We start from the raw sequence: 56475 nt of genomic DNA, 5'->3' as shown, positions 1-56475 counted from the left end.
GTCGGTGATGCTCGACGAGAGCACCACGGGCCTGGCCGTCGCCGCGCTGCTGCCCGCCAGGGGGCCGGTCACGGTGATCACGAACTTCCTGTCGGTGATCAACCAGCTTGCCGGGGAGCCCAACGTCGACCTCATCGCGCTCGGCGGCGCCTACTACCCGGCCTACGACGCCTTCCTCGGCATGCGCACCACCGACGCCATCCGCTCCCTGCGCGCCGACGTCCTGTTCGCCTCCACCACGGCGGTCACCAACGGCTCGTGCTACCACCAGTCGCAGGAGACCGTGGCGGTCAAGCGGGCGATGATGGACTCGGCCGACCGGCGCGTGCTGCTGGTGGACCACAGCAAGTTCGCCAAGCGCGGCGTCCACCAGCTCGCCCCGCTGACCGCCTTCGACCTGGTGATCGTCGACGGGGGCGCGGGGGAGGGCGAGCTGGCCCCGCTGCGGGCCCAGGGCGTCACGCTGCGCGTCGCGCACTCCTGACGGCGGGCCGGCGCGGGATGGAATGATCGGGCCCATGGTGACCGAGTTCGACCTCGACGCGGGCGACGGCCGAGTCCTGCACGCCTACGACACCGCCGGGGGCGGTGGCGGCGGCCTGGCCGTCTTCTGGCACCACGGCACCCCGAACATCGGCGCGCCGCCCGAGCCGCTCTTCGCGGAGGCCGGACGGCTCGGCATCCGCTGGGTGTCCTACGACCGGCCGGGATACGGCGGCTCCACCCCGCGTCCCGGCCGCGACGTCGCCTCGGCGGCCGGGGACACCCGTGCCGTCGCCGACGCGCTGGGCATCGAGCGGTTCGCGGTCATGGGCCATTCCGGTGGAGCCCCGCATGCGCTGGCGTGCGGCGCGCTGGCGCCCGACCGGGTGATCGCGGTGGCCGGCGTCGCCGGGCTGGCGCCCCACGACGCCGAGGGGCTCGACTGGTACGCGGGCATGGCGGCCTCCGGGGTGGCGTCCCTGCGCGCCGCCGCTCAGGGGCGGGCGGCCAAGGAGGCCCACGAGGCGTCGGGCGCCGAGTACGATCCGGAGTTCACGCAGGCCGACCACGCGGCACTGAAGGGGGCGTGGTCGTGGTTCGGCAAGGTCGTGGGACCCGCCTTGCAGGCCGGTCCCGGCGGGCTGATCGACGACGACCTCGCCTATGCCGCTCCCTGGGGATTCGACCCGGCCCGGGTGGCCGCCCCGGTCCTGCTCATGCACGGCCGGGAGGACCGGGTGGCGCCGATCTCGCACAGCAGGTGGCTGGCCCGCCGCTGCCCCTCGGCCGAGCTGCGGGAGTACCCGGACCGGGGGCACATCTCCGTTCTCACCGCCGCGGCGGAGGCCCTGGCGTGGCTGCGCGGGCACGCCGCGTGATCGGACGGCCGCCCGCCGCAGTATCGTCGTCGAGTGTCCGATCCGCTGCGCGGTGGAGGTGACCGGCGTGAACGAGATGGATCTGCGCCACCTGAGGCGATGCGTGGAGCTGGCCGCGGAGGCGCTGGCGAAGGGCGACGAGCCGTTCGGCTCCGTGCTCGTGTCGGGCGAGGGGAAGGCGCTGGCCGAGGGGCACAACGAGGTGGCCTCGGGCGACCGCACCAGGCATCCGGAGTTCGAGCTGGCCCGGTGGGCGGCGGCGCACCTGACGCCGCAGGAGCGGGCCGCCGCCACGGTCTACACCTCCGGCGAGCACTGCCCCATGTGCGCCGCCGCGCACGCCTGGGTGGGCCTGGGGCGCATCGTCTACGCCACCTCCTCCGAGCAGCTGTCGGCCTGGCTGGCCGAGCTGGAGGTGCCGCCGCCCCCGGTGCGCCCGCTGCCGATCCGTGAGGTCGCCCCGGGCATCCCGGTCGAGGGGCCGGTGGCGGAGCTGGCCGAGGAGGTGCGGGAGCTGCACCGCCGCTTCCACCGGGGCTGAGGGGCGCGGGGCGCGGATGATCACGACGCTCGCGGTGGAGAACTACCGCTCGCTGCGCCGGGTGGTCCTGGAGCTGTCCCAGCTCACGGTCGTCACCGGCGCCAACGGCAGCGGCAAGTCCAACCTGTACCGGGCGCTGCGCCTGCTCGCCGACGCCGCGCGCAACGGAGCGGTGGCCGCGCTGGCGCGCGAGGGCGGGCTGCAGTCCACGCTGTGGGCGGGACCGGAACGGCCGGGCGGCGCCGTACGGCGGGGCGAGCACCCGGTGCAGGGCACGGTCCGGTCCGGGCCCGTCAGCCTCAAGCTCGGCTTCGCGGGCGACGAGGCCGGTTACGCCGTCGACTTCGGGCTCCCGATCCCGGGTGAGGAGCTCTCGGCGTTCAACCACGACCCGGAGATCAAGAGCGAGGCGGTCTGGGGCGGGCCGATCCTGCGCCCGGCGACGCTGATGGCCGAGCGGCACGGGCCGGCCGTACGGCTGCGCCGCCCCGGCGGCTGGGACCGCCTGCCGTACCGGATCGGGCCCTTCGACAGCATGTTCACCGAGGTCGCCGACCTGGACCTGATCATGGTGAGGGAGCGGATCAGGTCGTGGCGCTTCTACGACCACCTGCGCGCCGACGCCCAGGCGCCGGCGCGCGTGGCGCAGATCGGCACCCGGACCCCCGTGCTGAGCCCCGACGGTGCCGACGTGGCCGCCGCGCTCCAGACGATCATCGAGGTCGGCGAGCCGGAGGCGCTGCACAAGGCCGTCGGGGACGCCTTCCCCGGCAGCACGGTGGAGATCGTCCAGCTGGGCGGCGGGCGGCTGGAGCTGACGCTGCGCCAGCACGGCCTGCTGCGCCCGCTGACCGCCGCCGAGCTGTCCGACGGCACGCTGCGCTACCTGCTGTGGGTGGCCGCGCTGCTGTCCCCACGCCCGCCGGCGCTGCTGGTGCTGAACGAGCCGGAGACCAGCCTCCACCCCGACCTGCTGGAGCCGCTCGCCGACCTGGTGGCCGCGGCCGCCGCCACCACGCAGATCGTGCTGGTCAGCCACGCGCGGCCGCTCGTCTCGGCGCTGCGCGAGCGCGGGGCGCGGACGATCGAGCTGGTCAAGGAGTACGGCGAGACGGTCGTGGCCGGGTACGGCCCGTTCGACGGCCCACCCTGGAGCTGGCCGAAGCGCTAGATCGCCTGCCCAGTATGATCCGCCAGGGCGAAGACTCATCCCTGGAGGAATCATGTCCACCATCACGTTCAAGGGCAATCCTGTCACCGTGGGCGGCTCGTTCCCGCGGCCGGGCGACTCGGCTCCCGCGTTCCGCCTGGTCGGCAAGGACCTGGCGGACGTCACGCTCGCCGACTTCGCCGGGAAGAAGAAGGTGCTCAACATCTTCCCCAGCGTCGACACCGGCGTGTGCGCGGCCTCGGTCCGCCGCTTCAACGCGGTCGCCGCCGAGCACCCCGACGCGGTCGTGCTGTGCGTCTCGGCCGACCTGCCCTTCGCGCAGAACCGGTTCTGCGGCGCCGAGGGGCTGGAGAACGTGGTCATGCTCTCGCTGATGCGCGGACGCGAGTTCCTCACCGACTACGGCGTGGCGCAGGAGTCGGGTCCGCTGGCGGGGCTGGCCGCGCGCGCCGTGGTCGTGCTGGACGCCGACGACAAGGTCGTCTACTCGGAGCTGGTGCCGGAGATCACCCAGGAGCCGGACTACGACGGCGCGCTGAAGGCGCTGGAGGCCTGAGCGATCGACACGTGCGGGCCCGCGGGCGACCTCACCCGCGGGCCCGCTTCGGGGGAACTTCGGGGACGGGTCTAGGCTCGGGATAGTCGGCTTCCGCGAGGGAGGGCTCGGCGCATGAAGGACGATCTCGGGACCGAGGTGAGGGTTCCGGACACGGTGGAGCGGATCGTGTCGATCGTGCCCTCGCTCACCGAGTCGGTCGCCCACACCGGCAAGCTCGTGGGGGCCACGAAGTGGTGCACCCATCCGCCCGGCCTCGACGTCGTCAGGGTGAAGGGCACGAAAAATCCGGATATCGAGGCGATCAAGCGCCTCCGTCCCGACGTCGTGCTCGCCAACTTCGAGGAGAACCGCGACCCCGACATCCGGGCCCTGCGCGAGGCGGGCATCGCGGTCTGGGTGACGAGGATCCGCACCGTCGAGGAGGCGTTCTCCTCGCTGGCCCGGATGTTCGAGCACGCCTGCCGTACCGGCAGGCCCGCCTGGCTGGAGGAGGCCGAGCGGGTGTGGGCGGCGGTCCGGCCCGGCCCCAGGCGGACCGCGGTCGTGCCCATCTGGCGGCGGCCGTGGATGGTGGTGGGCAGCGGCACGTTCACCGGCGATGTGCTGCGCAGGCTCGGCGTGGACAACCTCTACGAGGATCACCCGGAGCGCTACCCCAAGGTCCCGCTGGAGGAGCTGGTCGCCCGGCGGCCGGACCTGGTGGTCCTGCCGGACGAGCCGTACGCCTTCAGCGCCGACGACGGCCCGGAGTGCTTCCCCGGCCTGCGCACCGCCCTGGTCAGCGGGCGGCACCTGACCTGGTACGGCCCGTCCCTCGTGGAGGCGCCCGAGGTGCTGGGGCGCATGATCGGCCGTTAGCCGGGTAGCCGGGGCCTCGTGCGGCTCGAGGACTGGTTTCTGACCGAAGAGGAGCGCGGCAACCCGGCCACCAGGCTGGAGCCGTGGACCACCGGCAACCTCGTGCGCCCGCTCATCCACGGGGCCACCTACTTCCGCGAGCTCAAGCGCTGCGTGGACGCCCTGGAGAAGGACGATTTACTGCTGTTCACCGACTGGCGCGGCGACCCCGACGAGCGGCTGACCGACGGGGGGCCGGGCGTGGCCAGGGTCATGGCCCAGGCCGCCGAGCGCGGCGCGCTGGTGCGCGGCCTGATCTGGCGCTCCCACCTGGACCTGATGCGCTTCAGCTCGGCCGAGAACCGCCACCTGGGCGAGGACATCGAGGCGGCGGGCGGGCAGGCGCTGCTCGACACGCGGGTGCGGGCGGGCGGATCGCACCACCAGAAGTTCGTGATCATCCGGCACGACCGCCGCCCGCAGGACGACGTGGCCTTCGTGGGCGGCATCGACCTGTGCCACAGCCGCCGCGACACCGCCGAGCACCTGGGAGACCCGCAGGCCGCCCCCATGCCTAAGGTGTACGGCCCGCGCCCGCCCTGGCACGACGCGCAGGTGGCCATCCAGGGCCCGGCGGTCGCCGAGGTGGAGAAGGTCTTCTGCGAGCGCTGGGAGGACCCGACGCCCGAGACCCGTCAGCCGCTGCGCCGGCTGCGCGACCACATCGAGCACCTGGACGACGAGCCGCCGCTGCCCAAGCCGGGCCCGCCTCCGGCGGAGTGCGGCCCGCACCCCGTGCAGCTGCTGCGCACCTACCCCTACAAGCGCCCGGCCTACCCGTTCGCGCCGATGGGGGAGCGCAGCGTCGCCCGCGCCTACCGCAAGGTGCTGCGGCAGGCCCGGTCGCTGGTGTACCTGGAGGACCAGTACCTGTGGTCCAGGGAGGTGATCGAGCCGTTCGCGCGGGCCCTGGAGCGCCACGGCGACCTCCGGATGATCATCGTGGTGCCGCGCCACCCCGACCAGGACGGCTGGCTGGCCGGCGCGGCGAGCCTGATCGGCCGGGTGGACGCGCTGGCCAGGCTCAAGCAGGCCGGGGGAGACCGGGTCGCCGTCTACGACCTGGAGAACGAGGAGGGCACCCCCATCTACGTCCACGCCAAGGTGTGCGTGGTCGACGACACCTGGGCCACCGTCGGCTCCGACAACGTCAACCTGCGCTCGTGGACCTACGACTCCGAGCTGAGCTGTGCCGTGCTGGACCACGACTTCGCCCGCTCGCTGCGGCTGACCCTGGCGGCCGAGCACCTGGGCGTCGACGAGGCGCCCGGGGAGGACGTCTTCGAGGCGTTCGCCGAGTGCGCCGCGCGGCTGGAGTCCTGGCACCGCGGCGGGCGCAGGGGCCCCAGGCCGCCGGGACGGCTGCGCCCGCACTCGGCACCCGAGTTGACCAGGACGCGCCGCATGCTCGCCTTCCCGCTGTACAAGCTGGCCGTCGACCCCGACGGGCGGCCCCCGGGATGGAGGGAGTTCTGATGCCCGACCGGTCCGGCCTCGCCTTCGGCTTCAACCTCGGCGTCGCCTCGGCCGTCGCCATGGCCGTGCTCGTGCCGTTCACGCTGCTGGCCCTGCTGGTGAAGGTGGCCTTCGAGCCGCTGCACTGGCTGGACAAGTCGGTGGCGGGCCAGATGCACGACTACGCCGTGACCAACCAGGACCTCACGCGGTTCGTCGCGGTCTGGACCGATGTCCTCGGGCCGTGGCCGTGGCGGGTCGCGGTGCTCGGCATGGCCGCGTGGGCGGCCCTGCGCGGCGCGCGGCGGCTGGCGATCTGGGCGATCGCCACGATCACGGTGGGCGGGCTCACCGGCGGGCTCCTGAAGATCATCACCGATCGGGCCAGGCCCGCCTTCCCCGACCCGGTGGCCCTGGCGCCGGGCGAGTCGTTCCCGTCCGGCCACGCGCTCACCGCCACGCTGGGCGCCGGGGTCATCGTGCTGATGCTGCTGCCCGTGCTGCCGCGCCGGCTGAGGATCCCCGTCTGGGCGGTGGCGGCGTTCCTGGCCCTGTCGGTGGCCTGGACGCGCGTCGCCCTCGGCGTCCACTGGGTCAGCGACGCCCTGGGCGGCGTGCTGCTGGGCGTCGGGGTGATCGCGGCGACGACGATCGGCTTCGAGCGGTGGCGGCGCGAGAGCGGCCGGCGGCCGGCCGAGCCGTACATCGAAGGTGTGGAACCCGAGGCAGCCGAGGAGATGTCCCATCGCTGAGTACCTGCGCACCCTGTTAGCGCCTCTCGTCACACTGGCCGTGGTCACCTTCGGGGTGGGCAAGGCCGTCACCGGGCTGGGAACCCCCGAGGCCGCGCCCATGCGCGAGCTGGCACGGGCCCGTACGCCCCTGCTCGACACGCTGAGCGACATCGGCTCCAGCCTGTCGGACACGCCGTACGTCGTGGCCATGACCGCGATCGCGGCGATCGCCTTCCGGCTGGCGTTCAAGCGCTGGCGGGAGTCGGTGTTCCTGGTCGTGGCGGTCTGGTCGCAGTCGCTGGTGTTCCTGGCCACCACCGAGCTGGTCGGCAGGAGCCGGCCCGAGGTGCCGCACCTGGACCCGGCGCCGCCCACCTCCAGCTGGCCCTCGGGCCACGTCAGCGCCGCGGTCTGCTTCTACGCCGGGGTCGCGATCGTGCTGACCCTGCACACCCGGCGCCCGTGGCACCCGCTGTGGTGGGCCGTCGGGACCTTGGCGCCGCTCGCGGTGGCCCTGTCGAGGCTCTACCGCGGCATGCACTACTTCTCCGACGTGCTGTGGGGGGTGCTGCTGGGCGCCGTGTGCCTGGCGGTGGCGGTCCGCGCGGTGCTGCTCAGGCGGAGCGAGCCAGCTCGGCGTCGACCGTCTCCGGCGCCAGCACGTGCTCCATCACCATGACCGCCGTGCCCACGATCCCCGACCGCTCGCCCAGCGCGCTGGTGGCGATCTCCAGGTTCCGCGTGGTGTACGGCAGGCTGCGCCGGTAGACGCTCTCGCGGATGCCCGTCAGGTAGTGCTCGCGCGTCTCGGCCATGTCGCCGGCCAGCACCAGCACGCCGGGGTTGAGCAGGCTGACGGCGGTCGCCAGCACCACGCCGAGCGTGCGGCCCGCCTCCTGGACGCGGGCGATCGCCGTCGGGTCGCCGGCCTGCACCAGCCGCACCACGTCGCGGCTGGACTCCTGGCCCAGGTCGGTGGCGATGGCGTTGCCGCTGGCCAGCGAGGCCACGCAGCCGCGCGAGCCGCAGGTGCACACCCGGTCGTCGGTCTCGCGCAGCCGTACGTGGCCGATGTTGCCCGCCGCCTCGTCCACGCCCCGGTAGATGCGGCCGTCCAGGACGATGCCGGCCCCGATCCCGGTGGAGACCTTGACCAGCAGCAGCGAGCGGGTCTCGCGCCAGCGCGCCCACCACTCGCCCAGCGCCATGGCCTTGGCGTCGTTCTCCACCAGGATCGGCACCGCCTCCAGGGCGGGCGCGTCGAACATCTCCCTGACCGCGTCCTTGATCGGATGGTCGTCCCAGCCGGGCATGAGGAAGGACCTGATCACCCGGCCCGAGGTGTGGTCGACCGAGCCGGGCAGGTCCAGGCCGATGCCGCGGACCTGGGTCTTGTCCCTGCCCGTGCGGTCCAACAGGCGCTGGAAGGCCTGCCGTACCCAGCTCATCACCCGATCGGGGCCCAGCTCGATGCGCATCTCCGTGTACTCCTCCGCCAGGGGGCGCGCGGCCAGGTCGGTCAGCGCCGCCCTGGCGTGGCTGGCGCCGAGGTCGGCGACCAGCACCAGGTGCCTGGTGGAGTCCACGTCGAGCACGCTCGGCGGCCTCCCGCCACCGGAGGACGCGACACCGGACTCGTGGATGTATCCCGCCTCGATGAGCCGGTCCACCCGCTCGGTGATGGTCGACCGGGACAGCCCCGTGAACTCGATCAGTTCTTTGCGGGTACGGCAGGAGCCCTCCCTGATGAGCTGGAGGACCTGCCCTGCCGTCAACATCTCCTACCCCTTCTCTGCTCCCGCCGTGAGCCCCTCGGTGAGAAGCCGCTCGCCGGCGAAGAACACCACCACGATGGGCAGTGTCAGGACAACTGATCCTGCCATGAGCACGGTCGTCGGGATCTCGATACTGCCGGCCAGCTGCGACAGCCCCAGCGAGACGGTCCACCTGTCCCTGCGCTCCACGAGGAAGAGCAGGGCGAACAGGAACTCGTTCCACGCGATCATGAAGGCGTACAGCCCCGTGGCCATGAGCGCGGGCTTGGACAGCGGCAGCACCACCCGCCAGATCGTGGAGATACGGCTGCAGCCGTCGATGGCCGCCGCCTCCTCCACGCTGGCCGGGACGGTCTCGAAGTAGTTGCGCAGCATGTACACGGTGACGGGGACCGTCTGGGCGATGTAGACCAGGATCAACCCGGGCAGCGAGCCCCGCAGCCCCAGCATCGTGAACAGCACGAACAGCGGGATGGCCAGCACGATCGCCGGGAACAGGTACACGGCCAGGAACAGGAAGTGCACCTGGCGGCGGCCGAAGAAGCTCAGCCTGGCCACCGCGTACGCGCCCGGGATCGAGATGAGCAACGTGATCACGACCGAGGAGACCGCCACGATCGCGCTGTTGCCCATGAACGTCAGGAAGCCCTGCCGCGTCAGGACGTCCTTGTAGGTGTCGAGGGTGAGGCGGTCGGGCAGCAGCGAGCCCGGATCGAGGATGAGCTCCTGGATGTCGCGGACCGACAGCGTCACCATGTAGAAGAACGGGAACGCGGTGGCCAGGAACAGCACGGCGATCGTCACCGGCCTGAGCACCCGCAGCAGGCTTCTTTCGAAGGCGTCTCTGCTCACGCCGTCCTCTCCTCCGCCTTGCCGAAGAACCGCAGGTACACCACCAGGAAGACGACCAGGACCACCGCCAGCACGATGGCCTGCGCCGCCGAGGCGCCGATGTCGTCGCGAGCGGTCAGGAAGTTGTAGACCCGCACGCTGACCACCTCGGTGCCCGCGCCGCCGCCCGTCAGCAGGTAGACGTCGTCGAACTTGGTGAAGGTGAAGACGAACCGCAGCACGCTGAGCAGGGCGATGATCCGCCACAGCTGCGGCATGATCACGTAGCGGAAGCGCTGCGTGGGCGTCGCCCCGTCCACCGTCGCCGCCTCCTCCAGCTCGTGGGGCATCGCCTGCAGGCGCGCCAGGATGAACAGGAAGGCGAAGGGGAAGTACCGCCACGCCTCGAAGGCGATCACGGTGAGCAGGGCGACGGGCACCTGGACGCCCAGGAAGGTGCCCCTGGCCTGGCTGAGGAACGCGATCGGCTCGCTGAGCCAGGTGTTGACGATGCCGTACTGGGGGTTGAGCATCACCTCCCACAGGAAGGCGACCGCCACGACGGGGGCGACGTAGGGGATGAGGATCGAGGCGCGCACGATCGTGCGGCCCTTGAACTTCTCTCGCAGGGCCAGGGCCGCGACCAGGCCGATCGCGATGGACAGCGCCGTCCCGGCGATCGTGTAGATCAGCGTGTTGGCCAGCGCCGACCAGAAGCCCGGCTCCTCCAGCACGTAGGTGAAGTTCTCCAGCGTGTAGTTGCCGAACAGGCCCGCCCGCCTGATGTTGATCAGGCGCACGTCCTGGAAGGCCAGCATGATCGCCCACAGCAGGGGGAGGACGACCACCACCAGCGTGATGAGCAGAGTGGGGGAGATGAGCAGGAGGCCGGCCCGGCCCTCCTGCTCTCTCAGGGTCCTGCTCTTGGTCATCCGCGGATCCCGCGCTTGATGGTCTCGACCTCGCTCTTGGCCTGCTGGGCGGCCTGCTGCGGGGTCAGCGAGCCGTCGACGACGCCGCTGAGCGCCTTGGGCACGGGCAGCTCGCCCATCGTGGCGCCCACGAGCTTGCCCTGGCCCTGGGGGATGCCCCAGCGTGCGAAGGTGTCGGGGCTCTTGCGCAGGGCCTCCAGCACGTCGGCGGGGTAGATCTCGGCCAGCGGCTTCTTGGTGTTCACGCCTGCGGGCAGCTTGTTCCACGCTTCGGCGAAGGTGGTCCTGGTGGGGAACTTGCCCTCGGGGGCCATGCCGATCCAGCGCTCGTAGCCCTCGTTCATCATGTAGGCGACGAACTTCTGGGCGGAGTCCTTGGCCGCGTCCCGGGTGATCACCCAGGAGACGATCTCGCCGTACTGGGCGGGCGCGGTCCCGTCGGGGCCCTTCAGCGCGGTCACGACGCCGGTGTTCTTGGCCAGCCACTCCTTGTCCTCGCGGCACTCGGGGCAGGAGGGCAGCGCGTCGTTGCGGAGCGAGGCCATCTCGTCGAGGATGAACGACGACCAGATGGTCATCGCGGCCTTGCCGGAGAAGTAGGTCGCCCGCGTGGTGTCGACGTCCTGCTTGCCCTTGACCGAGTAGTTCTTGGCCAGGTTCGAGTAGAACTCGAAGGCCCTGACGCACTGCGGGGAGTCGAGGGTGACGGTTCCGGCCTTGTCCACCAGCTCGCAGCCGTTGGCCAGGGCCACGTGCTCGAAGCTCTGCGCGGTGAAGGAGTCCTTCGGCGCGATGGCCAGCGTGATCCCCGCGACCCCGCCGGCGTTGAGCTCCTTGGCCGCCGCCTCCAGCCGCTCGTAGGTGTCCGGCGGCTGCAGCCCGGCCTTGTCGAACAGGTCCTTGCGGTAGAGGATCAGCTGCGCCCACCCGTCGCTCGGCACCGCCAGCAGCTTGCCGCCGGAGGTGTTGAGCTCCAGGGCGCGGGCCGAGAAGGTGCTGCGGCCGAGCTGGTCGACGACCTTGGCGGGGGTCTCGGTGTCGAGCAGGTCGTTGGCCTCCATCTCGCGGACGGCCGTCAGCGGCAGCGCGCCGATGACGTCGGGCAGCTCGCCCGCCGCGGCGGCGGCGGTGAGGGTCTGGCTGAACTGGTCCTCCGCCACCCCGACGAGCTTGACCCTGATCCCGGTCTTCTGCGTGAACTGGTCGGCGATCTGCTGCTGCACGGTCATGCGGTCGGCGAGGTTCTCCTCCGTCCACACCGTGATCTCGTTGGCGGCCTGCCGGTCCTCTTCGCCGCCGCCGCACGCGGCCAGGCCGGCGGCCAGCAGCGCGGCGGAGAGGACGGCGGTTACCTTGTGGGGCATGGCACGCTCCTCCGTACTCGAGGGCCGCCCCGCCGCACCCCGGCGAGGCTCCCTCTCCCAGGTGATGTGCCGCACTTACCCCATGACAAGCGGGCGCAACGTGCGGTAGGCGATACCGAGACCGCTTTGCACCCGACTCGTGCTCCCGCTCCAGACGGGGTCCTCGTGCTCGACCGACACGACGCCGTCGTAGCCGCCCTCCTGGAGGGCGTCGATCACCCGGACCCAGTCCACCTGGCCCCGTCCGGGCACCCGGTAGCGGTACCAGCCCTTCTCGCCGCTGACGGGCCCGTAGAAGCCGTAGCGGTCCAGCTTGCCCGGCAGGATCTCGGTGTCCTTGGCCTGCACGTGCGCGATCTGGGAGACGTACGGCACGGCCGCCGCGACGGGGTCGATGCCGAGCGCGACCAGGTGTGAGGGGTCGTAGTTGAGCTTGAGGCCGAGCGTGAACATCCACTCCCACAGCTCGGGGGAGTAGGCCAGGTTGCCCGGGTAGCCGTCGGGGTGCCACGACTTCATCGGGCAGTTCTCGATCATCAGCGTGACGCCGTGGCGCCTGCCGTACTCCACCAGCGGGCCGAAGACGTCGGCGGCGAGCTTGAGGTTGTCGGCGACCGTGCGGGCGGGGTCGCGCCCGATGAAGGTGCCCACCAGAGGGCAGCCCAGCGCGGCGGCTGCGTCGACGCACCGCATGAGGTGCTCGTTGACCTCGCGGTGGAGCAGGTTGTTCTCGTAGTAGGCCAGCGCCGAGAGCGTCAGGCCGGTCTCCTCGAAGATCTTCGCGACACGGGAGTACTCTGCTTCGTCGAAGGCGTCGGGTCTGATGTGATTTCGGTCATCCGTTGTGGGCCAGGCGGCGACTTCGAGCGCTTCGAAGCCCTGGCCGGCTGCCCAGTACGCGATGTCGCAAAGGTTGCTTTCCGGAAGACACGCTGTCAGGAATCCCAATTTCATCATGCTACCCTCCGACGAAAGCCGTAGACTTGTGAGTATCACCGGCGCAACTATCGCTTGACGAGACGCGCTAAATCCTTAACTTTTGTTTGATCAAAAAGCGTAAGTGTGGGCTATGCACGTCATAACTATTGAACAGCCCGGCGTCGTCAGCGTGCGCCTGGAACGCTCCCAGCCTCTCCAACCGGGCACCGTGCGAGTCCGCACGATCTACTCCGGCGTGTCCGCGGGCACCGAGCTGACCGCCTACCGGGGCACCAACCCCTACCTCAGCCGCAGGTGGGACGCCGAACGGCGGCTCTTCCTCGAGGGGCAGACCCACAGCTACCCGCTCGCCGGCTGGGGCTACCAGGAGGTCGGCGAGGTCGTCGAGGCCGCCCCCGACGTCGTCGACCCGCCCGTCGGCAGCCTCGTGTGGGGCATCTGGGGCCACCGAGAGGAGGCCGTGCTCCCCGCCGAGAAGCTGGCCGGGCACATGCTGCCCCCCGGCGTCGACCCGCTCGTGGGCGTCTTCGCCCGCGTGGGCGCCATCGCGCTCAACGCCGTCCACGCCGCCGACGTGCACCTGGGCGACCAGATGGCCATCTTCGGCCAGGGCGTCATCGGCCTGCTGGCCACCCGCCTGGCCCAGCTCAGCGGCGCCAGGGTGGTCGCCGCCGAGGGCATCCCCGCCCGGCTGGAGCTGGCCAGGCAGTTCGGCGCCGCCGAGGTCTTCGACGTGCTGACCGGCTCGTGCGCCGAGTTCGTGCGCAAGCGGATCGTCGGCGCCGACAGCGCCATCGAGCTGAGCGGCACCCACGCCGGCCTGCACGAGGCCATCAGGACCGTACGGCAGGGCGGCCGCGTCGTGGCGGCCGGCTTCTACCAGGGCGAGGGCGTCGGCCTGCGGCTGGGCGAGGAGTTCCACCACAACCAGGTCCAGCTGGTCTCCAGCCAGATCGGCGGCGTGGCCTCCTGGCTGGCGCACCGCTGGGACGTCGAGCGCCTCCAGCGCACGTTCATGGAGCTGGTCTACCGGGGCGAGGTCGACGTGCGCAGGCTGGTCACCCACGTGACCCCCGCCGGGCGCGCCGCCGAGGCGTTCGACCTGCTCGACAATCACGCGGCCGACGTGCTGCAGCTCGTCTTCACCTTCGAGGGGACCTCATGAAGCTCGCCGTCCAGGAACAGCTCCTGCCCGGGCGGACGCTGCAGGAGAAGTTCGCCTTCGCGCTCGAGGCCGGCTTCGACGCCATCGAGCTGCGCGGCAAGGGCGACTTCCACTTCGCCGGGCGGCTGACCGAGCTCAAGCGCGCGCTGGCCGACGGGGTCGTCATGCCGACGGTGTGCGTGGACATGCCGCACTTCATCGGCGACTTCGACCCGGCCAAGCGCAAGGACGCGGTCCAGCAGCTCAGGTCCCAGCTGTCGGTCATCGCCGAGCTGGGCGGCATCGGCGTGATGACCCCCGCCTCGTGGGGCCAGTTCTCCCGCCGCCTGCCGCCGTTCGAGCCGCCGCGCAGCGCCGAGGAGGATCGCAAGGTCCTGGCCGAGGCGCTGGGCATCCTGGGCGAGCACGCCGCGCGCAACGGCGTGCTCATCATGCTCGAGCCGCTCAACCGCTACGAGAACCACATGGTCAACACCCTGGCCGACGCCGTCTCGTACTGCGCCATGGACTCCATCAGGGTCGCCGGCGACACGTACCACATGAACATCGAGGAGGACGACCCCTGCCGCTCGCTGGCCGACGCCGCGCCGTACCTGGCCCACATGCAGATCAGCGAGTCCAACCGCAACCAGCCCGGCACCGGCCACATCGACTGGGGCGCGCAGCTGGCCACGCTCGACGCCGTCGGCTACGACGGCTACCTCGCGCTGGAGTGCAGGCTCCGGGGCGAACCGGAGATCGTCCTCCCCCAGACAGCAGCCTTCATCCGAAAGTTCCTGTGATGATCCTTCGAGATGCCGTCCGTGTGCTGGTCGCCAACTGGGACGGCAGCTACACCGTTCCCTCCCGGCGGCTGTACCCCCACCAGTGGAGCTGGGACTCGGCCTTCATCGCCATCGGCAACGCCCACTGGGCGCCCCGCCGGGCGCGAGCGGAGCTGCTGAGCCTGTTCGGCGCCCAGTGGCGGGACGGCCGGGTGCCGCACATCGTCTTCAACCCCGCGGTGCCCGAGGGGGCCTACTTCCCCGGGCCGGAGTTCTGGGAGGTGCGCGCCCCCTCGGGCAGCGCCACCTCCGGCATCGTGCAGCCGCCCGTCCACGCCCTGGCCGCCTGGCGGGTCCACCTGGCCGACCCCGACCCGGCGTTCCTGCGCAGGATCTACCCCAAGCTCGTGGCCCAGCAGGAGTTCCTGCGCACGGCCAGGCGCTCGGCCGAGGGGCTGATCTCGATCGTCCACCCGTGGGAGTCGGGCATGGACAACAGCCCGGCCTGGGACCTGCCGCTGGCGGCCGTCGTGGCCGGCCCGATGGGCGTCACCCGGCGCGACCTGGCCCACGTGAGCCCCGACGAGCGGCCCACCGACCGCGACTACGAGCGCTACACCGCCCTGGCCCGCGCCTACCGCGACACCGGCTACCGCCGCGCGGGCGCCTTCGAGGTGGAGTGCCCGCTGTTCAACGCCGCCTACGGCGTCGCCGAGGCCACCCTCGCCAAGATCGCCGCGGTGATCGGCGCCGACCCCGCGCCGCACGAGCGCGAGGCCGCCGCGACGACGGCCGCCATGGTCGAGCACCTCTACGACGACGGCCTGTTCCACGCCCGCGACCGGCGCTCCGGCTGCCTGCTGCGCTCCGGCAGCGCCGCCGGGCTGGTCCCGCTCATGCTGCCGGACCTGCCGCGCGAGGCGGCCGCCGCCCTCGTCGCCACCGCGCTGGACCGCTTCGAGCTGAAGCGCGGGCTGATCCCCAGCTTCGCGCCGGACATGCCGGAGTTCGACCCGGCCCGCTACTGGCGCGGGCCGAGCTGGATCAACCTCACCTGGCTGGTGTGGCAGGGCCTGCGCGAGCGCCGCCCCGACCTGGCCGGGCTGCTGGCCGGCGGCATGGTCAGGGCGGTCGCGCACGCGGGCTTCCGCGAGTACTTCGACCCCTTCACCCTCCAGGGGCACGGCTGCCGCGACTTCAGCTGGTCAGCCGCCCTCGTCCTCGACGTCGCCGCACAGCACGGCCTGGACGGTGTGGCGCCTCCTGGCCGCCAGGTCGCGGAGGAAATCCGGAGCCTGCGCGAAGCCCACCATGTCGGTGACCAGGTGCCGGCGTAGCAGGCCGCCCCGCTCGCGCAGCAGGCCGATCGTCTCGTGGGACAGCCGTTCGCGGTCCCAGGCGTGGGCCAGCCCGCGCGGCACCCGGCCGATCTGGGCGCACCTGATGGCCAGGCCGTTGTGGTGGAACTCCTCGCCGAGCCGTACCTCCCCGGCGCCGCCGGTGTAGAAGGCCAGGTCGACCACGGTGCCCTGCGGGCGCAGCAGTTTCAGAGCCAGGGCCAGCGCCCTGGCCTGTCCCCGGCACTGGAAGACGACGTCCGCGCCCCTGTCGTCGGGCGCGTGCCGCCAGCGCCGCTTGAGCTCCACGGCCGGATCCTGCTCGGCCGTCATGGTGCCGAGCCCCAGCGCCTCCGCGATGCTCAGCCGCTCGGGCGTCTCGTCCACCACCACGACCTCGGCCGCGCCCCGGGTCTCGGCGAACAGCGCCACCAGCAGCCCCACCACGCCGGCGCCCGTGACCACCACCCGCCGCCCGCGCACGCCGTCGCCGAGATCCTGCACGGCCGGGCCGTGCAGGTCGTGCGCGGCGTGCAGCAGCCCGTTGGCGCAGATGGGGCCCATGTGGGCGACGTAGATGCCCAGCAGGTCGTCCAGGTCGCCGGGCAGCACGACGAACCGGTCGGCCATGGGGTCGGCGACGTACCCGGTGCGGTGGCCGTAGGCCATCGCCACCCGGGCCCCTTCCTCCACGGCCCGGGTGCGGCTGGCGACGACCCGCCCGACCTGCATGTACCCGATCCCGCGCACCGGATAGCCGATGCCGGGCTCGCCCGGCAGGAACAGCCCGAGCGCCCGGTCCCAGCTGGCCGACAGGTACGGGTTGGTGCCCTTGACGTAGGTCAGCTCGGTGCCGGCCGACACGCCGCTGTAGAGGGTCTCGACCTGGAAGCCGCCCTCGGGCACCTCGGGCAGCTTCTCCTCGGCCCAGACCACCTCGCCGGGCGCCTCGACGCTCAGCACGCGGGCGATCTGCTGACTGTGCTCAGTCATCGAGCATCACCGGCCCGCGCTCGGCCGCCGACCGCGCCACCGCCAGGGCCAGCCGGTGGGTCCGCAGCGCCTCGCCGTACGGCACGCGCACGTCGGCGGGCCGGCCCTGGACGGCGTTGACGAACTCCCGGTCGATGCGGACCTTGGCCTGGCCCGGATCGTCGTAGGAGGTCCGGCCGTCGACCAGCAGCCGCGTCTCGCTGACGTCCAGCGCCAGCCCCTCGGCGTGCACTTCCAGCCCGATCCGGTGCTTGTGCTCCAGCAGGCAGCTGGCCGCCAGCAGCCCGGCCGCCCCGCCGCGGAAGCGCATCACCGCCGCCGTGGCCCGGTCGACCTCGCCGTCGGCGGTGTTGCCGGCCGGTACGGCATGCACCATCTCCACCTCGCCGACGAGCACGCGGGCCAGGTCCAGGACGTGTACGGCCTGCTCGACCACCTGGCCGCCGGACATGTCGCGGCGCAGCCACCAGGCCACCGGCGGCACCTTGTCCAGCCAGTGGCCGAGCGCCAGCCGGATTTCGCGGCCGTCGAGCAGATCCCGGGCGCGGTCCAGAACGTCTAAGTAACGCCAGTGATGGCCCACGGCCGACGGCAGGCCGCGGCGCTCCAGCTCCGCTGAGATCTTTTCGGCGGTCGCGAGATCCAACGCAAGTGGCTTCTCGACAAATATCGGCACATTACATGACAAAGTGTCAAGTTCTGGGTTACCGTGCGCGAAGGGAGGAACGCAGACGTAGACCGCATCGAGTCCGCCGGCATCCAGAAGGTCGGCGTGGCCGCCGTACGCGGGAGCTCCGTGCCGCGTGGCCAGGGCTTCGGCCCTGCGGAGATCCGTGTCGGCGATTCCGGCGATCACCACGTCGGAAAAGCCCGACAGCACTTCCGCGTGGCGGGCCGCCACGTTTCCGGCGCCGATGAGACCGATTCGGGTTTTCGGGGTCCCTCGAGTACTAGGCGTCATGGTCGGCATATCCCACTCATGCCCTTCGACAAACGAGACATGTTCGAAGAGCACCCGCCGGGGCAGATGCAGCGACCAGGACCTGAGAGATCGGGGCAGACTGCATGGAAAGTGAAGCACTTAAGTGGCTGGGCCCGCACACCAGCACCGCCGCCGACTGGCCGCTCGACCGGCTGCTGGCCGCCAAGGGCGGCAGCACGGTCAGCGTCGTGCTCCCCGCACGCAACGAGGAGCGCACGGTCGGCGTCATCGTCTCGGCCATCGTCCGGGACCTGACCGGTCTGGTGGACGAGGTGCTGGTGGTGGACTCACGCTCCACCGACGCCACCGCGGCCGTGGCGGCCGCGGCCGGGGCCCGGGTGGTGCACCAGGACGCCGTCCTGCCACACCTTCCCCCCATGTCGGGTAAGGGCGAGGCCCTGTGGAAGGGTCTGGCCGCCTCCAGGGGCGAGCTGGTGGTCTTCATCGACGCCGATCTGCGCAACTTCGGCTCGCACTTCGTCACCGGCCTGCTCGGGCCGCTGCTGACCGACCCGTCCATCCACTACGTCAAGGCCGCCTACGACCGGCCGCTCGGCAGCAAGCCCGGCGAGGGCGGCCGGGTGACCGAGCTGGTGGCGCGGCCGCTGCTCAACCTCTTCTGGCCGGAGCTGGCCGGCTTCATCCAACCGCTCGGCGGCGAGTACGCCGGGCGCCGCCGGGTGCTGGAACAGGTGCCCTTCGTCACCGAGTACGGCGTGGAGACGGCGCTGCTCATCGACCTGCTCGGGCTCATCGGGCTGGACGCCATGGCCCAGGTCGACCTGGGCTGCCGCGAGCACAGCCACCAGTCCACCGCGGCGCTGGGCCGGATGGCCGGGCAGATCCTGCTCACCGCCTGGTCGCGGCTGGAACGCGACGGGCGCATCGTCGCCTCGGAACCCCCGGCCACCACGCTGCTGCAGTTCGGTCTGGACCGGGTCCCCACCACGACCTCCGTCGCCGTCGCCGAGCGGCCCCCGCTCGCTTCGATCGTCATGAGGGAGGCCGCATGAAGGTGCTCATGAACGCCGGGCCGTGGCTGCCCGTCCCGCCCAGCGGGTACGGCGGGATCGAGAACGTCGTCGCCACGCTGGTGCCCCCGCTGCGGGCCCGCGGCGTGGAGGTGGTGCTGGCCTCGGTGGGCGAGAGCGCCATCGAGGTCGACGAGCTCGTCAGCGTCTTCGACGAGGGCCAGTTCCGCCACCTGCAGAAGCCCTACAACCAGGTCATGGGCCTGGCGCACGCCCACCAGGCCCGCGTGGTGGCGGAGCTGCGCCGCCGCGACGACATCGACCTGGTCCACGACCACCTGGAGGTCGTGGGCCCGGCCGTGCTGTCGGCCTTCCGCGGCGGCTCGGGCGGGCCGCCCGTCCTGCACACGCTCCACTGGGACCTGCGCAAGCATCCGGCCTTCTACGGCGCGTGGCCGGCCGGGATCGCCGTCAACGGCGTCTCCCGCTCCCAGCTGGAACGGGCGCCCAGGGCGCTGCGCGAGGCCGCGCTCGGCGCGATCCATCTCGCCACGCCGCTCGCCGACGCCCCCGTCACCGCCCCGCGCGAGGAGCACCTCGTCGTCATGGGGCGGATCTGCGGGCTCAAGGGCCAGCACATCGCCGCCCGGGTGTGCCAGAAGCTCGGCCTGCCGCTGGTGCTCGCCGGGCCGGTCAGCGGGCTGAACACGCCCGCGGAGCTCGACCGGGTGCTGAGCGACCCCGAACACCCCCTGCACGGCCATCCCGACGTCCGCTACCACCAGGAGGAGGTCTCCCGCTACCTCGACGGGGACCTGGTGCGGTGGATCGGTGGCGTCGGCGGCCCCGACCGCGACCGCGTCTACGCCTCGGCCCGCGCCGCGCTCTTCCCCATCCAGTGGGACGAGCCGGGCGGGACGGCGGTGGTGGAGGCCATGGCGCTCGGCATCCCGCCGATCGGCTTCCGCCGGGGCTGCCTGCCGGAGCTGATCGACCACGGCCGCACCGGCTTCCTGGCCGACACCGAGGAGGAGCTGGCCGAGCTCGTCCTGCGGGCCGAGGAGATCGACCCGGAGGAGTGCAGGAGGGAGGCGCGCGCCCGGTTCTCCCCCGGCGTGATGGCCGACCGCTACCTGGAGATGTACGAGAGGGTGATCGGGCGGGCCTAGGGCCGCCCCGGCGGCGGCCGGCGCCCGCTTCTAGGGTGGAGCCATGGATCTCCACGACATCCGCGCCGCCGCCACCCGCATCGCCCACGTCGCCGTGCGCACCCCGCTCGTCCGCTGCGGCGACCTGTGGGTCAAGCCGGAGAGCCTGCAGCGCGTGGGCTCCTTCAAGATCAGGGGAGCGTTCAACGCGGTCGCGGCGCTGCGGCCCTCGGGCGTCGTCACGCACTCCTCCGGCAACCACGGCCAGGCGCTGGCCTACGCCGCGCGGGAGGCGGGCGTGCCGTGCACCGTCGTAGTCCCGGAGGGCACGCCCCGGGTCAAGGTGGAGGCGATCAGATCGTTCGGGGCCACGCTGGTGGTCGTGCCGCCCGACCAGCGGGTGATCGCCGCCGAGAAGCACGCCGCCGACCAGGGCCTGACGCTGATCCCTCCCTACGACCACCCGGCGGTGATCGCCGGGCAGGGGACCATCGGGCTGGAGATCATCGCCGACCTGCCCGACGTGGAGGTCGTCGTCGTCCCGGTCAGCGGCGGAGGGCTCGCCTCGGGCATCGCGACCGCGGTCAAGGAGCTGAGCCCCGCGACCCGCGTTTACGGCGTCGAGCCCGAGCTGGCGGCGGACGCGGCGGAGTCGCTGGCGGCCGGGCGCCGGGTGTCGTGGGAGGCGGCCCGCACGTTCCGCACGATCGCCGACGGGCTGCGCGCCGACCTGTCGGACCTGACGTTCTCGATCCTGCGGGCCCGGCTGGACGGCATCGTCACGGTGAGCGAGGAGGAGATCCGCGCCGCCATGCGGCACCTGGCGTTCAGGGCCCGCCTGGTCGCCGAGCCGAGCGGGGCCGTGGCGACCGCGGCCGTGCTGGCGGGCAAGGTGGAGGCGGGCAGGGTGCCGGCGGGCCGTACGGTGGCCATCGTGTCGGGCGGCAACGTCGACCCGGACCTGTACCGGGAGGCGCTGAACGAGGAGGAGCCCGCGGGCCTCAGGAGGTGACCGGCGACCAGGAGTGGCGGCCGAGGAAGGCGCGCTCCCCGGTGGCGTACTCCGCGAACGCCCGCCGTACCTCCGCCAGCTCCGCCACCGTCGCCCGGCGTAGGACGCCCTCCTTGTACTCCAGCTCGTACTCCGGCTCGTCCCCGGGCGAGACCTGGATGAAGTGGCTGCCGAACACCACGAGGGCGGCGAAGGGGTTGGCGGGCGACAGGGTGCCCAGCACGTCGTGGACCAGCCCGAGGTCGGGATCGACGACGACCATGCCGTCTCCGGTGTGCAGTTGCATGCCCGGGTGGACGCCCAGCGGCCCGAGGTTGTGGACGAGGTCGCGCTGCGGGTCGTAGCAGACCAGCCCGAGCGCCCGGGCGGCGGCGAAGGCGTGGTTGGAGACCTGGTCCATCTCCTCGGGTGTCATGGTGACGAGCGCGGCGCCGGGGAAGGTCGTCACGTGCCCGGGCAGTTCCTCGGCCAGCCGCGCCAGCCCGCCGTCCCTGGCCGGCGACGGCGCGGTCTCCCGCAGCGTCCGGTGCGCCTCGCGGGCGCGCTCCCGGGAGACCGGCCCGTCCTCGCGCCACACCAGCAGCTCAACGCTCACCCTGCCATTGTGTCAGGCAGGCGGCTTCTCGCTCTCCGGCACGAGCTCCACCGTGCAGAACGCACACCGCCGGGCCTCGACCGGGATGTCGCTCAGGCACTCGGGGCACTTCTTCTCGGTGGCCTCCTTGTGCCTGTCGAACAGGCTGACCAGGCGGTTCATCGGCACGACGATCAGCCAGTAGACGATGGCGGAGATGATCAGGAAGCTGATCAGATGGTTGAGGAAGTCGCCGTATTTGAACTGGCTGCCGTTGATCGTGAAGCTGTACTGGGAGAAGTCCGGCTGCCGCCCGCCGGTGAGGGCGCCGATCAGCGGGGTGACGAGGTCGCGGACCAGCGCCTGCACCAGGCCGCTGAAGGTGGCGCCCACGACGACGGCGATGGCCAGCTCGACGAGGTTGCCGCGTAACAGGAATTTCTTGAACCCACCCATGCCCACGCAAAGTTGCCACGAGGGAGCGGATCAAACGCCGCCGGCCGCGGTATGGCGTGGCCGAAGACTTGACCAGCCGCATCGGCACGGTGAATCCGCACGTCAGCCCCCTGATGACTAAGATCGGCAGGCGCCGCCCACGAAGCCGGGCTCTAGGCAGTCGTCGGGTCCTGGGTGAACATGGTGCAGAGCGCAAGGGAGCCTTGATGCACGAGATCTGGCCTGGAGACCCCTACCCTCTCGGCGCCACCTACGACGGCGCGGGCACCAACTTCGCGCTCTACACCGAGGCGGCCGACCGCGTGGAGCTGTGCCTGTTCGACGAGGCCAACGCCGAGACGCGGGTCACGCTCACCGAGTGCGAGGGCTTCGTCTGGCACGGCTACCTGCCCGGCGTCGGCCCCGGCCAGCGGTACGGCTACCGCGTCCACGGCCCCTACGACCCGGCCCGCGGCCTGCGCTGCAACCCGGCCAAGCTGCTGATCGACCCCTACGCCAAGGCCATCGAGGGCGACGTGCGCTGGGACGAGGCGGTGTACGGCTACCGCTTCGGCGCTCCCGACTCGCGCAACGACAAGGACTCCGCGCCCTACGTGCCGCGCTCCATCGTGATCAACCCGTTCTTCGGCTGGGGGCACGACCGGCCGCCGGCCACGCCGTACCACGACACGGTCATCTACGAGGCCCACGTCAGGGGCCTGACCATCCGCCACCCGAAGATCCCCGAGCGCATCCGCGGCACCTACGCGGCGCTGGGCCACCCGGAGATCCTCGACCACCTGACCAGGCTGGGCGTGACCGCGATCGAGCTGATGCCGGTCCACCAGTTCGTCACCGAGCAGCACCTGGTGGAGCGCGGCCTGACGAACTACTGGGGCTACAACACCCTCGGCTTCTTCGCCCCGCACAACCGCTACTCCAGCCAGGGCCAGCGCGGCGGGCAGGTGCTGGAGTTCAAGGCCATGGTCAGGGCGCTGCACGAGGCCGGCATCGAGGTCATCCTCGACGTCGTCTACAACCACACGGCCGAGGGCAACCACATGGGCCCGACGCTGAGCTGGCGCGGTATCGACAACCAGAACTACTACCGGCTGGTCGACGGCGACCCGCGCTACTACATGGACACCACGGGCACCGGCAACAGCCTGCTCATGCGCAGCCCTCACGCGCTTCAGATGATCATGGATTCGCTGCGCTACTGGGTCATCGAGATGCACGTGGACGGCTTCCGCTTCGACCTGGCCTCCACGCTGGCGCGCGAGCTGCACGAGGTGGACCGGCTGAGCGCCTTCTTCGACCTGGTGCAGCAGGATCCCGTGCTGTCGCAGGTGAAGCTGATCGCCGAGCCGTGGGACGTGGGCCCGGGCGGCTACCAGGTCGGCAACTTCCCCTCCCGGTGGACCGAGTGGAACGGCCGCTACCGCGACACCATCCGCGACCTGTGGCGGGGCCAGCCGGCGACGCTGCCGGAGTTCGGCAGCAGGCTCACCGGCTCCAGCGACCTGTACCAGGACGACAGCAGGCGCCCCGCCGCCTCGATCAACTTCGTCACCTGCCACGACGGGTTCACCCTTACCGACCTGGTGTCCTACAACGCCAAGCACAACGAGGCCAACGGCGAGGGCAACCGCGACGGCGCCGACGACAACCGCTCGTGGAACTGCGGCGAGGAAGGCCCCGCGGGCCCGGCGATCCAGGCCCTGCGCGAGCAGCAGAAACGCAACTTCCTCACCACGCTGTTCGTCTCGCAGGGCGTGCCGATGCTCAGCCACGGCGACGAGCTCAACCGCACCCAGCGGGGCAACAACAACGCCTACTGCCAGGACAACGAGATCAGCTGGGTCGACTGGTCCGACGTCAAGGGCAACTGGCTGCTGATGGAGTTCACCGCCCGGCTCGCCAAGCTGCGCCGCGAGCACCCGGTCTTCCGCCGCCGCCGCTTCTTCTATGGCCGCCCGGTGCGCGGCCTGGAGGACATCGCCTGGCTCACCCCGGCGGGCGAGCCGATGACCGACGCGGACTGGAACGTCGGCTACGCCAGGTCGCTGGCGGTCTTCCTGAACGGCGAGGCCATCACCGAGCCCGACCGCATGGGCCGGCGCATCGTGGACGACTCCTTCCTGCTGCTGTTCAACGCCCACCACGACACGATCAAGTTCACCGTCCCCAAGGACTACGGGGACATGTGGCTGACCGAGATCGACACCGCGATGCCGATCACCGTGGAGACGCGGGTCTGCCGCGCGGGTGAGCACGTGCCCGTGAACGGACGATCGGTGAGGGTGCTGCGCCGTGTCTAGTGCCAGTCAGAGGCCCATCTCGACCTACCGGGTCCAGCTCACCCCCGACTTCGGCTTCGCGCAGGTCGCCGACCTCGCCCCCTACCTGCGCGACCTGGGCGTCAGCCACGTCTACCTCTCGCCGGTGCTGCAGGCGACGCCGGAGTCCAGGCACGGCTACGACGTGGTGGACCATTCGCGCATCCGCGAGGAGTTCGGCGGGGCCAAGGGCTTCAAGGAGATGGCCGAACGGCTGGCCGCCGGCGACCTGGCCATCGTGCTCGACATCGTGCCCAACCACATGACCGTGCCGGTGCCCGAGTCCGGCAACGCCCAGCTGTGGTCGGTGCTCAAGGACGGCGCGGCCTCGCCGTACGCCAGGTGGTTCGACATCGAGTGGGTCGACGGGAAGGTGGCGATGCCGGTCGTCGGCGACGACACCGAGCCCGTCGTGGACGGCGACGTGCTGCGCTACCACGACCACGTGTTCCCCCACCCCGGGCACTACCGGCTCGTCGACTGGCGCGAGGGGCCGGGGTACCGCCGCTTCTTCGACGTCTCCTCCCTGATCGGGCTGCGGGTGGAGGACCCGGAGGTGTTCTTCGCCACCCACGAGGTGATCTTCTGGCTCCTGGACGAGGGGCTGGCCGAGGGGCTGCGGGTCGACCACCCGGACGGGCTGGCCGACCCGCGCGGCTATCTGGCCCGGCTGCGCAAGCGCAGCGGCGGCGTGTGGACCGTCGTGGAGAAGATCCTCGTCGGCGACGAGCGGCTGCCCGCCGACTGGGCGTGCGACGGCACCACCGGTTACGAGGCGCTCAACCGGATCACCCGGCTGTTCGTCGACCCCGAGGCCCGGCCGCGGCTGGTCGAGCTGTTCCGCGAGATGACCGGCTGGCCCGCGGACTACCAGCCGGTCATGCTCGACGCCAAGCGCGAGGTCATCGACCTGTTCTTCAAGGCCGAGGTGGGGCGGCTGGCCCGGGCCGCCGGGGCGGCGCCCGAGGCCGTCGCCGAGCTGCTGGTGGCCATGCCGGTCTACCGGACCTACGTCGTGCCGGGGGAGGAGCCGCCGCCCGAGGCCGTCGCGATCGTCGAGCGGGCCGCCGCCACCTGCTCGCCCGCCGTCCGGCCGCTGGCCGAGAAGGTCCTGTACGGCCCGGCCGAGGTGATCACGCGCTTCCAGCAGACCTCCGGCCCGGTCATGGCCAAGGGCGTGGAGGACACGGCGCTGTACCGCTGGTTCCCGCTGTCGTGCCTGAACGAGGTGGGCGGCGAGCCGGACCACTTCGGCATCGAGGCCGAGGACTTCCACGACTTCTGCCTGTCGCTGCCGCCGTACACGATGACCACGCTGTCGACCCACGACACCAAGCGGTCGGAGGACGTGCGCGCCCGGCTGGCGGTGCTGTCGGAGATGCCCGACACGTGGGCCGAGACCGTGCGCGGCTGGGCCCGCCAGGTGCGCTTCGACCCCCACCTGGACTACCTGGCCTGGCAGAACCTCATGGCCGCCTGGCCCATCTCGGTCGAGCGCTTCACCGACTACCTGCTCAAGGCGGCGCGGGAGGCCAAGACCCGCACGTCGTGGGTGCGTCCCGACCCCGCCTACGAGGACGGGCTGCGCGAGTTCGCCCGCCGGGCGATGGAGATGCCCGTCGGCGAGTTCACCGCGTTCGTCGACCGCTACGCGGTGAGCAACTCGCTCGGGCAGAAGCTCGTGCAGCTCATGATGCCCGGCGTGCCCGACGTCTACCAGGGCAACGAGACGACCGACTTCTCCCTCGTCGACCCCGACAACCGGCGCCCGGTCGCCTACCCGCGCGTGCCGGTGTCGGACTGGGACGCGGCCAAGCTGCTGCTCACCTCCCAGGCGCTGCGGCTGCGCCGCCGGCTGGACGCGGCGGCGCCGTACACGCCGCTGTTCGCCGACGGCGAGCGGGCCCGGCACGTGGTCGCCTTCGCCCGCGGCTGGCTGTCCGGCCCGGAACGGCACCGCCCGGACGGCGCCGCGGTCGCCGTGGCCACCCGCTTCCCGGTACGGCTGGCGGCCTCCGGCTGGGGCGCCACGACGCTGATGCTGCCCACGGGCGCCTGGCGGGACCTGCTGACGGGCGCCACGCACACCGGCAAGATCCCCCTCGCGCATCTCCTGAGCAGGTATCCGGTCGCACTCCTGGAGAGACATGATCTTTGAAGTCTGGGCGCCGAAGGCCACGACGGTCGAGATCGAGGTCGACTCACGCCGCCATGCCATGGCCCGGCGGGACGGGGGCTGGTGGAGCGCCGAGGTCGGCGGGGCGGGGCACGGATCGGCCTACGCCTACCTGGTCGACGGCCAGGGCCCCTACCCGGACCCGAGGTCGCGGCGGCAGAAGGACGGCATCTTCGGCCCCAGCACGGTCTACGACCACGCCAGGTTCACCTGGGAGGACCACGACTGGACGGGACGCGACCTGCGCGGCTCGGTGATCTACGAGCTGCACGTCGGCTGCTTCACCCCCGAGGGCACCTTCCAGGCGGCCGTCGGCAAGCTGCCGCACCTGGTGGAGCTGGGCGTCGACTTCGTGGAGATCATGCCCGTGGCGCCGGTGCCCGGCACGCGCAACTGGGGGTACGACGGGGTCGACCTGTTCGCGGTGACCGAGAACTACGGCGGGCCCGACGGGCTGAAGACGTTCGTGGACGCCTGCCACCGCGCCGGGCTGGGCGTCGTCCTCGACGTCGTCTACAACCACCTCGGCCCGTCGGGCAACTTCCTGGGCGCCTTCGGCCCGTACCTGACCGGCACGCAGGGCAGCTACTGGGGCGAGGCGGTCAACCTCGACGGCCCCGGCTCCGACGAGGTGCGGCGCTACTTCATCGACAACGCGGTGCAGTGGCTGCGCGACTACCACGTCGACGGGCTGCGGCTGGACGCCGTCCACGCGCTGCACGACAAGCGGGCCACGCACTTCCTCGCCGAGCTGGCCGACGAGGTCGACGCGCTGGCCTGCGCGGTGGGCCGCCCGCTCACGCTGATCGCCGAGTCCGACCTCAACGACCCGCGGATGGTCACGCCCAGGGAGGCCGGCGGGCTGGGCATGACCGCCCAGTGGAACGACGACGTGCACCACGCCCTGCACGCGAACGTGACGGGGGAGAGCCACGGCTACTACGCCGACTTCGCCTCCCCGGCCGCCCTGGCCAAGGCGCTCACCAAGGGCTTCGTGCACGACGGCGGCCACTCCTCCTTCCGCGGCCGCTCGCACGGCGCGCCGTACCACGGGCCGCGGCACCGGCTGGTGTGCTGCGCCCAGAACCACGACCAGGTCGGCAACCGGCCGCGCGGCGACCGGCTCACCCCCGCCCAGCTCCGGCTGACCGCGGCGCTGCTGCTGACCTCGCCGTTCACGCCGATGCTGTTCATGGGGGAGGAGTGGGGCGCCCGCTCGCCGTTCTACTTCTTCACCGACCACGAGGATCCGGCGCTGCGCGAGGGCGAGGGCGAGCGCAGGCGGCGGGAGTTCGAGGGGTTCGGCTACGAGTGGGACGCGCCCGAGCCCGGCGATCCGGAGACCTTCGAGCGCTCCAAGCTGGACTGGGAGGAGCTCAAGCTGGAGGAGCACTGGTCGCTGCTGTGCTGGTACCGCGACCTGATCGCGCTCCGTAAGGCGCTGCCCGAGCTGACCGATCCCCGTCCGGGCAGTGTGGAGGCCGAGCCGGACCCCGACGGGCAATGGTTTGCAATGCGCCGGGGTTCACTCTCCGTAGTCATAAATTTTTGTCCCAATCCTGTGACATATCGCCTCTCAGAAGTACCATGCATATTGCTCGCTGATGAGGGCGTTTCCGCTGGTCAGGATGGGCTGCGTCTCCCCCCGCAAAGCGTCGTGATCTTTCGCGCGGTGACGTGACCGTTATAGTCAGCCGAGCTGACTGTTACATTTCTACGGGTACTCTGCGCATTGGCGTCATGGGCGCGTCAAGGGATTTTCAAGATGCTTTGACGTTGTCCCGTGCTGGGGGTGGCCTTCGTCAAGGGGGTCAACCGATCCCCCGTCCAGTGCGATCGGAGGGTGATGGGCAAGTACCTGCTGCGCAGGTTGGCGATGAACGCCGTCTTGGTTGCGATCGCGGCAAGCCTGGCCTACATGCTCGCCGCCACGACCATGAATCCTCGTGCCTCCTATGAGGGCCGCCAACCTCCCGTCCCGGAAGCGGTCATCGACGCGACGCTCGACGCCTACAACCTCAACGACAAGACGCCGGTCTTCGAGCGTTACGTCACCTGGGCGTCCGGCGTCGTGACCGGCGACTTCGGCAAGACCTGGAACGGCGCCTCGGTCAACGACGAAATGGGCCGCCGGATCGGCGTGAGCCTCCGCCTGCTGCTCATCGGCACCATCCTGGGCTTCGCCATCGGCGTGATCCTGGGGGCCTACTCGGCGGTCAAGCAGTACAAGATCCAGGACCGAATAATCGGGGTCAGCTCCTTCGTCGTGATGGCCGTCCCGGTGTTCGTGCTGGCCACGCTGCTGGCCATCGCGACCTACAACCTCAACAGAGGGCTCGGGTTCACGCTGATCGAGTACACCGGCGAGTACAACCCCCGCCTGTCGGGCTGGGACCAGTTCCTCAACAGGCTCAACCACCTGATCCTGCCGACGATCTCGCTCAGCGTGGGGTCCATCGCCTTCTACAGCCGCATCCAGCGCAACATGATGCTCGACGTGCTGGGCCAGGACTTCGTGCGCACGGCGATGGCCAAGGGCCTGCGGCGCAGGACCGCGCTGTTCAAGCACGCGCTGCGCACCGCGCTGATCCCGTCGGCGACCTACTTCGCCTTCGCCCTCGGCACGGTCTTCGTCGGCGCGATCTTCACCGAGAAGATCTTCGCCTGGCACGGCATGGGCGCCTGGCTGGTCGACGCCATCAACCAGAACGACGTCAACTCCGTCGCCGCGGTGAGCCTGTTCACCGCCGCGTGCATTCTGCTGGCCGCCTTCATGTCCGACCTGCTGGTGGCGGCCCTCGATCCTCGGGTGCGGGTGAGCTAGATGCGGTCCAAGGTCGTCCTCGCGCGACTCGTCCGTAACAGGCAGGCGCGGTACGGGTCCATCGCGCTGCTGCTCCTGGTCCTCCTGGCCTACGTCGGCCCCTTCTTCGGCCAGTACGAGTGGACCGACAAGGACTTCATGGCGTTCCTGTCGCCGCCGTCGGCCGACCACTGGTGGGGTACGACCACGATCGGCCAGGACATGTACGCGATCACGCTGCGCGGCATGCAGAAGTCGATCATCATCGGCCTGCTGACGGCGCTCATCGCGACCACGCTCGCGGCGATCGTCGGCGCCTTCGCCGGGTACTTCGGCGGCTGGGTCGACAGGGTGCTGATGTGGGGCGTCGACCTGCTGCTCGTGCTGCCGAGCTTCCTCATCATCGCGATCGTCTCGCCCCGGCTGAAGAACGCCTCGTGGCTGTGGTTCGTGGTGCTGCTGGCCGTCTTCGCCTGGATGATCACCTCCCGGGTGGTGCGCAGCATGACGCTGTCGCTGCGCGAGCGGGAGTACGTGCAGGCCGCCCGCTACATGGGCATCCCGCAATGGAAGATCATCTTCCGGCACGTCGTCCCCAACCTGTCGTCCCTGCTGATCATCGACGCCACGCTGAACGTCAGCGGCGCGGTCATCGGCGAGGCCGCCCTGTCCTTCTTCGGCTTCGGCATCCAGCCGCCGGACGTGTCGCTCGGCACCCTCATCGCCGAGGGCGCCCGCAACGCCACCGGCTACCCCTGGCTGTTCGTCTTCCCCTCCGGGATGCTGGTGGCCCTCGTGCTGAGCATCAACCTCATCGGCGACGGACTGCGCGACGCGCTCGACCCCGGGAGCAACACGTGAGCGAGCTTGTCGAGCGAACCAATAAGCACAGCAGCCCATGGGCTCACGCGGCCGACGAGCCGCTAGGCGAGGAGGTCAGATGAGCCCCATCCTCGAGGTCAACGACTTGACGGTCACCTTCCCCGGCGGCATCCAGGCCGTCCGCGGCGTGAGCTACCAGGTCTCGCGCGGAGAGGTGCTCGGCATCGTCGGCGAGTCCGGCTCCGGCAAGTCGGTCACCTCGCTGGCCGTCATGGGGCTGCTGCCCAAGAACGCCGTCATCAGCGGCTCGGTCAGGCTCCACGGGCGCGAGCTGCTCGGCATGGACGAGGACGAGCTGGTCAGGGTCCGCGGCAAGGCCATCAGCATGATCTTCCAGGACCCGCTGTCGGCCTTCACGCCCGTCTACACCATCGGCGACCAGCTGGCCGAGGCGGTGCGCATCCACCAGAAGGTCGGCAAGGACAAGGCGTTCAAGCGGGCGATCGAGCTGCTCGACCTCGTCGGCATCCCGCACCCGACCGTGCGGGCCAAGGCCTTCCCGCATGAGTTCTCCGGCGGCATGCGCCAGCGCGCCATGATCGCCATGGCCATCGCCAACGACCCCGACCTGCTGATCTGCGACGAGCCCACCACGGCGCTGGACGTGACGATCCAGGCCCAGATCCTGGACGTGCTCAAGACCGCGCAGCGGGAGACCGGCGCGGGCATCGTCATGATCACGCACGATCTGGGCGTCATCGCCGGCATGGCCGACCGCGTGCTGGTGATGTACGCGGGCCGCCCGGTCGAGGAAGGCCGCGTCGACGACATCTACTACCGGCCGCGCATGCCGTACACGATGGGCCTGCTCGCCTCGATCCCGCGCGTCGACGGCGCCGAGGGCCCGCTGGTGCCGATCGAGGGGGCGCCGCCCTCGCCCAAGAACCTGCCGCCGGGCTGCCCCTTCGCGCCACGATGTCCCATGCGCATCGACGCCTGCGAGCAGGAGGAGCCGCCGCTGGTCACCATCGGCGACGGCCGCCACGTGGCGTGCATCCGCTCGCGCGAGATCGAGCACAAGAACCTCTCCAGCACCGACGTCTACCCCGTGCCGGTGATCCCGCCCAGCGACATCCAGCGGGTGCCGCGCGAGCAGCGGGCCAAGGTGCTGGAGCTGGACAACCTCGTCCGCCACTACCCGCTGATGAAGGGCGCGGTGTTCAAGCGGCGCGTCGGCACCGTGCACGCGGTCGACGGCATCAGCTTCGACATCGTCGAGGGCGAGACGCTGGCGTTGGTGGGCGAGTCGGGCTGCGGCAAGACCACCACCCTGCAGCAGATCATGCAGCTGGAGCCGCCGCAGGACGGCCGCATCGTCGTGCTCGGCAAGGACAGCGCCAAGCTCGACAAGGCCTCGCGCAAGGCGCTGCGCCGCGACCTGCAGATCGTCTTCCAGGACCCGATGGCCGCCCTCGACCCGCGCATGCCGGTCGGCGACATCGTCGCCGAGCCGCTGCGCGCCCACGGGCAGAAGAACGTTTCCGCCAAGGTGGTGGAGCTGCTGGAGCTCGTCGGCCTCGCGGCCGAGCACGCCGAGCGCTACCCGCAGCACTTCTCCGGCGGCCAGCGCCAGCGCATCGGCATCGCCCGGGCCCTCGCGCTCGAACCCAAGGTGCTCGTCCTCGACGAGCCCGTCTCCGCCCTCGACGTCTCCATCCAGGCCGGTGTGATCAACCTCCTGGAGGAGCTGAAGAACAGGCTCGGCCTGTCCTACCTGTTCGTGGCGCACGACCTGGCCGTGGTCCGGCATCTGGCCGACCGCGTCGCGGTCATGTACCTCGGCCGCATCGCCGAGATCGGCACGGTCGAGAACGTCTACGACAGGCCGGCACACCCCTACACGCAGGCGCTGCTGTCGGCGATCCCGCTGCCCGACCCCGAGATGGAGCGGACCCGCAAGCGGATCATCCTCGAAGGCGACCTGCCCAGCCCGGCCGACCCGCCATCGGGCTGCCGGTTCCGCACCCGCTGCCCGAAGTTCGCCCGGCTCAGCGAGCACGAGCGGCGGCGGTGTGTGGAGGAAGAGCCCGTAGTCATCAAGCTGGCGAACGCCGTCGACCATGGCGCCGCCTGCCACTACGCGGAGGAGATCGAGGTCATCCCGGCCTCGGACGATCTGGAGGAGAAGTGAAGGTTCGTTTCCGGGCTGCGGCGGCAGTCGCCGTTCTCGCCCTGGCTGTCACCGCTTGCGGTGGTGGCGGCGGTAGCACCGGCGGCCAGCCGAACGCTGAGCAGTCGAAGAAGAATGAGCAGCTCGCGGCCGAGATGCCGAGCATCTCGATCAATCCCGTGCCCTACGAGCAGGTGAAGGACGGCGGCACGCTGACGCTGGCCGTCGGCCAGTGGCCGTCGCAGTGGAACGGCATGCACATCGACGGCAACCAGCGCGACACGGCCGACATGCTCGACACCGTCATGCCGATCATGATGGTGTCCGACGAGAAGGCGAACTTCACGCCGAACCCCGACTACCTGCTGGATGCCAAGAGCGACATGTCGTCGGGCAAGCAGGTCGTCACCTACAAGATCAACCCGAAGGCGAAGTGGTCGGACGGCACGCCGATCACCTGGAAGGACTTCGAGGCGGCCTGGAAGGCCAACAACGGCCAGAACAAGAAGTTCAAGCCCGCCTCGACCGGCGGCTGGGACAAGATGGAGTCGGTGAAGAAGGGTGACACCGACCAGGACGTCATCATCACCTACTCCAAGCCGGACCCGGAATGGATGGGGCAGTTCTCCCGGTCGCCGCACCTCATGCCGGCCAAGCACATCTCGACGCCCGAGGCGTACGAGAAGGACTACCTGCAGAAGATCCCCGTGACGGCGGGCCCGTTCAAGGTCGAGAAGATCGACGAGGCCACCAAGACACTCACCGTCGTGCGCGATGAGAACTGGTGGGGCAAGAAGCCGAAGCTGGAAAGGATCATCTTCCGCACCATCGAGACGCCGGCGGCTCAGGTCAACGCCTTCGCCAACGGCGAGCTCGACGCCGTCGAGATCCCGCCGGGCAGCCCCGCCGACCTCAAGCGGGCCAAGGAGGTCCCGAACGCCGACATCCGCAAGGCGTTCGCCCCCAACTGGCGGCACATCACCGTCAACAACCAGTCCGAGTTCCTCAAGGACAAGTCCGTCCGGCACGCGGTCGCCTACGCGATCAACCGTGAGGTCATCGCCCAGTCCGACCTGAAGGACATGGACTGGCCGATCGCCACGCTGAACAACCACGTCTACATGGCCAACCACAAGGGCTACCAGGACAACTCCGGTGACCTGGGCAAGTACAACCCCGAGAAGGCCAAGCAGCTGCTCGACGCCGCGGGCTGGAAGCAGGAGGGCGAGTACCGCAAGAAGGACGGCAAGGAGTTCGCGCTCAAGTTCGTCGTCCCCGCGGGCGTGCCGTACGCCAAGACCGAGGGCGAGCTCGTCCAGGCGATGCTGAAGGAAGTCGGCATCAAGATCAACATCAGCGCGGTGCCGGACGACAAGTTCTTCACCGACTACATCATCGACGGTGACTTCGACCTGGTGCCCTTCTCCTGGATCGGGACCCCGCTGCCGCTGAGCGGCCTCCAGCAGATCTACAAGACGGGCTCGGAGAGCAACTTCCCCAAGGGTAGCGACCCGGCGCTCGACGCGGCGATCGAGGCGGCCGTCACGGAGATGGACCCCGAGAAGGCCGTTCAGAAGGCCAACGAGGCCGACAAGCTGATCTGGGACATGGTGCACACCATCCCGCTGTACCAGCGCCCGCAGATCGAGGCGTGCAAGAAGACGCTGGCCAACTTCGGCTCCTTCGGCTACAAGTTCAAGAACTGGACTGAGATCGGGTTCACCGCCTGATCTCACCTGAGCGGAGGCCCCCGTCCGGACTCGTCCCGGGCGGGGGTTCCGCTTGTCCGCACCAGGCGGGTTGCGGCGGGCGAACAGGCCGTTATGCTGCCAGAGTGGATCTTCTCTGGCGGCCGCTGAGACTGTCCGACGTGCCCGCGTGGGCGGACCTCCTCAGCCAGGTGGAGGCCGTCGACAAGAAGGGCGAGAACTACGACCTGGCGGATCTGCACGACCAGCTCGCCGATCCACGAGTCGATCTCGCCACGGCCAGCGTCGGCGCCTTCGACGGAGCCGAGCTCGCCGGATACGGAATCATCCGCTTCCGGCCGCAGGGAGCCGCGGTGCTCGTCGCGACGATGGAGGGCGCGGTGGCTCCCCGGCACCGCAGGCAGGGGCTCGGCAGGCAGCTCATCGACTGGTTCGCCGAACAGGCGGCGGTGGTCGGGCGTCGCGACTTCCCCGGCCGGTCGCTGGAGCTCCGCGTCCACGCCAGCGAGCGCAACGAAGGCCAGGCGGCTCTCATGGCCGCCACGGGCTTCGACCCGGTTCGCTGGCTGCTCGACCTGGAGCGAACCCTGGACCAGGACATCAGAGCCGTTCCCGTCCCCGAGGGAATGGCGGTCGTCGGCTTCGACGCTCGTCCCTCCGAGGCCGTGCGTGCCGCCTGCAACGACGCCTTCTCCGGTCACTGGGGCAGGGCTCCCGTATCGGAGAGGGAGTGGCACAGCATGGTTGCCAGCTCCGCCTTCCGGCCGGAGCTGTCCTTCCTGATGACCGAAGCCGGCGGTGCGAGGGTGCTCGGGCTGCTCCTCGCCCACTACTATCCGGCCGACACCGAGGTCACCGGGGTCAAGGAGGCGTGGATCCATACGCTGGGCACCATCCGGGCCGCCCGGGGCCGGGGAGTCGCCGGCGCGCTGCTCGCCCACGCGCTGGCCGCCTACCGTGACCTGGGCTACGAGCGGGCCTCGCTCAGCGTGGACTCAGGCGACGCCTCCGGGGCTCTGCGCCTGTACGAGCAGGCCGGTTTCGTCGTCGCCCACCGGTGGACGGTCTACGCCAGAGGCTGACGGCTCCGGCTGGGCCATCGCCATGAGATCCAACGGGGCCAGCCCGGGATAGTCGCGCCGCAGCGTGGCGAAGTCCGGATACCGCGCCAGCCGCCGGAACAGCTCGATGGCGGCGTGGAAGGACGGGCCGGTCCGCGCCCCCATCGCGATCTTGAACAGGCCGCGGCGGTCTCGCACCCGCGGGATGATGGTCTCCCACCGGTGGGACCGGAAGCCGAAGCTGGACCCCCAGTCCAGGCAGATGCCCTGGCGGCGGGCTTCCTCCCGGACGACGGCCAGGAGGAAGCCGTGGTTGTCGATGGTGTCCTCGGCCAGCTGGCACACCACGAACGGCGCGTGTCGCAGCGGGCCCTCCACGACCGTCAGGCTCGGATGAGCGATCTTGCTGAACAGGCCCGTCTCGTGCGCCAGCGCTCCCGCCAGATCCCGGTTGTTGATGAAGACCTGACCTGCGTGACGGGCAAGCCACACCGGATCTGCCAGGAACGGCGCGTCCAGCGCGGCGATGGCGTCCATCGACAGGGCCGTGCCGGTGATGGACCTGATCATCCGTAGGTACTGTCCGAACTGCTCGGCTGTGGGAGTGCCCTCGTCCTCGTGGCAGCTGTAGATCGAGACGATGCCGAGGTTCGCCAGCTCGAGTCCCTGTTGGTCCAGCTTCAGGCCCGAACGCACCTCGATCACCAGCAGGGGGGACCCGTCCCGCAGGGCCTCGAGCACCCGCCCACCCGGCCAGGTGAAGGACGCGAGCGTCGTGTCGAAGACCAGCGCCCGGGTCCTGCGGTGGCTCCTTCCCCGCCAGGCCCGGGCAAAGGCCCCCAGGTCGAGAGCGGTCAGGTCCCAGGTGTAGCGGACCGGCTCGACGAACAGCATGTCGAACCCTCCGCGGCCGACCGCCGACAGCAGGTCGGGGATCGCCTCCCACGTGAACGACCCCGATCTCAGCAGTTCGAGCACCATGTCCGTCTCGAAGTAACCGCCCCATACGCCCACACGCAGCGGATCTTGCTCCGTGGCCCTGACCATGCTGCGATAGCACTGCAGAACGGCGGAGATGGCGGCCATGCCACTGCTGAACGCCACGTGGTCGGCGCGCCAGCCTCGCGGGGCGGGCGCCGCCGTGGCGACGCGCCGTTCCAGGCCGGTGGGGTTGGCGCTGCGCTCGTAGATGTAGCTGATCGTGTCGCCGGAAGGGAGAGCCTTGGCCGGTCCGTGCACGGGCGAGCGGAAGTGCGGGTCCGCGTGTTCGTGCGCCCTGGCCAGCAGGGTACGGCGGAGCCGTACCGCGATCTGCTCCAGCTCGCGCTCGGCGGCCAGCGGGGCGGTTCGCGTCAGCGCGCTCACGGCTGCCAGGCGGTCGGCGATCGGCCTGAACCGGCGCTCGTCGTCGGAGGAGGACCGGCACAGCCGGGTCAGCTCGGCCAGCGTCTCGATCTCCAGCTGCAAGCCGTCGCTCATCGGCGCCCTCGTCCCAGCGTCGCGTCCAGGACACGAAGGATGATCTCCGCGGCGACCAGACCGGAACGATCGGCCTCGTCGGGAAGGAGTTCGACCAGATCCATCCCGACGACGCGGCGTTCGGCGCACACGGCCTCCAGCAAGGAGATGAGCTGGGGGCCGCTGAACCCGCCGGGGAGCGGGGTGCCGGTGGCGGGCATCGTCGTGGGATCCAGCCCGTCGACGTCGACGGTGAGGTAGTACGGCAGATCATCGGGCAGCCCGTCGAGCACCGTGGACACGGCTCCGCTCGCCGTCGTCCCCGGCCAGCGGATCACCTTGTCGGGCGTGTAGGGCTCCTGTTCGGTGAGCTGCCTGATGCCGAACTGGGCGATCCTCTCCACCCGGTCGTCGCCCACGATCCAGCTCATGAAGTTGCCGTGATGGCAGTCCTCCCGCCAGTCGTCGGTCCGCGCCACCGCGTAGTCGGCGTGCGCGTCGACGTGCAGCACGCCGAGGCGGGGATGGGCGGCGAGCATCCCGCGTACGGCGGGCAGCGTGATCGAGTGGTCGCCGCCCAGCAGCACCGGGAACCTCCCCGCGGCGGCCAGGCGCGCCATGACCTGTTCCACCGCGTCGAATCCGGCTCCGTTGCGGCTGAACACCGTCCCGGTGACGTCCCCGATGTCCGCCAGCCGTACACCGGACAGGACTCTCCGGCCGCGGACGGGATCGTGCATGCCGCTCGGGACGCCCTCCACGACCCGGTACTGGAACAGCGAGCCGCTGACCCGGCGCAGGTACTCCGGGCCGAAGCGCGTCCCCGGCCGGTACGTCACGGCCACGTCGTACGGCATGCCCAGCACCACCGCGTCGGCCACGTCACCGCCGAGAGCCTCGGCCATGGTCAGCACCGGGCTGCGGAACAGTCCGCCCGCCCGCCCGGCGACGGCCGCCCGCGGTTCGTGACGGACCAGCACCCGCCTGGCCAGCAGCTCCTCGACGGCGGAGCTGACCGTGGTCGCGGCGTCCCCGGCTCCGAGGCTGGAGATGGCCGCGTCAACGGTGCTCGGCACGGCGAACTGGCGGACCAGTGCGGTCAACGCGCGGCCCAGCCGGATCTCCCTGCCCTCCGCGACGTCCCAGAAGGTCTCCTCGCCGGTCCTGACCAGCTGGGGATTGACGACGAGCACGCCGTTCACGCGAACGCCGCCGTGGTGAGCCGGGTGAGGGCGACGCCGTCGAATCCGTACTCCGCCGGTGGCGGGATCCGGTTGAAGCGGCGCGAGTTGGTCATCGTGTAGGCGCCCGACGCGGTGATGACCAGACGGTCGCCCACCTGGCACTTGGGGAAGTCGAACCGCTGGACGCGCCCCTTGATGTCGGTGCCGAAGAAGTCGTTCTCGTAGAGGGTGTTGCCCGCGATCAGGCCCGGCTCCCGCTGCGCGGAGTCGGCGGCCGGGTCGGCTGACAGCACCTCGGGTCTGTGCCACGGCGCAAGGTTCCAGGCCGAGGAGTCCACCGTGACCACCCTGGTGCCGTAGTGGGGATGGTGCTCCTCGACCGAACGCACCTCGGTGAACAGGTAGCCGTAGACGGCCAGCACCGCCCCTCCCGGCTCGAACCTGAAGGAGATCTGCCGCCCATGCTGCTCCTGCCACTCGTCGACGAGCTCCCGCATCCGCCGGAACGCGGTGATGGCCCGGCCGCGGTGCGCGTACAGGTGGAAGAAGCCGCCGCCCAGATCGATGGTGTGCACGTCGGGGAACTGCGCCGCGATGATCAGGGTGTAGGTGACCTTGTAGAGGAGCGACTCGGGGGTCATCTGCCCGGTGTGCAGGTGAATCCTGGTGACGCGCAGCCGGTGCCGTTCCAGGACGGCGTGCAGTTCGGGATCGGTGATCGTGACGCCGAACCTGCTGTTGCCGCCGAAGGTCGCATCCGACTCCAGGCGGGCAGGGAGCGGAACCCTGACCCTGAGGCCCACGTCGGTGCCGGGAAAGTGCTGCCCGTAGAGGTCGATCTGTCCTCGGGAGTCCAGGTCGACGACGATGCCGCTTCGTGCGAAGCGGGCGAAGTGGGATGGAGAGAAAGCGGGGCCGGTCGCGGAGATCTCCTGGAACCCGGCCTCTTCGGCCAGGTCCAGCTCGCCGACGCTGGCGACGTCGGCGCCCACGTCCATCCGCGCCAGGTAGGCCAGGATCTCCGGCGTGTGACAGGCCTTCAGCGCGATATTCAGCCTGGCGCCCTCCACCGTGGAAATGTCCTGCTGCATGCGCCGGACCGTGGCGGCTATCCCCGGCAGATCGTAGACAAGCGCGGGGGTCTCCACCTCCGCGGCGGCCTCGAACAGCCGCCAGGAAGGCTGGGACATGAGCGGCTCAACCCTGAGGTCTGCCATCGTGGCTCCTTTTCAGCCTCTGCGGGCGGGGGGACGTGCCGGAATGGTCACCAACGTGTAGCGGACGTGGTCGCGCACCGGATCGACCCAGTGCCAGGCGGCCGGGTCGTGCTCGATCAGGGTGCCCGCGCGGTCGGGCACGAACTCCATGCGCCCGGGTCCGGACTGGACCACCAGCCCGTCGACCTCGGAGTCGGTGAGCATGTACAGGCCCTGCTGCAGGCTGTCGCGATGCGGAAGGATGTAGTCGCCGATGTCGTACCTGTTGATCTGGAAGTAGAAGTTCCGCAGGTCGCAATCGGGTGTGGCGATGCCCTTCAGGATGGTCAGCGCGAGGTCGCGGGGCATTTGCGCCATCTGGAGCACGTGATACCTGTCGTCGTCCTCGTACTCGGAGTCCCGGTAGGGGTTGAGCGGGTCCCAGTCGGCCGGCCTGTTCCGCTTGGCCGCCGGGTCGGGATAGTCGCTGAACAGGCGCCGGTAGCGCTCGGCCATGGCGATGATCTCGCCGCAGCCGCGCACGACGTCGGGAGTGATCGAGATGCCGTTCACGCGCGTCCTCCGATCGTGACCGTGTATCGGACGTCGGCGCGGACGGGACTGGTCCAGCACCAGGCGTCCATGGCCGGCCGTACCGGTGTCCCGGCTGTGTCCAGAACGCGCGTGAACTCCTGTCCGTCCCAGAACGTCAGGCCGTCGACCAGGGAGTCCTGCAGAGCCACGTGGACGCCCCAGCCGGCGCCGGCGACCTCCTCCCCGAAACGGTGGGGCAGCGCGTAGTCGCCGCGCGAGTAACGCCGCACCACGACGACGTCCGGTTCGCCGGGCAGGGCCGCCAGGTCGACGACGTCCAGGACCGCCGCGCGCCGCGGATCCTCGGCTCCGAGTTCGAGCACGGCGTACCGCGAGGCCACACCCTCCAGGACCGACTCCTCGGACGGCAGGTCGATGAAGGACGGGTCGAGGGCGCGCAGCACCGCCGGATCGAGTAACGCCTGATGAGTGCTCACTCTGTGAAGTTCCCTTGCTGAATGGGGACGAGCGCCGCTTCGTACGGCAGGGCGAGCCCGTGCATGGACCGCGCCATGCTGGTGACGTAGGCGCCGGCGGCGTTGAAGACCAGCCGGTCACCCACCCGCAGGCCGGCGGCGCGTGTCTCGCGGGTCACGTAGTCCTCCTCATAGCAGCTCGCACCCGCGACGGCGTAGGTGTCCACGGGGGTGGAACGGTGGGGGATCTGGGCGACCAGGCGGGGTGCGGTCCAGGCCAGGAGGTTCCACGCCGAGGCGTCCACGGTGGCCACGCGGTGTCCGGCGGGGTGCCCGTCCACGGCACGGACGGACACCACCAGGTAGCCGGCCAGTGCGGTGAGCAGCATCCCCGGCTCCACCACGATCTGGAATCGCCTGCCCCGCTCGTCGGCGAACCGGGCCAGAGCCGCGGAGACCTCGGCCCACGCCTGCCGGGCCTCGGCCGGCCGCGTGTAGAGGGCGGCGAGCCCCCCGCCGAGGTTGAGGGTCGTGACCGCGGGGAACTGCTCGGCGCAGGCCAGGAGCGCCGTCGTGAGCTGTCGCGCCCGGCGCGCCGTCATGAGCTCGCCCGAGTGCGCGTGGAGCCGGACCACCTCCACGTGGTAGCGGCGCAACAGCTCATGCAGTTCGGGATCCGCCGGATCGACGCCGAAGCGGCTCCACTCGATGCCCTTCCCCGTCCTTTCCGCGGGGGAGACCGGGATGCGCACACGCAGGCCGAGCCGTGCGCCGGGACCCACCTCGTCGAGGAACACCCGGAGCTGAGAGACGCTGCTGACGTCGAGGAGGACACCCCGTTCGTGGAAGCCGGCCAGGTCGGGGGCGCTCAGCGCGGGCGCGGTCGCGGTGATGACCTTCATGCCCGCGGCGAGGGCGAGATCCAGTTCGGCCGGGCTCGCGATGTCCGCGCCGAGCCCGAGACCGGCCAGGTGCCGCAGGACAGCCGGGCAACGGTTGGCCTTGACCGCGAAACACAGCAGGACGTCTGGTATCGGGGACAGATCCCGCCGCAACTCGGCCACGGTCTCGCCGATCGCCGCGAGGTCGTAGAGGACGGCGGGTGTCGGCGTCGTCGCGGCGGCGTCAAGAAGGGCGCGCGGAACCACATCGCGCACGATCATGTGTGCGTCAACCCCGTGGTGTGCTGGTGGACCCTCGGTGGGCGCGAGGACGCCCACCGAGTTCTGCCGACCTAATGGCGGTCGTTCAGATTCTCAGTTGCTGCGAGGCCTGCTGCCGCCCAGCGGGACGAGGTCCATGTTGATGGGACGAATCGAGGATTCCTCCACGTCGGACAGGGCGTCCTCGCCAATGACGGAGTCGGAGTCAAGACTCCAGTCGCTGGTGTTGAAAGCGGCCTCGAGTTTGGCCTCGAGTTCTTGCAGGGCGTTGGACATGAATCCTCCGTACATAACTCTCGGCGACACGCATCGCGCGAGCGCCCCCGTTGGACGCCCTGAGTACCTTACTAGGCCATGACTGACTTATCCAGTGTCAGTAAATTGTTATGGCCTGTTGACTTCAATGGAATTCTGAGTTATATGGTTCCGCCGGCAGCGGGAATCTGCCGAGGTCGACCGTGGCGAGGTCGACAAGGAAGTTGCGCTTATGCGGGTCGTCCCAGTCATCCCATTCGTCGGCGTCGATCAGCGTCCAGACGCCCCACTCGAGGAGCATGTAGCGCAGGACCGTGGGCCATAGGGCCAGCTCGGCCGCGGTGAGCCGGACGTGCCTGCCGTACGCCGAGGAGAACGCCGCCCACTCCGCTCCGGTGAAGAGCCGGGGCGGCGCCGTGGCCGTCTCGTTGTGGAAAAGCAGGGCGGCCAGCGCCAGGTCGAGGATTCTCGGAGCGTACTCGGCGTTGTCGGGGTCTATCAGGACGGGCTCGTCATCGACGTAGACCAGGTTGTTGGCCTTGAAGTCCATGGAGACCACGGCTCGCGGGAGCCCGCCGTCACGCACCGGCGGGAGCGTCTCGGTCATGAACGACTCGAGCCAGGGAGCCATCCGCGCCAGCACCTCGTCGTGGATCTCGGGCGCGTGCTTGCCGAGCACGCGCTGCAGACCCGTGATGTCCTCCTCCACCGAGTCCGCGTCGTGGTCGGGCCAGGGAAACCGCGGCATGTCGGCGGTGGGCGCCTGGGCGGCGTGGATGCGGCCCAGGAGGTCGCCCGCCGCGACGATGTCCGCCGTCGAGCCGTTGTACGGCCGGCCGTCGACCCACGGGTAGGCCACCCATACCCTGTCGCCGACCTGTGCGGGGTTGTCGGAGTCCAAACGGAGAGGTGTCACCACGCCGACACCTTGTTCGGCGAGAGCGCGGACCCAACGGGAGATCGCGACGGCGGAACTCATCGGACCGGTCGTTCTCTTGATCACCGCCTTGACGCCCCCGACTCGAGAGGGAAAGACGGGGGCATAGAGATAACACGACTCTGCCGCGCGTTCACTCTCCGCGACGGCGAAGTGATGGAACACGTCAGGATAGTCAGACGCCTTGTCGTAAGACATGAGGGTTCTCCCGGCGAGAAGTTTCTGGTGGAGCCGACAAAGGAATAAGGCATACGGCGCTTGACGGCCGGAGTCGCGATCTGAGATGGTCTCCACGGCATTGAGTAAAGGGGATAGTAATACACACCGGGGGTTTGGTGCGCCATGCTCCTGCCTTCTGGCGCAGGACTCAGACCGTTTTATTTCATCTGGATCGGTCAGACGGCCTCCACGTTGGGCGGAGGCGTCGCATGGTTCGCGGTCACCCTCTGGGCCTGGCAGTCGACGGGCTCGGCGACCGCGTTGTCCACCTTGCTCCTGGTGAACTTCCTTCCCGGACTGCTGCTCGCCCCCTTCATCGGGGCCCATGTCGACCGGGTCTCGCCCAAGGCGCTCATGCTCTGGTGCGACGGCCTTCTCGCGGCGATCGCACTGACGCTGGTCGCCCTCTACTCGACCGGGCAGCTCAGTCTCTGGCACCTGTACGTCGTGGGCGCCGTGGAAGGAATCGTGGAGACGGCGCACTGGCTCGCCTACTCCAAGGTGGTCCTCCTGCTGGCGGGGGAGGAGGGGTTGTCCCGGGCGAACGGGCTGATCGGCCTGGCCGACTCGCTGTCGACCGTGCTCGCCCCGCTCGCGGGCGGCGTGCTCCTGAGCGCCTTCGGTCTGTCCGGGGTGCTGCTCGTCGACGCCGCCAGCTATCTGATCGGACTGGCGTCTCTCGCGGTGACGGCCATACCCCGAACCGGCCGGGAGCCCCGCGAGGACAGCCGGCGCTCGCCGATCTCCGTGAGCCTCGCCGGAGCGCGCACCGGCCTGGGCTTCATCGTGGCCAGGCCGGCCCTGCGGGCGCTCCTCGTGGTGTTCTTCATGATGAACTTCGTCGTGACCATGGGATCGGTGCTGACCGTTCCCCTCATCATGATGCGCAGCGGCGACGACGCGGCGCTGCTCGGGCTGGTGACCTCGCTGGGAGGGGTGGGCGGAGTTCTCGGCGGCCTGTCGGCGTCCTTCGTGCTGCACCGGACCCGCCGGATCCCCCTCATCCTCCTCGGCATGATCACGGGCTGCCTGCTCGGGCCTTTCGCCACCTCCCTCGGCTGGAGTGCCCCTGTCTGGCTGGCGGCGTCCTTCTGCGCCGGCTTCGTCCTCCCCGTCATCAACGGGGCCTACCAGTCGGTCTGGCAGTCAGCGGTGCCGCTGGACCTCCAAGCCAGGGTCTTCGGGGTGCGCCGAACGGTCGCCCAGCTCGCGGTGCCGTTCGCCATGGCGGTCGCGGGGCCGCTCACGGACCATGTGTCCGTCCTGATGGACGACGGATTCCTGGCCGAGACCTTCGGGACCGGAGACGCGGGCGCGGCCGGGGTCCTGCTCGGGGCGTGCGCCGTGGTCGGCGCGTTGGTCGCGGCGGCGAGCATGCTCTCCCCTTCGGTCCGCGGCGCGGACCGGCACCTCGAACCGACCGCGCGAGAAGGGATGACGGTGACGTGAGCGAGCGGCCCGAGTACGAGAAGACCGAGGGGTGGACGTTGAGTCCCTACGAGGACATGTCGAACGCCTTCGTGTTCTTCAGGGAACCCGTAGGAGTGTTGATCCTCGACAAGTCGAGCTGGCTGGCGCTGGAACTGTCCACGGCCTACCCCTTGGAGACGGCCGCGGCCAAATACGCCGGGATCGCCGGACGCGGGGTGCCTGCCGAGCAGGCCCGGGCGGCCTTCGACAAGCACGTGTCCGCGCTGTGCGCCCAGGGGCTCATCCGCCCGGCGAAGGAGATGGTCTCGTGACAACCAAGGAAGTCGAGAGCGGCCTGTCCACGGGGATCTTCGGCGACAGCCGTTCGCTGAGGGCCAACTCCGACATCTTCTACAAGGGCGTGACCGAACTCTTCGCCGACGTCTTCCCCGGCTTCACGCTGACGTGGCCGTGGCCCGGCTCGCCGTACCATCAGATCCTCATCCGGGGATATCTGGACGAGTCGCTCATCCACCTGCGGACCAGCCGTGAACGCGCCCAGGAGACGGCCCTCGACCTGATCGACCTCCTCGGCCAGGCGCCTGCCGGCCCAGACGTGCCGTCACAGCCCCTCGTCACCATGACTGGTTGGACCGGCAACCCGCTCGGCGAGCGGATCATCGACAGGTTCCACCAGACGATGCGCAACGACGGCCATGACTTCACCGTCGAGATGCTGGAGCCGTCGGCCAACGCGGCGGCGGCCGTCGAACGCGCCCGCGACCTGCTGCACGAGCTGCTGCCGGACGTGGCGCCGCCGACGACCTCCCTCGTCCGCGGGCTCGCCCTCTTCGAGGGCGATCTCAGCAGCGCGTTCGTCAACGGCACTCCCTTGCTGGTCTACCTCAGCGCAGACCTGCTGGAGGATCCGCTGGAGACGGCTGACGCCCTGCTCCACGAGTGCCTGCACCAAAAGCTCGTGGAGGTGAGACTGACGCGGCGGATGCTGCGGGACGGGTACAGCGACGACACGAGTCACAAGATCCTCGTTCCGTGGGGTGGCGCGGGACGGTTGTTCAGCGTCGACCGATCCATGGCCGCGTTCCACGTCTACGTCCACTGCGCGCTGCTCCACCTGGCCGCCGCGGACCGAGCCGAGCTCCTCGGCCTGACGGCCGCCGAGGTGGACGAGCGCCTGGTCTGCCGCTGGGCCCGTGCCGACTTCTTCGGAGCCGCGCTGAGCACTCCGGAGGCCGGGGCGGAGCTCGGCCTGGAGGGACGCCGCCTGGTTCGCTGGCTGCGCTCGGCCAACGACCGGCTCGGGACCGCGACCACCACCGGAGGCGTTCCGCTGGCCGAATATGCGGGGGCCTACGGCCCTTGACATCGGCCATGGGGCGTCGAGTTATCCACAGAACGCGGCTCGGTCCCACATGAGGCCTCCGCCACCCTCCATCCTGGCTCCGGTCGGTTCCCCCGGAGGCCATCGGAGGCTGTCATGGAGATCACTATCTCGCTTCCCGTCGCGCTGACGTCGCTCTTCGTCGTGGCCGTCGAGCGGATGCCCGTCGCGATGGAGTCACTCGTGCCATGGCGCATCGGCAGGCCGTACAAACGGGCGGCCCTCGCCGCCCTCGGCACGCCCGCGCTCACCGTCACCCATCGCCGGTGCGCCTGGCGCCCGGTGGGCGTGAACCTCCCCGACGACGAGCGGCGGTTCCTTCGCCGGGCCCGCCATCACGTCCTGGTGTCCAGTACGGCGCCGCCGCACGATCATCCTCACGCGGTCCAGGTCGCCAGGGCGGCCGCCCGCGCGCTCGCCGAGGAGTGCGGCGGCCTGGTCGTCGACCCGCTCACCGGCTCGGCGGTCGTCGCCTGTGACGGCTGCCCGGGCGAGCGTCCGGAGTTCCAGCTCGGCGACGACTGGGTCGGCTGGGACATCGAGGTGCGCGACCACGCCTCCTGCCCGCCGTGGAACCCCTCGGACAACCACGCCTGCGCCTGCCTTCGCGTCACCTCGCGCGGCCTGCGCCGCTTCGCGCTGCCGGAGCTCACTTTGGAGGGCGCGGCCTGCGCGCACAGCCTCTGCGCCGTCAGCCTCCTCCGCGCCGTGGCGCACCGCCTGGTCACCGACCACCTCGCCTTCGTCGCCGCCCACCCCGGCTCGGCGGCCCGCACGATCAGCGACCACCTCCACGTCGACCGCGACACCCCCGACGACGGGACGCCTTTCCTGGTACGGCTGACGCCCTGCGACGACCCCGGGTCCTTGGGCGCCGTCCCACGGCTCAGGGTCGACCCGGCTCCCGGGGCGACGGACCGTGCGGCGTGCCTCAAGGTCGCCCCACCAGCCGGCTTCTCGGGCACGCTCAACGACTGGCTGTGCGCGACCCAGCGGCCGGGCCTCGTCCGACGGGTGCCGGTCGATGCGGATGAGGCCTGGGCGGCGTGATGGGCGCAGACCCACCACTTGCGTGTCCCTGGGGCAGGGGATCCTGCGGGTACGAAGAGCCCCTGATCCAGCTCGCTGGGGATCCCGGCCGCCCCACCCCGCGGGTTATCCATCCGGGCGGGCTGTCTCCCCCGGAGCGTTGCCCACCTTGGCGGGCTGTTTATCCGGCGAGCGCGCTCGTCACGGGTCGCTGACGCCTTCCGTGGCTTCCCCGTGCGCTGCACAAGCCGGCGCGCGGCTCGCGTACCTGGGTGGGGTCCCACCCGGCACGTGGGCGGTGTATGCGCGGTGCCGAAGCGGGGACACCGGCACGTCGGCACCGTTGGTCCCACCCCGACACGCACGGCCAGGACCGGCCCGGTAGGCAGAGCGATGGTGCCCCAAGCGGCGTAAGACGGTGAGAGGCCGAGGAACGGGCACCGGGGAGGGAAGGCGCCAGAAGGCGCGAGACGGTCAGGAGGTGCCAGAGCGTTAAGAAGTCGCAGAGCTCAGGAGGTGTGTCTGAGCGTTAGGGATGGCAGAGCTCAGGAGGTGCGGGAGAGGATCCGGGAGAGCGCGTCCTCCAGGACGGCGGCCGGGTCCGGCGAGCACGACGTGCTGCGCCAGGCCACGTAGCCGTCCGGCCGGACGAGCGCGGCGCCCGAGTCGCCCACACCGTACAGCTGCTGCCAGGTGCCCGAGATGTCCTGGAGCTCGCCGTTGACCAGGTGGGGCGCCAGCCGTACCCCGAGCTTGTCCCTGACCGCGCGCCCGGCGTCCGTCCAGGCGTGTCCCTTGGGCCCGGCGACGAGCACGAAACCGGAGCCGTAGAGGTCGTGCGTGGAGATGGTGCGGCCCTCCCAGTTCAGGGGGACGTGGGGAGCGCGGCTGCCGGGGCGGCCCGTGGGGGTGCGAGGGTCTTCCAGCAGCGAGCCGTCGTCGCCCGGTTCCGGGATGATCGCCGAGGAGCGGTAGCGGTACCCGAGGATCGCGGCGATCGGGTCCTCGAGAGGCTCGGGGTAGTCCGAGCGCATGGAAGGAGGCATGCGGACGGCCAGGTTGGCGAGCTGGGCGTTCGCCGTGAGGGCGCCGATGGGGCGGCGTTCGGCGTCGTAGGTGTCGAGGAAGCCGGGACCCGCCTGGCCGGACAGCACCAGCCACAGGCGCCAGGCCAGGTCGCAGCCGTCCTGGAGCGCGGTGCTGCCGCCCTGGCCGCCGGTGGGCGGCATCGTGTGGGCCGCGTCCCCGGCGAGGAAGACCCGTCCCTCGCGGTACCGCTCGGCGAGCACGTGGCCGAGGGTGAACGTGGTGGTGTCGAGGATGCGCACGTCGAGGTCGGGCACGCCCGTGCCGATGCGGACCAGCTCGACGCAGCGCTCCGGCGTGAAGTCGGCCTCGCTCTCGCCCTTGGCCGGGTCGAAGTTCACGCCCAGGCCGTGCCCGCCCACGCCGGTGCCCGTGATGAGGGCGCCGGTGAAGACGTCGTTCTGCAGGTACCACAGGGTGACCTCGCGTTCCCGCACCAGCTGGGACAGGTCCGCGTCGAACAGGATCGAGAACATGTGGCCCAGCTCGCCCTTGCCGGACACCGGGATGCCGAGCCGCCGGCGCAGGGGGCTCTGCCATCCGTCGGCCGCGATCACATACTGGGCCCGGACGACCGTCGTGGCCTCGCTGTTCGTCGTCCTGCTGTCCGTGGTCCCGGTGTCGGCCGTGCCCGGGGTGGCCGCGGGCGCCGTGCGAGGAAGGGCGCGGAGGGTGGCGGTCACGCCGTGCTCGTCCTGCTCCAGGTCGACCAGTTCGGTGGAGAAGCGCAGGTCCGCGCCCAGCTCCTCGGCCTTGGCCCGGAGGATGCGCTCGACCGCCGACTGCGGGACGCCCACGCTCGGCGCGGGCGTGACATCGGCGATGAAGGAGAGGTCGGCGTTCTCGTCGAGGATCATGCGCGGCGCCGGGTCGCGCAGGCTGGAGGCGATCGCGATGCGCATGCCCTCGCCGATGCGGCCGGACAGCTCGGTGAGCTCCTGCTCCAGGCCAGGGACGACGCGGAGCAGCTCCATGGCCCGCCAGTTGACGCCGAAGGCCTTGGGCTGGATCGAGGTGCCGGGGTGACGCTCGACGAGCATGACGGGGACGCCGCGCCAGGCCAGCATTGTGGCCGCGCTCAGCCCGGCGTACCCGCCGCCGACGATGAGGACGGGGATGGTCTCGTGGTTCATGCCTTGACCTCCTGAAGAAGACGCGACATATCGCATCTCAATGGACAGGGACACGATATGTCGCGTCTTCTATTCGGTCAAGGTATATCCGAAGTCGAGTATTACAGGCGGGCTATCGGGAGGAGACGAGCGGGACCGGAGACACCTCGCGCGACGGCGAGGGAACCACCAGGAGAAGCCGCGCATACGCGACCTGCGCCCGGGCGCAGGCGCCCACCACGGCGGGCAACGCGACGACGACGAGCAAACCGGTCAGGACGCACAACGCCGTGCCGATGGTCGGCAGCCGGTACGGCAGGGCCCAGCCGTACAGCGGATAGGCCAGGCACGCCACGCCGACCGTCCACCAGACGACGGTCGCGAGCGCGGTCGCCAGGCAGACGAAGCAGCTGGTCAGGCCGTACACGACGTCCAGCCGCCACTGGCCGCCGCGGCGAGGGGCGCCCAGCCCGAGGCGGCGCCGCTGGCGGTCGGCCAGCGCCGAGGCGGCCGGCGGCGTGACGGCGAGCACCGCGCCACCGGCGGCCACGCCCAGCGCGAGGGGGACGGACGGCCACAGGAGCGAGACGGCCGGCAGCGCCAGCCCGGCCGCCGGCACCACGAGACCGGCCAGGGAATACGGCACGCCCGCCAAGATCCGCGCGGTGTCCCGGTAGATCGACTGCCCCATGGTCGTCACGGTAGGCGGCGGGCGTGGGCGCCCACCATGACGCCAGCATCCTTTCGGGGGTGGTGCTGGCCCTACCCCCGAAGCTCCAGGCTTCTACCCCCGGAGGCCCTGGGACAGGTGCCGTTCCAGGGACTCGACCTTGGCGGTCATCGCGTCCGTGACGCCGGGCCGGATGTCGGCCTTGAGCACCAGGCCCACCCGCGGCGCCACCTCCGACACCGCCTCGACGGCCCGCTTGACGACCGCCATGACCTCGTCCCACTCGCCCTCGACCGTGGTGAACATGGCGTCGGTGCGGTTGGGCAGCCCGCTGTCGCGCACGACCTTGACGGCACGCGCCACGGGCTCCGCCACGCCCTCGCCGACGCCCAGTGGGGTGATGGAGAAGGCGACGATCACTCGGATGCTCCTTCCGCGGACGCCGGGACGGGGCCGCCGCCCCGGCCTCCGCCTGCCTCAGTGGTCGTGGTCGTGGTCCTCGTCGTCCTCGTCGCTGGGCCCCTCGGAGGGCTCCACGCCGAGCTCGGCCTCGCGGGGCTCCACCTCGCGGATGTGCTTGACCAGCTGGAGCACGTGATCCGGCTCGATGAGCCAGTACAGCGCCGTCGCTCCGGTCTCGTCCGTGGAGACCAGCTCGGCCTGTTCCTTGCGCTCCTCGTCGCTGAGCTCGGCCTCCGGGTCGTGGACCTTGGCCAGCGCGGCCGCCTGCAGGGCGGCGACGTCGAGCACCTCGACCGTCAGCTCCAGCGACAGGCGCAGGAACTTCTCTTCATCGCTCATGAACCGAGAGCCTAGGGCAGTTTCCACTCCACGGGAGCGGCGCCTTGCTGAACCAGCAGCTCGTTCGTGCGGCTGAAGGGCCTGGAGCCGAAGAAACCGCTGCGCGCCGACAGCGGGGAGGGGTGGGCCGACTCGATGCGGGGGACGTCGCCGAGCATCGGGGCGAGGCTGCGCGCGTCGCGGCCCCACAGGATGGCCACGAGCGGCTTGCCGCGCGCCACCAGCGCCCTGATGGCCTGCTCGGTGACCACCTCCCAGCCCTTGCCGCGGTGGGAGGCGGGCTTGCCGGGCATGACGGTGAGCACCCTGTTGAGCAGCAGCACGCCCTGCTCGGTCCACGGCGTCAGGTCGCCGTTGGAGGGCGGCGGATAGCCGAGGTCGGCCATGTACTCCTTGTAGATGTTGACCAGGCTGCCCGGCAGCGGCCGCACGTCGGCGGCCACGGAGAACGACAGCCCGATCGGGTGCCCGGGCGTGGGGTAGGGGTCCTGGCCCACGATGAGCACCTTGACATCGTCGAAGGGCTGGTTGAAGGCCCGCAGGACGTGCGCTCCGGCGGGAAGGTACTGCCTTCCCTCCGCGATCTCCTTGCGGAGGAACTCGCCCATCTTGGCGATCTGATCGGCGACGGGCTCCAGCGCCCTCGCCCATCCGGCTTCGACGACTTCGTGCAGGGGACGACCGGCCATGTCCGCTCACCTTACTCGCGCCCGGTACGGCTCGCGCCCCGAACGGCGGCGGGAGCCGTACCGAAACGATCACAACACGGGCGCGACGCGGCCGTCGAGGGTGGCGACGATGAGGGTGCCGGTCTCGGTGAACAGGGCGGAGCCCACGCCGGGACGGCGGAGCACGGTGCGGCCGAGGTCGTCGACGACCTCCAGGGCGCCGCCGTGGACCAGGGCGAACTTCCGGCCGGACGGGTGGGCGGCGACCTCGGCCTCGGCGGCGATGTCGCGGGACCAGGTCTGGCGCCCGTCCGGCGCCACGCCGCGGACGCCCGTGTGGCGGGTCCCCGCGCCATCCATCCAGCGGTCGACGACGGCCGCGCCGTGGCGGCCGGCGGCGCACTCGCCCACGACCTTCAGATCGGTCCGAAGTGGCACGGGCCGCCGGTTGACCAGCAGGACCGGGTGCGGCCCCACCAGCACGGCCAGCGCCCCCCGCTCGGCCAGGCAGGCGCCCCAGGAGCCCGGGGCCGCGGGGGTACGGCCCGCGGCCCGCCAGCCGTGGCGGTCGCGGGCGAACCACAGGTGCCCGTTTCCGGTCAGGGCCAGGGCGACCGTGCGGGTGGGGTCCTCCTGCCAGGCGGCCTCGGGCGCCGTGATGGTCAGCGGCTTGCCGTCGGTCCTGAACACCTGGAGTCCGCGGGCGGAGGCGACGACGGCGTCGGAGTCGCCCCGCACGCTGAGGACACGGCCGGTGTACGGCAGAGCGGTGCCGGCCGCCTCCGACAGGCGGCGCGGCCGCCCGGGTCCCGGGGCGGAGACGACCGCCTCGGGGCAGCGAGCCGTGCAGACCACGTCGGCGTTCCGCGCGTAGGCGTCCCGGTCGGTCCAGACGAGCCGGCCCGTGGCGGTGTAGCCGCGGTAGGACCCGCTGGCGGGGTCGGCGACGACGACGCCGGTCGAGGTGCCGGTCAGGATCACCGGCGGGCCGGCGGCGACGGGGCGGTCCGCCCGGGGAGCGGCGCAGCCGGCGAGCGCGAGGGCCGACGCCAGGCCCACGAACAGGCGGGAACGGGTGGACATGCGCATGGGAGCCTCCCGGAGCAGGGGCGCGGGGCGTAGGCGCGGGGCAGGGCAAGGGCGCGGGCATAGGCGCGGGGCAGGGGCACGGAGCAGGGGCGTGGGCAAGGGCGCGGGGTCACGCCGGTGGTAGGCGTGACCCCGCTCCTCAGAATCGACCGGGTCAGACGTTGCGGGTGTGACCGGTGCAGCGCGGGTCGTCGCCGCGCTTGTCGAAGACGGCCTTGAACTCGGTGTAGGCGCGCTGGTTCTTGGGCACCTTGACGCCGCCGCGCGGGACCGGCGCGCCGTTGCGCTGGTCCTGGGTCAGCGTGGAGCGGCCCTTGCGGATGTTGTCGGGGGAGACCCACGTCCAGTAGATGGGGTCGTGGCCGAGGCGGTTGTCGTGCTTGACCCTGACCTCGACGTTGTTCTTGTTGCGCACGCCGTTGCCGCCGATGGTCCACTCGAACCAGGTGAAGACGTGGTGGCGGCTGCTGTTGTGGTAGTGGGCGGTGAAGTTGATGTAGGCGCCGCTCTTGCTGCACGAGCCCGACGTGCCGGCGAAGGCGGCGGACTGGGCGGAGGCGGTGGCGGGGGCGGCCAGGGCCGAGCCGCCGACGATCGCGGTGGCGGCGAGCGCGGTCGCGGCGAGCGCCGCGCGGGCCGAAGTGCTGATCATCTTCGTTCTCCCTTCTCGCTCGGCAGGTCCTCTGCCGAGGTGAGGAGAACGTAGGGCGGGGCGCGTTGAGGCCATGTTGAGGATCTGTGGAGCCGCTAACGCCCCCGGATGCCGGCGTAGCGGGCGGCGGCCTCGGCGGCGAGGTCGCCGGCCCGGCGGGACAGCCCCTCCGCCCGCGCGACGTCGGCCAGGGTGGCCAGCGCGCGGGCGTCCAGGCGGCGGTCGGCGAGTCGCGCGGCGATGGTCCTGGCCTCCTGCGCGAGGGCGTGGGCCTCGGGGAGCAGCCCGCGCGACAGCCGTACGGCGGCTAGGTCCAGGAGACAGTCGGCCCGCCTGTGCCGGTCGCCGAGCTCGGCCAGCAGCCCGATGGCCAGCTCCAGGTTCCGCTCGGCGAGCTCGTGCCGGCCGGTGCGGTGGGCGACCAGCCCGAAGGCGCGGTGGGCGTCGGCGTCCCGGCCGCCGAGCTCGGCCAGGCAGGCGGCCAGGTTGCGCTCGGCGTCGCCGAGCCTGCCCTGCTCCAGGTGGACCTGGCCCAGGCGGCGCCGTACCTGGGCGACGCCCCGGGTGTCGCCCAGTCGCAGGCAGGTCGCCAGCGCCCGCCGCAGGCACTCGTGCGCGGCCTCCCACTCGCCCCTGGCCCGGTGGAGGTCGCCCCGGTCCCGCAGCGCGGACGCGGCGGCGCGGTCGTCGGGGGCGGCGTCGAGCGCGACCCGGCTGGTGCGGTCCCAGTCGTCCAGGAAGGCGTGGCGCTCGAAGAACGGCGGCAGCAGGTGGGCCAGGCGGAAGGCCTCTTCCCGGAGCCCGTGCGCGTGCAGGTCGCCGGTCAGGCCGACGAGGAAGGCCCGCTCGGCCAGCAGCCAGTTCACCGACTCGCGCACGTCGATCGTGGTGAACGGCTGCTCCGGCCTGGACACCGGCAGGAACCGCGACGCCCGCACCCGGGCCAGGACCACCGGGGCGAGAGCGGCCAGCACCCGGCGCACGGCGTCCTCGCCCTCCTCGTCCACCAGCCGCTCCCTGGCGTACAGGCGGGTCAGGTCGTGCATGCGGTGGCGCAGCTGCCCGGCCTCGTCCACGCCGACGGTCTCCAGCAGGCCCGCCTCGACCAGCACGTCGGCCCCGCCGCCCAGGTGGTCGGCGATCCAGTCGGAGATCCCGGTCGCGGGGAGCGCGCCGAGCCGCCGCAGCAGCCGGCGGGCGTCGCCGGGCAGGTCCTCGTAGCCGATGGCGTACACGCCGCGCACGGACCGGCCGCCCGAGCGCAGGTGGTCGAGCCGGGCGCGCTCGTCCTCCAGCAGGTCGGCGAGGTAGTCCACGGTCCAGCCGGGGCGGGAGGCCAGGCGGGCGCCGGCGATGCGGACGGCCAGCGGCAGCCCCTCGCACAGCTCGCCGAGCCGGTGGACCGGGGCGGGGTCGCGGGTGCGATCCTGGCCGATCAGCCTGCGCAGCAGGTCGACGGCGTCCCGGTGGGGCAGCTCGGCCACGGGCAGGCGGACCGCCTCGGTCAGCCCGCCGAGCGGCGAGCGGCTGGTGACGACCGTGGCGCACGAGGTCAGCAGCGGCCTGACCTGCTCCTCCGACGTGGCGTTGTCCAGCAGCACCAGCATCCGGCGGCCCGCGGTGTAGGCGCGGAAGAGCTGCTCGCGCCGCTCCAGGGCGGCCGGGATGGCCGGCGCGGGGCAGCCGAGCCAGCGCAGGAAGTCCTCCAGCAGCGCCGAGGCGGTGCCCGCGTCGCCCGGCCGGCCACGCAGGTCGGCGTAGAGGATGCCGTCGGGGAACCGCGTCCGGTACGTCCAGGCGGCGTGGACGGCCAGCGCCGACTTGCCCACGCCGGCCATGCCGTGGATCACGACCGGGCTGGGCCGGTCGAGCAGCTCGGCCAGCCGGCTCATCTGGTCCTCGCGCCCGGCGAAGTCGGCCACGTCGTACGGCAGGAGCACCGGCGGCCCCACCGAGACGTGCAGGGACACGTCGTCGTGGAGCATGCGGTGGTAGAGGAGCTGCAGGTCGGGGTCGGGGACGATGGCGTGCCCCTCGTCCAGCTCGGTGCGCAGCTCGGCGTAGGCCTCCAGCGCCTCCACCCGGCGCCCGCTGCGGTACAGGGCCAGCATCAGCAGCCCGCGGAAGCGCTGCCAGGTGGGGTGCTCCTCGACCAGCCGCCGCAGCTCGCCGAGCAGCTCGCGGTGGCGCCCGGCGTCGAGGTCCAGCTCGATCCGCCGTTCCAGCGCGAACAGGCGTAACTCCTCCAGCTCGCGGCGCAGCCTGCCGGTCTCCCGCCAGCGCGTGCCGTCGGGGTCGACGTCCTCCAGCACCTGCCCGCGCCACAGGGCGAGCGCCTCGCGCAGCATCTCCGGCGCGCGCTCGGCGTCGTGGGCGCTCTCCTGGACGAGCCACCGGAAGCGGGCCACGTCGAACCGGTCGTCCGGCACGTTGAGCACGTAGCCGCCGGGGACGTTGGCGATGGCGTCCTTGCCGATGACGCCGCGGAGCCGGCCGACGTAGCCGCGGATCAGGGAGTCCGACCGGTCGCCGTCCTCGGCGGGCCACAGCATCCGGCGCAGGCGCTCCACGGTCAGCGGGCGGCCCGCGTTGAGGGCGAGCACGGCCAGGAGGTCGCGGTGTTTCGGCGCGGTGGGGGTCAGGTTTCGCCCCTCCACAACCAGGTCAAGCCCGCCCATAATTCGTAAGTTCATTGCCGGACCACTCGCCATTGACAAGAATCCACTTCAGCTCGTCAGGGGATCCGTTCGCAGACATTCGCAAACAGGAGAATACGGGGTGCCGCTGTCTCCGCTTCTGCCGTCCGACCCGCAACGCCTGGGGGACTACTGGCTGGCCGGCCGGCTGGGCTCCGGCGGGCAGGGCGTCGTCTACGAGGGCTACGGCGAGGACGGGCGCCGGGTCGCGATCAAGGTTCCGCGGCTGGACAGCTCCCTGTCCCGGCACGCCCTGGCCAGGGAGGTGCGCGCGCTGCGGCGGGTGGCGTCCTTCTGCACAGCGGAGGTCGTCGAGGCGCGGGTCGACGAGGCCGGCATGGATCCGTCCGCCCAGCCGTACATCGTCAGCGAGTACATCCCCGGACGGACCCTGCGGCGCGTGGTCGAGGAGGCCGGGCCGTACGAGGCGGGCGCGCTGCGCCGCCTGGCCATCGGCGTGGCCACCGGGCTCGCCGCCATCCACGAGGCGGGCATCGTCCACCGCGACCTCAAGCCGGACAACATCGTCATCGGCCCCGACGGGCCCCGCCTGATCGACTTCGGGCTGGCCAGGACCGACGGGTTCACCCCCACCTCGACCGGCCCGCTCATGGGTTCGCCCAACTACCTGGCTCCGGAGGTCTACTCGGGCGGCCGGGCCCGCGCCTGCGCCGACCTGTGGTCGTGGGCGCTGGTCGTGCTGTTCGCGTCGCTGGGCCACGACGCCATCCCCGGCGGGGAACCGGTCGAGGTGATGGGGCGGGTGCTGCGGTTCGAACCCGAGCTCGGCCACCTGCCCGAGGACCTGCGCGACCTCGTGTCCCGCGCGCTCGCCCGTGATCCCCAGGCCCGGCCGACGGCGCGCGCCGTCCTCCTCCGGCTGCTCAACCTGCCGGAATCCGGCGCGGAGGCGCTGCTGGCGGCCGGTGGGCGCGAGGCCGCGGAGGTGGCGGGACGGCCCGCCGCCGTGGAACCCGACCTGGGGTCGGTGGCCGAGGAGCTGTACCGGGAGCTGTCCGAGCGGGAGCGCGAGGTGGCGCCCGAGGTGTTCCTGCGCCTGGTCGCCGTGACCGGGGACGGCGAGACGGCGGTCCGGCCGTTCGCCAAGGAGGAGCTGCTCGACAGCCGGCCCGGCCCGTGGGTGGCCGCCGCCACGTCGCTGATCTCGGTGTACGGCGCGGCCGGCCTCCTGGCCGACGACGACGGCGAGCTCGCCCTGTGCCACCCCGCCCTGGTCACGGCCTGGCCCCGGTTACGCGACTGGGTCGCCGAGGACCACGAGGGCCTGGCCCTGGTCGCCGGGGTGACCACGGGCGCCCGGCAGTGGGACAGGAACGGGCGGCACCCCGCGGACCTCGTCCAGGGCGACCGCCTGGACCGGGTGCTGCGCTGGTTCGCCACCGGGCGGCGGCACCTGG

The 56475-nt window shown here is 71.1% G+C and carries 52 protein-coding genes and 1 pseudogene (2 of these 53 cut by a window edge); 28 read left to right on the top strand and 25 right to left on the bottom strand.

From position 1 onward, the window contains the following. The 9 genes from BSB02_RS21185 to BSB02_RS21145 all read left to right on the top strand — a co-directional run. A protein-coding gene (locus BSB02_RS21185; protein ID WP_240506552.1) for a DeoR/GlpR family DNA-binding transcription regulator crosses the window boundary here: on the top strand, positions 1-484 show its 3' portion. It extends 302 nt beyond the left edge of the window; the window shows 484 of its 786 coding nt (coding positions 303-786); its start codon lies beyond the left edge, outside the window; the stop codon is at positions 482-484. Between the two features lie 34 nt (positions 485-518). Beyond that, positions 519-1361, top strand: a complete 843-nt coding sequence (locus tag BSB02_RS21180) for an alpha/beta fold hydrolase (protein ID WP_084961171.1) — start codon at positions 519-521, stop codon at positions 1359-1361. Positions 1362-1437: 76 nt separating this feature from the next. Next, the gene (locus BSB02_RS21175) at positions 1438-1902 is read left to right on the top strand and encodes a nucleoside deaminase (protein WP_084961169.1); all 465 of its coding nucleotides are present in this window, start codon (positions 1438-1440) and stop codon (positions 1900-1902) included. Positions 1903-1918: 16 nt separating this feature from the next. Further along, positions 1919-3073 carry an AAA family ATPase gene (locus BSB02_RS21170; RefSeq protein WP_084960983.1) on the top strand — a complete coding sequence of 385 codons (1155 nt, stop codon included), beginning with the start codon at positions 1919-1921 and terminating at the stop codon, positions 3071-3073. Between the two features lie 52 nt (positions 3074-3125). Beyond that, complete coding sequence (gene tpx, locus BSB02_RS21165; RefSeq protein ID WP_084960981.1) at positions 3126-3629, top strand: thiol peroxidase; 504 nt, start codon at positions 3126-3128, stop codon at positions 3627-3629. A gap of 114 nt (positions 3630-3743) precedes the next feature. Beyond that, entirely contained in the window at positions 3744-4490 is a 747-nt protein-coding gene (locus tag BSB02_RS21160) for a helical backbone metal receptor (RefSeq protein WP_084960979.1), read from the top strand. 18 nt (positions 4491-4508) lie between these two features. Continuing rightward, positions 4509-6005: a phospholipase D family protein gene (locus tag BSB02_RS21155; RefSeq protein ID WP_084960977.1), complete on the top strand. Its 1497-nt coding sequence runs from the start codon at positions 4509-4511 to the stop codon at positions 6003-6005. Beyond that, positions 6005-6736, top strand: a complete 732-nt coding sequence (locus BSB02_RS21150) for a phosphatase PAP2 family protein (protein ID WP_206184804.1) — start codon at positions 6005-6007, stop codon at positions 6734-6736. The genes BSB02_RS21155 and BSB02_RS21150 overlap by 1 nt, the downstream gene beginning before the upstream one ends. Positions 6737-6776: 40 nt before the next feature. Next, positions 6777-7397, top strand: a complete 621-nt coding sequence (locus BSB02_RS21145) for a phosphatase PAP2 family protein (protein WP_084960974.1) — start codon at positions 6777-6779, stop codon at positions 7395-7397. Here the strand turns inward: BSB02_RS21145 and BSB02_RS21140 are convergent. The 5 genes from BSB02_RS21140 to BSB02_RS21120 form a co-directional block, all read right to left on the bottom strand. Beyond that, the gene (locus BSB02_RS21140) at positions 7333-8496 is read right to left on the bottom strand and encodes an ROK family transcriptional regulator (RefSeq protein WP_084960972.1); all 1164 of its coding nucleotides are present in this window, start codon (positions 8494-8496) and stop codon (positions 7333-7335) included. The genes BSB02_RS21145 and BSB02_RS21140 overlap by 65 nt on opposite strands. 3 nt (positions 8497-8499) lie before the next feature. Continuing rightward, complete coding sequence (locus BSB02_RS21135) at positions 8500-9345, bottom strand: carbohydrate ABC transporter permease (protein ID WP_084960970.1); 846 nt, start codon at positions 9343-9345, stop codon at positions 8500-8502. Then, on the bottom strand, positions 9342-10256 hold the full coding sequence (locus BSB02_RS21130; RefSeq protein WP_084960968.1) for a carbohydrate ABC transporter permease: 915 nt from the start codon (positions 10254-10256) through the stop codon (positions 9342-9344). The genes BSB02_RS21135 and BSB02_RS21130 overlap by 4 nt, the downstream gene beginning before the upstream one ends. Further along, the gene (locus BSB02_RS21125; protein WP_084960966.1) at positions 10253-11620 is read right to left on the bottom strand and encodes an ABC transporter substrate-binding protein; all 1368 of its coding nucleotides are present in this window, start codon (positions 11618-11620) and stop codon (positions 10253-10255) included. Before BSB02_RS21125 ends, BSB02_RS21130 begins: the two co-directional genes overlap by 4 nt. Positions 11621-11695: 75 nt before the next feature. Beyond that, positions 11696-12568, bottom strand: coding sequence for a sugar phosphate isomerase/epimerase family protein (locus BSB02_RS21120; RefSeq protein ID WP_206184803.1), 873 nt, complete (start codon positions 12566-12568; stop codon positions 11696-11698). A 121-nt stretch (positions 12569-12689) separates the two neighbouring features. On the opposite strand from BSB02_RS21120, the gene BSB02_RS21115 reads away from it, so the two are divergent. The 3 genes and pseudogenes from BSB02_RS21115 to BSB02_RS43625 form a co-directional block, all read left to right on the top strand. Further along, positions 12690-13724: a zinc-dependent alcohol dehydrogenase gene (locus tag BSB02_RS21115; protein ID WP_084960964.1), complete on the top strand. Its 1035-nt coding sequence runs from the start codon at positions 12690-12692 to the stop codon at positions 13722-13724. Then, positions 13721-14506 carry a sugar phosphate isomerase/epimerase family protein gene (locus tag BSB02_RS21110; RefSeq protein ID WP_084960962.1) on the top strand — a complete coding sequence of 262 codons (786 nt, stop codon included), beginning with the start codon at positions 13721-13723 and terminating at the stop codon, positions 14504-14506. The genes BSB02_RS21115 and BSB02_RS21110 overlap by 4 nt, the downstream gene beginning before the upstream one ends. Then, a pseudogene (locus BSB02_RS43625) lies at positions 14506-15684 on the top strand (MGH1-like glycoside hydrolase domain-containing protein); the annotation flags it as partial. The gene BSB02_RS21110 and the pseudogene BSB02_RS43625, both read left to right, overlap by 1 nt. A 9-nt stretch (positions 15685-15693) precedes the next feature. Here BSB02_RS43625 and BSB02_RS21100 read toward each other — a convergent pair. Beyond that, positions 15694-16818, bottom strand: a complete 1125-nt coding sequence (locus tag BSB02_RS21100) for a zinc-binding dehydrogenase (RefSeq protein ID WP_084960960.1) — start codon at positions 16816-16818, stop codon at positions 15694-15696. Continuing rightward, positions 16811-17779, bottom strand: coding sequence for a Gfo/Idh/MocA family protein (locus BSB02_RS21095; RefSeq protein ID WP_084961166.1), 969 nt, complete (start codon positions 17777-17779; stop codon positions 16811-16813). Before BSB02_RS21095 ends, BSB02_RS21100 begins: the two co-directional genes overlap by 8 nt. 104 nt (positions 17780-17883) lie before the next feature. Here BSB02_RS21095 and BSB02_RS21090 point away from each other — a divergent pair, with 104 nt between their 5' ends. Genes BSB02_RS21090 through BSB02_RS21080 form a run of 3 tightly spaced genes read left to right on the top strand, consistent with a single transcriptional unit; the run spans position 17884 to position 20931 of the window. Next, positions 17884-18813, top strand: a complete 930-nt coding sequence (locus BSB02_RS21090) for a glucosyl-3-phosphoglycerate synthase (RefSeq protein WP_084960958.1) — start codon at positions 17884-17886, stop codon at positions 18811-18813. Then, entirely contained in the window at positions 18810-19940 is a 1131-nt protein-coding gene (locus BSB02_RS21085) for a glycosyltransferase (RefSeq protein ID WP_084960956.1), read from the top strand. Before BSB02_RS21090 ends, BSB02_RS21085 begins: the two co-directional genes overlap by 4 nt. A gap of 43 nt (positions 19941-19983) precedes the next feature. Then, complete coding sequence (locus tag BSB02_RS21080) at positions 19984-20931, top strand: threonine ammonia-lyase (RefSeq protein ID WP_084960954.1); 948 nt, start codon at positions 19984-19986, stop codon at positions 20929-20931. On the opposite strand, the gene BSB02_RS21075 is transcribed toward BSB02_RS21080, so the two are convergent. Together BSB02_RS21075 and mscL are read right to left on the bottom strand one after the other, a co-directional pair. Beyond that, positions 20921-21526, bottom strand: a complete 606-nt coding sequence (locus BSB02_RS21075; protein ID WP_169729412.1) for a hypothetical protein — start codon at positions 21524-21526, stop codon at positions 20921-20923. The genes BSB02_RS21080 and BSB02_RS21075 overlap by 11 nt on opposite strands. A 12-nt stretch (positions 21527-21538) precedes the next feature. After that, positions 21539-21961, bottom strand: a complete 423-nt coding sequence (gene mscL / locus BSB02_RS21070; RefSeq protein WP_084960952.1) for a large conductance mechanosensitive channel protein MscL — start codon at positions 21959-21961, stop codon at positions 21539-21541. A gap of 206 nt (positions 21962-22167) precedes the next feature. Here mscL and glgX point away from each other — a divergent pair, with 206 nt between their 5' ends. From glgX to BSB02_RS21030, 8 genes are all read left to right on the top strand, one after another. Continuing rightward, positions 22168-24261: a glycogen debranching protein GlgX gene (glgX, locus tag BSB02_RS21065; protein WP_084960950.1), complete on the top strand. Its 2094-nt coding sequence runs from the start codon at positions 22168-22170 to the stop codon at positions 24259-24261. After that, on the top strand, positions 24254-26437 hold the full coding sequence (gene treY, locus BSB02_RS21060; RefSeq protein ID WP_084960948.1) for a malto-oligosyltrehalose synthase: 2184 nt from the start codon (positions 24254-24256) through the stop codon (positions 26435-26437). Before glgX ends, treY begins: the two co-directional genes overlap by 8 nt. After that, entirely contained in the window at positions 26427-28136 is a 1710-nt protein-coding gene (gene treZ / locus BSB02_RS21055) for a malto-oligosyltrehalose trehalohydrolase (RefSeq protein WP_143590960.1), read from the top strand. The genes treY and treZ overlap by 11 nt, the downstream gene beginning before the upstream one ends. A gap of 165 nt (positions 28137-28301) precedes the next feature. Then, complete coding sequence (locus BSB02_RS21050) at positions 28302-29279, top strand: ABC transporter permease (RefSeq protein WP_084961160.1); 978 nt, start codon at positions 28302-28304, stop codon at positions 29277-29279. Then, positions 29280-30119, top strand: coding sequence for an ABC transporter permease (locus tag BSB02_RS21045; RefSeq protein ID WP_084960946.1), 840 nt, complete (start codon positions 29280-29282; stop codon positions 30117-30119). A gap of 79 nt (positions 30120-30198) precedes the next feature. Then, on the top strand, positions 30199-32271 hold the full coding sequence (locus tag BSB02_RS21040; RefSeq protein WP_158088693.1) for an ABC transporter ATP-binding protein: 2073 nt from the start codon (positions 30199-30201) through the stop codon (positions 32269-32271). Between the two features lie 134 nt (positions 32272-32405). Next, on the top strand, positions 32406-33980 hold the full coding sequence (locus tag BSB02_RS21035; RefSeq protein ID WP_240506551.1) for an ABC transporter family substrate-binding protein: 1575 nt from the start codon (positions 32406-32408) through the stop codon (positions 33978-33980). Positions 33981-34084: 104 nt separating this feature from the next. After that, positions 34085-35041 carry a GNAT family N-acetyltransferase gene (locus tag BSB02_RS21030; protein ID WP_143590958.1) on the top strand — a complete coding sequence of 319 codons (957 nt, stop codon included), beginning with the start codon at positions 34085-34087 and terminating at the stop codon, positions 35039-35041. Here the strand turns inward: BSB02_RS21030 and BSB02_RS21025 are convergent. The 8 genes from BSB02_RS21025 to BSB02_RS20990 all read right to left on the bottom strand — a co-directional run bounded on the left by BSB02_RS21025 (position 34955) and on the right by BSB02_RS20990 (position 42205). Then, positions 34955-36499, bottom strand: a complete 1545-nt coding sequence (locus BSB02_RS21025; RefSeq protein WP_084960937.1) for a PLP-dependent aminotransferase family protein — start codon at positions 36497-36499, stop codon at positions 34955-34957. The genes BSB02_RS21030 and BSB02_RS21025 overlap by 87 nt on opposite strands. Then, positions 36496-37671 (bottom strand): arginase family protein, encoded by a 1176-nt coding sequence (locus tag BSB02_RS21020; protein ID WP_084960935.1) that lies wholly within the window; start codon positions 37669-37671, stop codon positions 36496-36498. Before BSB02_RS21020 ends, BSB02_RS21025 begins: the two co-directional genes overlap by 4 nt. Positions 37672-37676: 5 nt before the next feature. Further along, complete coding sequence (locus BSB02_RS21015) at positions 37677-38879, bottom strand: diaminopimelate decarboxylase family protein (protein WP_084960933.1); 1203 nt, start codon at positions 38877-38879, stop codon at positions 37677-37679. A gap of 12 nt (positions 38880-38891) precedes the next feature. Then, positions 38892-39431 (bottom strand): 2OG-Fe(II) oxygenase, encoded by a 540-nt coding sequence (locus BSB02_RS21010; protein WP_084960931.1) that lies wholly within the window; start codon positions 39429-39431, stop codon positions 38892-38894. Beyond that, positions 39428-39889, bottom strand: a complete 462-nt coding sequence (locus BSB02_RS21005) for a hypothetical protein (protein WP_143590954.1) — start codon at positions 39887-39889, stop codon at positions 39428-39430. Before BSB02_RS21005 ends, BSB02_RS21010 begins: the two co-directional genes overlap by 4 nt. Beyond that, a complete protein-coding gene (locus tag BSB02_RS21000) occupies positions 39886-41031 on the bottom strand; it encodes a diaminopimelate decarboxylase family protein (RefSeq protein WP_084960927.1) in 1146 nt (381 codons plus the stop codon). Before BSB02_RS21000 ends, BSB02_RS21005 begins: the two co-directional genes overlap by 4 nt. 93 nt (positions 41032-41124) lie before the next feature. After that, complete coding sequence (locus BSB02_RS20995; RefSeq protein WP_143590952.1) at positions 41125-41307, bottom strand: hypothetical protein; 183 nt, start codon at positions 41305-41307, stop codon at positions 41125-41127. A gap of 124 nt (positions 41308-41431) precedes the next feature. Further along, positions 41432-42205 carry a phosphotransferase gene (locus BSB02_RS20990; protein WP_143590950.1) on the bottom strand — a complete coding sequence of 258 codons (774 nt, stop codon included), beginning with the start codon at positions 42203-42205 and terminating at the stop codon, positions 41432-41434. A 360-nt stretch (positions 42206-42565) separates the two neighbouring features. Between BSB02_RS20990 and BSB02_RS20985 the strand changes: the two genes are divergently transcribed. The 4 genes from BSB02_RS20985 (at position 42566) to BSB02_RS20970 (ending at position 46304) form a co-directional block, all read left to right on the top strand. Continuing rightward, a complete protein-coding gene (locus tag BSB02_RS20985) occupies positions 42566-43891 on the top strand; it encodes an MFS transporter (RefSeq protein WP_084960921.1) in 1326 nt (441 codons plus the stop codon). Then, on the top strand, positions 43888-44184 hold the full coding sequence (locus BSB02_RS20980) for a hypothetical protein (RefSeq protein ID WP_084960919.1): 297 nt from the start codon (positions 43888-43890) through the stop codon (positions 44182-44184). Before BSB02_RS20985 ends, BSB02_RS20980 begins: the two co-directional genes overlap by 4 nt. Further along, complete coding sequence (locus tag BSB02_RS20975; RefSeq protein ID WP_084960917.1) at positions 44181-45236, top strand: hypothetical protein; 1056 nt, start codon at positions 44181-44183, stop codon at positions 45234-45236. The genes BSB02_RS20980 and BSB02_RS20975 overlap by 4 nt, the downstream gene beginning before the upstream one ends. 114 nt (positions 45237-45350) lie before the next feature. Beyond that, positions 45351-46304 carry a hypothetical protein gene (locus BSB02_RS20970; protein ID WP_084960915.1) on the top strand — a complete coding sequence of 318 codons (954 nt, stop codon included), beginning with the start codon at positions 45351-45353 and terminating at the stop codon, positions 46302-46304. Between the two features lie 524 nt (positions 46305-46828). Here BSB02_RS20970 and BSB02_RS20965 read toward each other — a convergent pair. The 8 genes from BSB02_RS20965 to BSB02_RS39800 form a co-directional block, all read right to left on the bottom strand. Continuing rightward, a complete protein-coding gene (locus BSB02_RS20965) occupies positions 46829-48502 on the bottom strand; it encodes an FAD-dependent monooxygenase (protein WP_158088691.1) in 1674 nt (557 codons plus the stop codon). A 112-nt stretch (positions 48503-48614) separates the two neighbouring features. Beyond that, positions 48615-49172 (bottom strand): sensor domain-containing protein, encoded by a 558-nt coding sequence (locus tag BSB02_RS20960; protein WP_084960911.1) that lies wholly within the window; start codon positions 49170-49172, stop codon positions 48615-48617. Positions 49173-49265: 93 nt separating this feature from the next. Further along, positions 49266-49571, bottom strand: coding sequence for an MTH1187 family thiamine-binding protein (locus BSB02_RS20955; protein ID WP_084960908.1), 306 nt, complete (start codon positions 49569-49571; stop codon positions 49266-49268). 57 nt (positions 49572-49628) lie between these two features. Beyond that, a complete protein-coding gene (locus tag BSB02_RS20950; RefSeq protein WP_084960907.1) occupies positions 49629-49952 on the bottom strand; it encodes a hypothetical protein in 324 nt (107 codons plus the stop codon). A gap of 11 nt (positions 49953-49963) precedes the next feature. Further along, positions 49964-50641 (bottom strand): uracil-DNA glycosylase, encoded by a 678-nt coding sequence (locus BSB02_RS20945; protein WP_084960905.1) that lies wholly within the window; start codon positions 50639-50641, stop codon positions 49964-49966. A gap of 69 nt (positions 50642-50710) precedes the next feature. Then, a complete protein-coding gene (locus BSB02_RS20940; protein WP_084960903.1) occupies positions 50711-51709 on the bottom strand; it encodes a hypothetical protein in 999 nt (332 codons plus the stop codon). A 154-nt stretch (positions 51710-51863) separates the two neighbouring features. Next, complete coding sequence (locus BSB02_RS20935) at positions 51864-52361, bottom strand: hypothetical protein (RefSeq protein ID WP_084960901.1); 498 nt, start codon at positions 52359-52361, stop codon at positions 51864-51866. Between the two features lie 95 nt (positions 52362-52456). Further along, positions 52457-55039 carry an AfsR/SARP family transcriptional regulator gene (locus BSB02_RS39800; protein ID WP_158088690.1) on the bottom strand — a complete coding sequence of 861 codons (2583 nt, stop codon included), beginning with the start codon at positions 55037-55039 and terminating at the stop codon, positions 52457-52459. Positions 55040-55139: 100 nt separating this feature from the next. Between BSB02_RS39800 and BSB02_RS43055 the strand changes: the two genes are divergently transcribed. After that, positions 55140-56475: the 5' portion of a protein kinase domain-containing protein gene (locus BSB02_RS43055; protein ID WP_143590944.1), read on the top strand. Its footprint extends 2243 nt past the window's final position; the window shows 1336 of its 3579 coding nt (coding positions 1-1336); the start codon lies at positions 55140-55142; its stop codon lies beyond the right edge, outside the window.

Source organism: Thermoactinospora rubra, from assembly GCF_002093975.1.
Taxonomy (GTDB): domain Bacteria; phylum Actinomycetota; class Actinomycetes; order Streptosporangiales; family Streptosporangiaceae; genus Nonomuraea; species Nonomuraea rubra_A.
The sequence above is the reverse complement of the archived record's forward strand: the minus strand, read 5'-3'. Positions and strand labels throughout refer to the sequence as shown.

What these genes read in the sequence shown, in the direction of transcription:
- BSB02_RS21180 (WP_084961171.1), top strand. Translation starts at nt 519, where the DNA reads ATGGTGACCGAGTTCGACCTCGACGCGGGCGACGGCCGAGTCCTGCAC.
- BSB02_RS21175 (WP_084961169.1), top strand. Translation starts at nt 1,438, where the DNA reads ATGGATCTGCGCCACCTGAGGCGATGCGTGGAGCTGGCCGCGGAGGCG.
- BSB02_RS21170 (WP_084960983.1), top strand. Translation starts at nt 1,919, where the DNA reads ATGATCACGACGCTCGCGGTGGAGAACTACCGCTCGCTGCGCCGGGTG.
- tpx (WP_084960981.1), top strand. Translation starts at nt 3,126, where the DNA reads ATGTCCACCATCACGTTCAAGGGCAATCCTGTCACCGTGGGCGGCTCG.
- BSB02_RS21160 (WP_084960979.1), top strand. Translation starts at nt 3,744, where the DNA reads ATGAAGGACGATCTCGGGACCGAGGTGAGGGTTCCGGACACGGTGGAG.
- BSB02_RS21150 (WP_206184804.1), top strand. Translation starts at nt 6,005, where the DNA reads ATGCCCGACCGGTCCGGCCTCGCCTTCGGCTTCAACCTCGGCGTCGCC.
- BSB02_RS21140 (WP_084960972.1), bottom strand. Translation starts at nt 8,496, where the DNA reads ATGTTGACGGCAGGGCAGGTCCTCCAGCTCATCAGGGAGGGCTCCTGC.
- BSB02_RS21130 (WP_084960968.1), bottom strand. Translation starts at nt 10,256, where the DNA reads ATGACCAAGAGCAGGACCCTGAGAGAGCAGGAGGGCCGGGCCGGCCTC.
- BSB02_RS21125 (WP_084960966.1), bottom strand. Translation starts at nt 11,620, where the DNA reads ATGCCCCACAAGGTAACCGCCGTCCTCTCCGCCGCGCTGCTGGCCGCC.
- BSB02_RS21115 (WP_084960964.1), top strand. Translation starts at nt 12,690, where the DNA reads ATGCACGTCATAACTATTGAACAGCCCGGCGTCGTCAGCGTGCGCCTG.
- BSB02_RS21110 (WP_084960962.1), top strand. Translation starts at nt 13,721, where the DNA reads ATGAAGCTCGCCGTCCAGGAACAGCTCCTGCCCGGGCGGACGCTGCAG.
- BSB02_RS21100 (WP_084960960.1), bottom strand. Translation starts at nt 16,818, where the DNA reads ATGACTGAGCACAGTCAGCAGATCGCCCGCGTGCTGAGCGTCGAGGCG.
- BSB02_RS21095 (WP_084961166.1), bottom strand. Translation starts at nt 17,779, where the DNA reads ATGACGCCTAGTACTCGAGGGACCCCGAAAACCCGAATCGGTCTCATC.
- BSB02_RS21090 (WP_084960958.1), top strand. Translation starts at nt 17,884, where the DNA reads ATGGAAAGTGAAGCACTTAAGTGGCTGGGCCCGCACACCAGCACCGCC.
- BSB02_RS21085 (WP_084960956.1), top strand. Translation starts at nt 18,810, where the DNA reads ATGAAGGTGCTCATGAACGCCGGGCCGTGGCTGCCCGTCCCGCCCAGC.
- BSB02_RS21080 (WP_084960954.1), top strand. Translation starts at nt 19,984, where the DNA reads ATGGATCTCCACGACATCCGCGCCGCCGCCACCCGCATCGCCCACGTC.
- mscL (WP_084960952.1), bottom strand. Translation starts at nt 21,961, where the DNA reads ATGGGTGGGTTCAAGAAATTCCTGTTACGCGGCAACCTCGTCGAGCTG.
- glgX (WP_084960950.1), top strand. Translation starts at nt 22,168, where the DNA reads ATGCACGAGATCTGGCCTGGAGACCCCTACCCTCTCGGCGCCACCTAC.
- treZ (WP_143590960.1), top strand. Translation starts at nt 26,427, where the DNA reads ATGATCTTTGAAGTCTGGGCGCCGAAGGCCACGACGGTCGAGATCGAG.
- BSB02_RS21050 (WP_084961160.1), top strand. Translation starts at nt 28,302, where the DNA reads ATGGGCAAGTACCTGCTGCGCAGGTTGGCGATGAACGCCGTCTTGGTT.
- BSB02_RS21045 (WP_084960946.1), top strand. Translation starts at nt 29,280, where the DNA reads ATGCGGTCCAAGGTCGTCCTCGCGCGACTCGTCCGTAACAGGCAGGCG.
- BSB02_RS21040 (WP_158088693.1), top strand. Translation starts at nt 30,199, where the DNA reads ATGAGCCCCATCCTCGAGGTCAACGACTTGACGGTCACCTTCCCCGGC.
- BSB02_RS21035 (WP_240506551.1), top strand. Translation starts at nt 32,406, where the DNA reads ATGCCGAGCATCTCGATCAATCCCGTGCCCTACGAGCAGGTGAAGGAC.
- BSB02_RS21025 (WP_084960937.1), bottom strand. Translation starts at nt 36,499, where the DNA reads ATGAGCGACGGCTTGCAGCTGGAGATCGAGACGCTGGCCGAGCTGACC.
- BSB02_RS21015 (WP_084960933.1), bottom strand. Translation starts at nt 38,879, where the DNA reads ATGGCAGACCTCAGGGTTGAGCCGCTCATGTCCCAGCCTTCCTGGCGG.
- BSB02_RS21000 (WP_084960927.1), bottom strand. Translation starts at nt 41,031, where the DNA reads ATGATCGTGCGCGATGTGGTTCCGCGCGCCCTTCTTGACGCCGCCGCG.
- BSB02_RS20995 (WP_143590952.1), bottom strand. Translation starts at nt 41,307, where the DNA reads ATGTCCAACGCCCTGCAAGAACTCGAGGCCAAACTCGAGGCCGCTTTC.
- BSB02_RS20985 (WP_084960921.1), top strand. Translation starts at nt 42,566, where the DNA reads ATGCTCCTGCCTTCTGGCGCAGGACTCAGACCGTTTTATTTCATCTGG.
- BSB02_RS20970 (WP_084960915.1), top strand. Translation starts at nt 45,351, where the DNA reads ATGGAGATCACTATCTCGCTTCCCGTCGCGCTGACGTCGCTCTTCGTC.
- BSB02_RS20965 (WP_158088691.1), bottom strand. Translation starts at nt 48,502, where the DNA reads ATGAACCACGAGACCATCCCCGTCCTCATCGTCGGCGGCGGGTACGCC.
- BSB02_RS20960 (WP_084960911.1), bottom strand. Translation starts at nt 49,172, where the DNA reads ATGGGGCAGTCGATCTACCGGGACACCGCGCGGATCTTGGCGGGCGTG.
- BSB02_RS20950 (WP_084960907.1), bottom strand. Translation starts at nt 49,952, where the DNA reads ATGAGCGATGAAGAGAAGTTCCTGCGCCTGTCGCTGGAGCTGACGGTC.
- BSB02_RS20945 (WP_084960905.1), bottom strand. Translation starts at nt 50,641, where the DNA reads ATGGCCGGTCGTCCCCTGCACGAAGTCGTCGAAGCCGGATGGGCGAGG.
- BSB02_RS20940 (WP_084960903.1), bottom strand. Translation starts at nt 51,709, where the DNA reads ATGCGCATGTCCACCCGTTCCCGCCTGTTCGTGGGCCTGGCGTCGGCC.
- BSB02_RS20935 (WP_084960901.1), bottom strand. Translation starts at nt 52,361, where the DNA reads ATGATCAGCACTTCGGCCCGCGCGGCGCTCGCCGCGACCGCGCTCGCC.
- BSB02_RS39800 (WP_158088690.1), bottom strand. Translation starts at nt 55,039, where the DNA reads ATGGGCGGGCTTGACCTGGTTGTGGAGGGGCGAAACCTGACCCCCACC.